Genomic DNA, 56,419 nt, shown 5'->3' on the forward strand with positions numbered 1-56,419 from the left:
GATCGGCCGCAAGGCGCTCGACACCATGACCCGCTTCACGCTGGAGCTGGGCGGCAAGTCGCCGATGATCATCTGCGCCGATGCCGATCAGGGCCAGGAACCGCTGATGGCGGGGCTCGGCATGTTCTTCAATCAGGGTCAGGTCTGCACCTCGGCCTCGCGGCTGCTGATCGAGAAATCGGTCTATGACAGGACGCTGGAAGCACTGGCCGGGGTGGCCGACAGCATGACCATGGGCTCGGGCCTTGATCCGAATGCCCAGATCAATCCGCTGGTCTCCGCCCGCCACCGCAACCGGGTGAACGGCTTCATCGAGCGGGCCGAGGCGGCAGGCGCCCGGCGCATCTGCGGCGCGCGGACCTTGCCGGACGGCGGCTATTTCGTGGCCCCGACCATCTTCGACGGCGTGAGCTCTGAGATGGAAATCGTGCAGGAGGAAGTGTTTGGCCCGGTGGTGGCGGCGATGCCCTTCACCGATCTGGACGAGGCGATCCGGCTGGCCAATGACAGCCGCTATGGCCTGGCCGCCTCGATCTGGACGCGCGACCTCAACAAGGCCTTCCACGCCAGCCGCGCCCTGAAGGCCGGCACGGTGTGGGTCAACAGCCACAACACCGTCGACGCCAACGCCCCCTTCGGTGGCTACAAGCAGTCCGGCATTGGCCGCGAGCACGGCCGGGCGGCGCTGGACGCCTATCTGGAATCCAAGACCGTGATCATCCGGTATTCGTGAGACAGCCATGACAGAAACCTTCGACTACGTCGTCATCGGGGCCGGATCGGCCGGGTCTGCCGTGGCGCACAGGCTGGTCAATGCCGGCAAGACCGTGCTGCTGCTGGAAGCGGGTCCGGCGGACAATTCGATGTTCGTGCATATTCCGGCGACCTTCGTGCGGGTCATCGGCACGGCGCGGACCTGGCTGTACCAGTCCGAGCCTCAGCCGCATGCTGAGGGCCGCGTCATGCATATCCCGCAGGGGCGCACGCTCGGTGGTGGCTCCTCGGTCAACGCGATGATCTACATCCGCGGCCAGCGGCAGGACTATGACACCTGGGCCGCCATGGGCGCGCGTGGTTGGGCCTATGCCGATGTGCTGCCGTATTTCCGGCGGGCGGAGAACAACCAGCGCCTGTCCAATGCCTGGCACGGGGCGGACGGGCCGCAAAGCGTCAACGACCCGCGCCACCGGCATCCGTTGAGCCTCGCCTTCGTCAAGGCGGCGCAGGAGGCGGGCCACGCCTACAATGACGACTTCAACGGCGCGGAACAGGCCGGGACCGGCTTTTACCAGTCAACCACCGGCAACGGGCAGCGCGCCTCGACGGCGGTCGCCTATCTGAAGCCGCTGAGGGGCAACTCGAAGCTGGTGGTGCGCACGGGCTGTGCCGTGTCGCGGCTGATCATCGAGAATGGCGCGGCGACCGGGCTCAGTTACCGCCGCGAGGACGGCAGCGAGCACACCGTGCATGCGCGGGCGGAAGTGGTGCTGTCGGCCGGGGCGCTGGCGACGCCGAAGCTGATGATGCTGTCGGGATTGGGGTCGGCAGCAGAGCTGGAACCGCTCGGCATCCCGGTGCTGCGCGATCTGCCGGGCGTCGGCAAGAACTTCCAGGACCATCTGGAGGTGTCGGTCTATGCCAGGGCGAAGGATCCGATCAGCCTGCTCGGCGCGGACCGGGGCCTGAAGGCGATCCGGCATGGCCTGCAGTATTTCATGACCAGGTCCGGGCTGCTGACCTCGAATGTGGTGGAATGCGGCGGGTTCTTCGACACGAGCGGTTCGGGCCGGCCGGATATCCAGTTCCATGTCATCCCGACGCTGATGGGCGACGTGGGGCGCGAGCCGCTGGCCGGGCACGGCATGTCGCTGAACCCCTGTTTCCTGAGGCCGAAGTCGCGCGGCACGGTGAAGCTGCGCTCGGCCGACCCGAACGAGCCGATCCTGCTCGACCCGAAGTTCCTTGCCGAACAGGACGACGTGGACACGCTGGTACGCGGGGTGAAGCTGGCCCGCCGCATCCTGCGCCAGCCCTCGCTGCAGAAGCTGATCGAGCGCGAGCTGCTGCCGTCCGAAGCGGAGACGCTGAGCGACGCGCAGATCGAGGACCATGTCCGCCGCTATGCCAAGACGGTCTATCATCCCTCCGGCACCTGCCGCATGGGCGAGGACGACGAGGCGGTGGTCGACAGCCAGCTGCGGGTGCGCGGCATCGGCCGGCTTCGCATCGCCGATGCCTCGGTGATGCCGACGCTGGTCAGCGGCAACACCAACGCCCCCTCGATCATGATCGGCGAACGCTGCGCAGACTTCCTGCTCGGACGGGGATAGCGCAGGGTCGCGATGGCCGAAAAAAAACGCCGCCACGGGGTCGCCGGGGCGGCGTTTGAGCTTACACGCGACCACACTTGAACTGATGCATCAGGAAGGAACAAAACAGGGATGGGCTTGGTCCAGGTAGGATTTGATGCTACCGTTTGGCCCAAAGGAGATCTGCCATGCAGAATGCCGAGAAGATCAGCGTCACCATGACACCAGAGATGTTGCAGGTCATTCGTGCCAGCGTGGCATCGGGCGAGTATGCGTCGACGAGCGAGGCCCTGCGTGATGCCGTGCGGATCTGGCAGCGTGAGCGCGAGGAACGCACTGAGCGTCTGGAAGCAATCCGCATCCGTGTGCGGACCTCTGTCGAGGATCCGCGCCCGGCTCTCGACGCGGCAGAAGTTGAGAGGCGATTGCAGGCGCTTCACGCGGACACCGTAAAGGCGCATGGCAGTGAAGGCCTTTAGTGTCATTTTTCTGGAATCTGCGACAGCGGACATCCTGGACGTGTACCGCTGGGTTTATGACGTCAGCCGTGATCCCGCCACGGCAGAGCGCTTCACCGCGCGCCTGATGGCCTCATGTCGGCGCATTGGAGATGCCCCGTATGGCGGTCGCCAGCGCGATGACCTGTTTCAAGGTTTGCGGATCATGCCGTTCGAAAAACGGGCAGTCATTGCATATCTCATCGATGGAGACACGGTTGTAATCACCAATGTGTTCTACGGTGGGCGAGACTACGAGAGTCTGTTGCGAGATGGCGGTGAATAAAAATTCTATCTTCTCAACGTTCATCGAGTTTAGCTGACCGCAGACCTTCGCGTCAGCCTGTCATTTCTTTTGGTATTTCGAGCTTTCCTACTGCCCCTTGCCGCCGGCGAGGTAGGCGCTGTGCAGGATGTCGGGGCGGGCGGAGAGGTCGGCGGCGGTGCCGGAGAAGACCAGGTTGCCGCGTTCCATCACCATGGCCTGACGTGAGAGGGCAAGGGCGAGGGTGGTGAACTGCTCGATCAGCAACACGCCCGTGCCTTTGGCGGCGATCTCGGTCAGGGTGCCGGCAAGGCGCTTGACTATGGCCGGGGCAAGGCCCAACGAGAGTTCGTCGATGAGCAGGAAGCGTGGCTTGGCGATGAGGGCCTGACCCATGGCGACCATCTGCTTCTGGCCGCCGGAAAGCGAGCCGCCGCGCACTTCCAGCCGCTGCACCAGCTCGGGGAAGAGGGCGAGCACCTCCTCGATGGCGCTGGAGAGGGCTGCAGGCGTCAGCATCGATCCGGCCGCGCGCAGGTTGTCGATGACGGTGAGGCTGGTCAGTACCCGGTGGCCTTCGGGCACAATGGCAATGCCGGCGCGGCGGACGCTGTCGGGGGAGCGGCCGTCGATGCGCTCGCCGTCCAGCAGGATGCGGCCGGCGGTGAGTGGCAGGACCCCGGCCATGGCGCCGACGAGGCTGGACTTGCCGGCGCCGTTGGCGCCGACGAGGGCGGTGATCTCGCCGGCCGTGATGGTGAGGTCAATGCCATGCAGCACGCGCTTGCCGCCGCGATGGAGGACGAGGCCGGAGACGTCGATAGTGCTCATGGCTCAGGCAGCTCCGAGATAGGCGCGGTGGACGACAGGATCATCGAGGACGCTGCGGGTGGGGCCGAGGGCGAGGCGCTTGCCGAAATCCAGCACCAGCGTTTCGCCGCAGGTGGCGGAAATCAGGTCGACGTCGTGGTCGATCAGCAGCACCGTGGCGCCGAAGGCCTTGGGAATGCCGAGGATGCACTGGCGCAGGCGCAGCGCTTCGGCCTCGTCGAGACCGGCGCCGGGCTCGTCCATCAGGATGAGACGCGGACCGCCGACCAGGGCGCGTGCGATCTCGACCATGCGCCGCTCATAGAGATTGAGCGCGGCCCCCATCACCTGGGCGCGGGGGCCGAGGCCGGTGAAGGCGAGGGCGCGTTCGACATCATCGCCGATGGTAGCGCCCTTGAGGCCGATGTGGTCGGCCAGCGCGAGGACATTGTCCCAGGCGGAGAGGTCATCGGCGACTTGCTCGGTCTGGAACGTGCGGCGCAGCCCGGCCTGGACGCGGCGGGTTGGCGACAGCGGCAGGAGATCACGGCCGTCCAGCTCGATGGAGCCGGTGACGGGGGTGATGAAGCCGGAGAATACATTCAGCAGCGTGGTCTTGCCGGCACCGTTGGGGCCGACGAGGCCGATAATCGGCTGGGTCAGTTCTGCCGAAAGGCCATCCAGCGGGCGCACCGCGCCGAACTGGACCGTGAGATTTTCGATGCGGATCATGGGCGTCTTTCCCCGGTCTCGGCGGCCAGCTTGTCGGAGGCCGGAGCTTCCTGTTGCGCTGGCGATGGGGTGCTTTCGCTGGCGATCAGGCCGGTCAGCCATTGGCCAAGGCCTGCAATCTGGCCGGCGATCCCTGTCGGGGCAGTGACAAGGGCGTGCAGAAGCGCGGCGCCAAAGATGACCATGGCGAGATAGCCATCAACGCCGTGGTCAGTCAGCAGGGACGGGACGGCGCGCAGGAGCAGCCCGGCGATGACGGCACCGAACCAGTTATAGGCCCCGCCGACCACGGTGAGGGCGAAGAGATTGAGCGATTCAGCTGCCGAGAAGGCGCGGCCGTCGAGCTGGCCAACGCCGGCTGCCAGCACACCGCCGGCAAGACCGGCCAGGAAACCGGCCAGCGCGAAGGCCCAGGCCTTGTAGAGCAGCAGGTTGACGCCGGCCGACAGGGCCGTGGTTTCGCCGGCGCGGATCATGGCCCAGGAGCGGCCGGGCTTAGTCCGCCGGTGCAGTTCGATGAGCATCAGGCCGAGGGCCAGCACGCCGACCGCGTAGAGGAAATAGGCCTCGTTACCGGTGGCAAGCAGGGGGCGCGGCAGCATCAGGCGCTGGCTGGCATCGGCGCGGCCGAAAAAGCCCGAACCGCCGTCCGGAAAGCCGAAGGCATTGATGATGACCTGGAAGCCGCCGGCCAGCATCAGCGTGACCAGAGCGAGATAGAGCCCCTTGAGACGCAGCGCCGGAAGGCCGCAGAGCACGCCGACGAGAGATGCCGCAATGCCGCCAGAGAGCAGCGACAGCTCGAACGGCCAGCCGAAGGCAAAGCCGGTGCGCAGCGTGACCCAGCCACCGACGCCGATCAGGCTGAACTGGCACAGGGAGACGAGCCCGAGCTGGCCGTAGAGAAGCGCAACGCCGGCAGCAGCGAGCGCCAGCGCGGCAGCGGAGGTCAGCGTCGAGATCCAGTAGGCGTTGGCGGCGAGCGAGACGAGCACAGCGCCGGCCATCAGCAGCAGCGGAATGGTGACGAGAGTGCGGTAGCGGCCAAGGCCGGGACGTTCGACGGTCAGATGGGCCGGCTCACCGGGCAGGGAAGGAGAAGTCATCGGCGGTCCATGGTCAGGAGGCTGGCGCGCATGGTGGCGACGGCCACGAGCGCGATGACGAAGGGAGCGGCTGTGCGATAGGGCGCAAGCATGGGCACGGCGGTGAGGCACGCCTCGGTAACGCCGATGGCGATGCCGGCGATGGCGGTGGCCGGAAGCGAGCGGAGCTGGCCCAGAATGGCGGCGGCAATGGCAGGCACGACCAGGAAGGTCAGCTGCATGCCCTGGAGGCGGACAAGATTGGCCAGCAGCAACCCGCAAATGCCGGCAAAGACGCCGGAAATGCCCCAGGCGAAGGCCTCGAGCTGGACCACGCGAATGCCGAGAATGGCGGAAAGGTCACGGTCATCGGCAAGCGAGCGCAGATAGAGACCGATGCGGGTGCGGGCGAGCAACAGGCTGATGGCCGCCACCATGGCAAGGGCCAGCGCAAGGGCGATGATGCGCGTCATGTTGAGGCGTGCGCCGAAGAGCGCGATGGAGGTCTTGTCGGTCGGCAGGTTGAGCCGGCGCGGCACCTCGCCCCAGTACCAGCCGATGAAGCCAAGCAGGACGAGGGCAAAGCCGAGCGTGCCGACGGAACGCACGACGGGATCACGGAAGGCCAGACGCGGCGCGATCAGGCGGCCGTAGGCATAGGATCCGGCGGCAGCGACAAAGATGGCAGCCAGCCAGGCCAGCGCATCGGCATGGCCGAGTTCGATCAGGTTCCAGGCAACGAAGGCGCCAAGTGCGCCCAGCGCACCAAAGGCAAAGTTGATGACACCGGTTGCCCGGTAGAGAACCACGAGGCCGACACCCGACAGGGCGTAGACCGCCCCGATGCCGAGACCCGACACGACGAAGGCAAGGAGGATGGACATGCAAAAGCCGACCGCGTTTCAGGACAAAAAGCGCCCGGGCGGACCGTGGTTCGCCCGGGCAGGGGAGGAGAGGTTCAGCGAAGCGTGGCTTCGAAGGCGCGGATGTCGGTGAGTTCCGGGTCGTTGACCGCAGCGCATTCAGACACGGTCTTCCACTTGCCGTTGTCGGTGATGGAGTTGCGCAGGGTGTTGTTGGCGTTGTGCCGCGACAGTTCTGCGCCGTAGTACCAGGGGGCGCAGAGGATATCGCTCTCGAACTTCTTCACCTCGCTGAGTGCCGTGGCAACGCTGTCACGCTCGATCTTGGCCGGATCCAGCTTCAGCATGGCCTCGGTGGCAAGGCGGGCGGAGAGATAGCCAGCCTGGGCGAAGGTGTCGCGCGGGACATCCTTGCCGGCATAGGCATCCATGACGGCGCGCCAGTTCATGTTGTCCGGGGTCTGGGCTTCCAGCGGCTGGAACTCCATGTTGACGACGAACTTGCCATCCCAGGCAGCGCCGAGCGCGCCAGGAACGTCGAGGCTGTAGCCCGAGGCGGCCGAGCCGAACTTGATGGTCTCGTTGAGGCCCTGTTCTTCAGCTGCCACCAGCACCGGCAGCATGACGCCCTTCGGCAGGCTGAGGATGATCGCATCCGGGCTCATGCTGGCGGCCTGCAGCACGACCGAGGTGGCATCCGATGAGCCCGGGTCAATCAGGATGGTGGAGGATTCCGCACCATTCTCGTTGGCCCAGACCGTCACGCCATCACATGCCCATGCACCCACATTGGGGATGTTCGGGGCGATGCAGACGAACTTCTTGGCGCCCGAGGTCTTGTTGATGTGCTCGGCAACCGCCAGCGTCGACAGGCGCGGGCCGGAGTTGAGCGGGGCGTAGGTCCAGGCGGTGAAGCACTCGCGCGGCACGCCGACGCCGGCGATGGCGATGACGCCCTTCTCGGCATAGGTGTTGGCGTTGGCGGCGCATTCAACGAAGCTGGAGTTGCCGACCATGGCAACGACCTTCTGGTCATCGACCAGCTTGGCGGCGAGCTGGGCAGCCACTTCCGGGTTCCACTGGTCGTCGCCGATGATGTAGTTCACCGGACGGCCGTTGATGCCGCCGTTGGCGTTGACGCAGTCGAAATAGGCCTTGGCGGCCTGGGCCGAGGCGCTGAAGTCGTCCGGGCCGGTCTTGGAGACGATGGCGCCGATGTTGATCGGCGTGCCGGTGGCTGCCTGGCCGTTGGCAAGGCCGCATTTGGGTGCGTCAGCGGCCGAGGCAACGCCTGCGGAAAGAGCGAACACGGCGGTTGCCGCGCCTGCCAGGATCAGATGTTTCATGATGGTTTCCTCCCAGTATGAGGACGCAGGCAACCGGTCACTGTCCGGCCTGTCTTCCGGGCAGTGAGGTAACCGGTTTTCCGGGGCTTTCCGGTGTCGCGTCCTGTTGCCCTGATCCTAGCCGAGCCTGCGATTCCGGCCATCCCATGCCCTTGATCGGCCACGCACTCGGGCTTGACCGAGGGCGGCAAGGCGCAGAAATCCGGGCTTTGTGTTGATCCACATCAAGGCCGGTTCATTATTTAACATGTTTATTAAATGCATTGCCGCACCAACCGGGAGGATCCGCACATGGGCAAGATTTCACTCGCCGCCAAGGTCACACACGTTCCTTCGATGTTCCTGTCGGAGTTGCCGGGGCAGCATCATGGCTGCCGTCAGTCCGCCATCGACGGGCTGATCGAGATCCGCCGCCGCTGCGAGGCAGACGGGGTGGATACACTGGTGATCTTCGACACCCACTGGCTGGTGAACAGCGGGTTCCACATCAATGCGTCGGCCCGCTACCAGGGCATCTACACCTCGAACGAGTTCCCGCAGTTCATCCAGAACCTCACCTACGATTATGCCGGTGCGCCGGAGCTGGGCGATGCGGTGGCGCAGATCGCAAGGGGCAAGGGCGTGCGCATCGAGGCGCATCACGTTGATACGCTTGAATTGGAATACGGCACGCTGGTGCCGCTCAAATACATCAACCCGGACCACCGGATGAAGGTCCTGTCGATCGCCGCCTGGTGCCCATGGCACGAACTGGAGGACAGCCGCCGGATCGGCGAGGCCGTGCGTGAGGCCATCGCGGCAAGCGGCTGCAACGCCGCCGTGCTTGCCTCCGGCTCGCTGTCGCACCGCATCCACGACAACAACGAGGCCCAGGCCGGGATCCACACGATCTCGAACGAGTTCTATCGGCAGGTCGACAAGCGGGTGCTGGACCTGTGGACGCAAGGGCGGTTCGAGGAATTCACGGCGATGCTGCCGGAATACGCCCGTGCCTGCCACGGCGAAGGGCTGATGCATGACACGGCGATGCTGATGGGCCTGCTCGGCTGGGACAAGTACACCGGCAAGGCCGAGATCCTGACCGACTACTTCACCTCATCGGGCACCGGCCAGGTGAATGCCGTGTTCCCGCTGGCCGCGTGAGGGGCTGGGCCTGAAAAGAAAAAGGCCGGAGCGGAGGAGCGCCCCGGCCTTCATTGCGTCAGACGACTGCACTCAGCTCATGCACTCGGCGACGCGAAGCGTGTCGGTGAACTGCTCGAAGCGGACGACCTTGCCGTTTTCCACGTCCCAGACATGGGTGACGCGGGCATGGAACGGCTTGCCGGTTGCCTTGTAGGTGCCGGTGTAGTCGCCGATGCCGACGACCGAGGAACCGGCGTCGAGCAGGCGTTCGAGGCGGAAGGTGTAGCCGTCGAACTCGGCACCGAGCCGCATGAAGACCTCGCGGATGATCGCCTCGCGCCCCACATGGGTGCCGCGGCAGGGGAAGCCATCCATTTCGGTCCAGGCGGCATCAGGGGCAAGATCGGCCACCATGCCTTCGAGATCGCCGCGGTCGGAGGCGGCGTAGTGGTCCTTGATGATCTGATAGGGTGTGCGCATGGGTCTTTCTCGTGGGTTCGCTCAGACCGGGGCTTCGCCCGGGCGGTACAGGGTCATGGAGGCCTTGGAGATGTGTGCGCCGGCCTTGTTGTTGGCGAGCTTGCCGTCGCCGGTGATGCCGAGGAACTTGCCCGTCGAGCGCAGGGTGGCGAAGTTGTAGAAGAACACCGAGGCGACCGGGATCTTGAACTCGCGGAAGGTGAAGACGTACTGGTCTTCGGCGAACTTGAAGGTGGTGGTCAGGTCGACGTCACCATGGCCGCGCTGCACGCCCTTCAGGCACTGCCAGCAATAGCGCTGCGACGACAGGTAGGTGTGCTCGTAGACGTGGTTGGGGCTGTAGGTGAAATGGGCGCGCAGGCCGATGAGGTCGCGCGTCTCGGCCGGCACGAGGCCGGTGGCCGGCTGGCCGTCGTCGATGACGCCGACACGGAAGATCTGGGAGACCTGCGGCTCGCCGACGGTTTCCTCCGGCTTGCGCACGATGCAGCGCACCGACAGGACGCGGCGGGTGACGAGGTTGAGGATCAGCGTCTCGGCTTCGGTCGGCAGGGCAGCGAAGGCGATGTCGATGAAATAGGTGTTCTCGGCCACTTCCACCACATCGGCGGCCTCGGCGCCGGCCAGGCTGCCCTCGCGCCAGGCGAGCGTGTCACCGTCTGTGAACGCGAGATCAAGCCGGCGGCCATCATCAAAGGCGACGGCGAAGGACTTGCCCTTGAGGGCCTGGCTGGCAGGCAGGCGGTTTGTGTCGATGCCGAAGGCGAACTGGTCGTAGGTCTTCCAGTCCTTCGGGGTCTGCTGTGCGGTCATTCTATCCTCCCGTAAAATTTCAGCTGACAAAGGCCAGCGTCGGCAGATCCACCGTGGACGCCCCGCCGTCCACGGTGACGATTGCGCCATTGACCATCGATGCTTCGGGGCTGGCGAGGAAACAGACCACGTTGGAGACTTCCTCCGGCGTGGCAGGACGGTTGATCGGCACGTCGCGGGTGACGAGGGCATAGGCCTCGGCCGGTCCACTGAGGCCGTCGCGGTCAATGAGGACCTGCATCTGCTCGTCGGCCATGGCGGTGCTGACCCAGCCCGGGCAGACGGTGTTGGTGCGCACGCCCTTGCGGCCATAGTCACGCGCCAGCGACTTGGCGAGGCCGATGCAGCCATGCTTCATCGTGACGTAGCCGATGGCGTCGGGACCCGAGAACAGCCCGGCGATGGACGAGACAACGACGATCGCTCCCTTAGCCTCGATGAGGGCCGGCAGGCAGGCGCGGGCGCTCACAAACGCGGTGTCGAGGTTGGAGCGGGTGGCCAGCGCCCAGGTCTCGTCGCTCATGGAGACGGTGGGGCCAACGCCATGGCCACCTGCGTTGGCGATAAGCAGGTCAAGGCTGCCGTGGGCTTCGAGCGTGGCGGCTACGGCCTTGGCCATGGCGGCGCCATCGGCGGCGTCAGCGGCGATCACCAGCGCGCCGGTTTCCTCCGCCACTGCCATCAGCGGCTCCTTGCGGCGGCCGACGAGGACGACCTTGCCGCCCTCCGATGAAATGCGGCGCGCGACGGCCGCGCCGATGCCGGTTCCGCCTCCGGTGATGAGGGCGGTCTTGCCTGAAAAACGCATCTGAAGAAATCCTCCCGATTGGATGACGGCAAGCATCGGGGAGGGCGCGATTCCTGTCTCGCCCACCGGGGAACCGGCGATTGACTGGCGATGAACAGGTTGCGAAACCGGGATCACCCGGTTTCTATAGTTGAAATCACGGCAGGAATGCCGCTCCAGCGAGAAGCAGCGCCGTGACCACCAGCGTCAAGGGAATGCGCAGGCGCGGATACCAGGCGGGCACCTCGGACAGGCGCGCGGCACGCAGATCCACCGCCAGCATGGCGAGGAAACCGCCGGCAAGAACCGGCAGCGCGAGCCCATGCGGCAGCAGGAGCGCCAGCCAGCCGACGAGCGAGGGAAGCACGCTGAGGCTGAGCCGAAGCGTCAGGCCGGGCTGGGACGGGCCAGTCACGGCGGCGCCCCAGTGGACACCGCCGAGGAACGACAGGATCACTGCGCCATAGGCGGTAAGGGCGGTGGCCGCAAGGCCGGGACTGACCAGCGACAGCCCGGCTGACGGAACAACCAAAACAAGGGCAGCCGCCGCGAAGGGCAGGACGCCGGCTGCGCCAAGCCAGACGGCCGGCGCGGGAACTGCCGGGGAGGAGGGATCGGTTGTCATGGGTGCGGACCTGGGGGTGGGGGTGGGGACACGGCATCTCCGCCGCAGCCGCAGGCCTCGCCTCCCGCAACCGCCCTGCGGCGGTACCGGGCAAGCAATCTGGCACGGAGCGGCAGGAACAGACGGTAGGCCAGTTCGCCAAGGGCGGTGACCGGCGGCAGGGACGCCAGCCGGCCAAAAAGGGCGAAGCCCGGCAGCGCGCGCCAGAGTGCGGCAAAGCCTGCTGCACCGGACACCAGCGTGCCATCGGGACGGCGGACATGGAACCGGGCGAGTGCGGCGGCCCGGTCAAGATCCTGCGGCATGTCGGGCGTCGCCGCGACATCGACCCAGGCGATGGCATCCGCGCCCCGGCACCGCTGGTAGTAGCCGATCTCGCGCGAGCACAGCGGGCAGGCGCCGTCGAAATAGACCGTAAGAGCGGGCCCTGTGCTCACCAGACGATCTCCTTGCCTTCGGCATCATGGAAACTGCCGGTGTGCTGGCCATTCAGGGCATCGACGACGGCGAGCAGCTTTGCCGCAGCCTCCTCGGGCGGGCGGACGTTGAGGCCCGCCTTGGCGAAAGGATCCGACAGGCGGCTGGTGACCGTGCCCGGATGCAGCACGACGCAGGCGGCGTCAGGACGCTTGCGGGCCAGTTCGATCGCCGCCGAATGCACAAGCTGGTTCAGGGCCGCCTTGGCGGCGCGGTAGCTGTACCAGCCGCCGAGATGATTGTCGCCGATGCTGCCGACCCGGGCCGAAAGGGTGGCAAAGACCGATTTCCCATCACCGGCCAGCAGTGGCAGCAGATGCTTCATCAAGAGGGCCGGACCGATGGCATTGATGGCGAAGGACCGGGCCATCGCAGCCGGATCGAGTGTGCGCCAGGATTTTTCCGGCTGGATGTCCCCGTCATGCAGCATGCCGGTGGCGTTGAAGACCAGGCGGAGAGGTTGTCCAGTTGCCGCAATATGGGCAGCGGCCTTGGCTATCGAGGCTTCGTCGGTGAGGTCGAGGAAACTCTCGCCCGAAGTGCTGCGGGCAAATCGCAAGACGCTGGAAAAGCGGCCGCTGGCCTCGGCCTGGCGGGCGACTTCAGATCCGATAGCGCCGCTTGCCCCGATGATGACCGCAAGGCCACCGTCCGGGAACGAGGTGAGCTGAGGACTGGAGCGGGTGAGGTCAAGGGGCATGGTCGGGTCCGGGCTGGTCATGCTCGTCTTACGCAGGCGACCTCATGCTGGTTCAGGCCGCTGCCAAGTGCTGCCCTGCGACATCGGGACACGAAGGGGATTGATTATCACTGTGAACTGGTGCAGCCATTGGTTACCGGTGCAACAGACACCTTTGGGAGGAATTCATGTTCGCCAAGGCGAAGATCAAGTTCGAGGCGCTCGACCTGCCGGATCGGGTCAGCATGCCGGATGAGGCAATGGAAAGCGCTGCTCGCGGCTTCTACGAGCACGTGAAGAAACGGCACACGGTGCGTGACTTCTCGGACCGCCCCGTGCCGCGCAAGGTGATCGAGGACTGTGTCCGCGCGGCCGGCACCGCACCGTCGGGGGCCAACCACCAGCCCTGGCACTTCGTGGCGATCGCCAACCCGGACTTCAAGCATCAGATCCGGCTCGCGGCCGAGGAAGAGGAGAAGGCCTTCTACGCCGGTGGCGCGGGGGATGAGTGGCTGCAGGCGCTGGAGCCGATTGGCACGACGGCCGACAAGCCGCACCTCGACATCGCGCCCTGGCTGATCGTGGTGTTCGCGCAGCGTTGGGGACACTTCGACGATGGCACGCGCTTCAAGAACTACTACGTGCCGGAAAGCGTCGGCATTGCCTGCGGCTTCCTGCTGACCGCGCTGCACACGGCGGGGCTGGTGGCGCTGACACACACGCCGAACCCGATGAAGTTCCTGAATGGATTGCTGGGCCGGCCGGAGTCCGAAAAGCCGATCATGATCATCGCGGTCGGGCACCCGGCCGAGGATGCCAAGGTGCCGGCGGTTGCCAAGCTGAAGAAGCCGCTGGAGGAAATCCTGACCGTGGCGGAGTAGGCGGGTCGGAGCAAGCCTTTGGTCTGCGCTTCTCACTCGTCTCGTCTCGTCATGCCATGGCTCGGCCATGGCATCCATGCCGTGACACTTCCGCGCTGGAAGGCATGAAGATGGATGTTCTGGCTTCGTGATCCATGCCGGAGGCGAGTCAACGGCATGGATGCCATGATCAAGTCATGGCATGACGGCAGGGGTAACGGAGGCCGTCTCGGGTGCAGGCGGGCCCCCAATCGATGAGATGACCGAGGGCCGTGCTGCGAGAAAGCCCGGATGACCGCTCATAAGTACGCGGCAAGGCGGGTGCGAGGCCCGGATCAGAACAGATCCGGGTTGAGATAGGTCGCGATGCCGCCGTTGCGGTGGGCTGTGACGTCGGGCTCGGGCAGCTCGCCGGCACGGGCACGGGTCAGGACCTTCACCAGGCTTTCGGCCACGATCTCGGCATCGCCGTCATGGAGATTGCAGGGATCAAGCTGGATCCAGCCGAGTTCGACTTCGTGGTCACGCAAGATCACCGGAATGTCGAGCGAGGCCATTGCCTTGACGATCGCCAGTGCGCTCGCACCGAGGGTCTTGGCGGAAATGTCCAGGCGCAGACGGTCGAGCGGGTTGCCGGTCGGATCCGGATTGCGGCGTGCGGTCACACCCGGGAATGGTGCGACGGCACTTTGCCAGAGATCAAGGGCAGCCTGTTCGCGGGCGAGTATGCCCTCGTGATCTCGGGTCTTCCAGGCATTGAGGGCGGCCATGACGCCCCAGATGCTTTCCTTGCCAACCTTCATGCCGCGGCCAATGCCGATGTTCTGGAGGTAGGCTGCCCGAACGAGATCGCGGCGCCCGGCAACGATGCCGGACGTCGGACCACCGAGGAACTTGTGACCGGAATAGATGGCGATGTCCGCGCCCGCCTTGAGGAAGGCACCGAGGTCGTATTCGGACGCGCCGTCGACGATGACAGGGACACCATGGGAATGCGCGATGGCTACGAAACGGTCCAGCGGGATCTGGCCGTATTCGACGACATGATGGGAGACGACATAGAGCGCGGCCGTGACATCGCCGCCGGCAAGGGCATGGTCCAGCTGATGGTCCAGCGCCTGGGTCGACTGGCCGACCGGAACCGGGACGGCGCCGGTGAGGCGGATCGACTGGTCAACGGCGGCGCCGTAGTGGCACATGTGGCCAAGCTGGATGGCGACCTTGTTCTTCATGCCGCTGGCATCGGGCAGCTGCTCGGCCCGGCCGGGGTTCAGTCCGGTCATGGTGCCGGCAATCGTCAGGGCAATGCCGGCAGCGGCAGATGCGGTGACGAAACCGGCTTCGGCGCCGGTTAGTTCGCCGATCAGCTGGCTGGCCTCGCGCTGAAGCTTGTGCATCGGGACGAAGCGGGGAGCTATCTCCTGCATTGCCGCGATGGCCTCTGGCACCATGATCGAAGCCCCAAGGCTGGTCATCGTGCCATTGACATTTATCACCCGGGGTAGAACCGAGAGGTCAAGTCCCGAGCCTGTGTTGCGCCTGTCATTCATTTCGAGCATGATCCCGCTATCGTGGAATAGATTACGTTACAAAAGAACAGATGTTCTCTAGGAGTTTTGCAGTGACCATCGATCAGACCGCCGAAGCGAGCGAGAAGGACGCGAAGTCCCCGCGCAAGCGCGCCCATGGCATTGACCGCATGCTGGAGATCCTCGACACGCTGTGCGCCGAGGAACGCGAGCTGACGTCCTACGAGATCGCCAAGCTCGTCGGCGCACCGATCTCCACCATCTACACGCTTGTTGCCGAGATGGTCGAGCGCGGGCTGTTGAGCCGGCGCGTCGGCAACACCGTGTGGCTTGGCCCCCGCACGCTGCGCTACGGCATCGCCTTCGAGAAGGGCACGAACCTGCTCGCGCTGGCGCGGCAGGAGATGCACACGCTGGCCCGCCGGCTGGGCGAGACGGTGCAGGTCTGCGTGCGCGACGAGGACATGATGGTTGTCGCTGCGATGGCCGACGGCATCGGTCATTTCCGCGTGACCTCCGATGTCGGCACGCGTGTGCCGCTGAACTGGACCGCTTCGGGCCGCCTGCTGGTTGGACACCTGCCAGCCCACGAGAGGCTGGCGGTGTTTTCCGCCTGCAACCGCCCGTCGCCGACCGCCCGGGCCGAGACCGACCCGAGCCGCCTGACGGTGCAGGCCGAGGAAGACTTCAACAACCGCCTGTCGATCCAGATCGGTCAGTCTGATTACGCGGTTGCCTGCATTGCCTCGCCGATCCGCGATGCCACCGGTGCCTGTGTTGCCACGATCTCGGTCGTGCTGCCGGAGCAGCGGGCGAACGAGCGGCGGGACGAGATCTGCGATGCGGTTCGCGATGTCGCTGCCCTGATCGAGGCCCAGGCCGGCGTGGAGCATGGCGGCCGGCGGATGGCTCATTCCGGGTGAACCAGGAACACGGCCTCGACTTCCACGGTGATCTGCCGGGGCAGCGAGGCCACGCCGAAGGACGAACGGGCATGGCGGCCAGCCGCCGGCCCGAACACCTCCATGAAGAGGTCTGAACAGCCGTTGATCACGGCCGGGTGGTCGCAGAACGTGTCGACCGCATTGACCATGCCCAGAACCTTGACCACGCGGCGGAACCGCGCCCAGCCGCCGAGCTCCGCCTGCACGGCGGACAGGATGTTCATGCCGACAAGCCGCGCATGGGCATAGGCTTCCTCGACGCTGACATCACGCCCGACCTTGCCGGTGTGCAGGCTGCCATCGATCTCGACCGGACCCTGGCCCGAGACATAGAGCAGGTTGTCGACCAGCAACGCGTTGGCGAAGGTGCCGATCGGCGCCGGCGGGGCAACGGGAATGCCTGTGCTGGCCAGGCGTTCGGAAATCTCGATGGGGGAAATCAGCATGAAACGGTCTCGTTGAGGCGCAGGCAGGCGGCCGAGATGGAGGCGGCGACCGGCTGCGGCGTTGGGAGGATGTGACGGCAATCATCCATGGCCACCGGGCAGCGGGTATGGAAGACACAGCCGGGGGGCGGGTTGAGCGGGCTCGGGATGTCACCCATGAGCATCACATCGGCGCGCGGCACCAGGGGATCGGGCACGGGCGCGGCGGCGAGCAGGGCCTTGGTATAGGGGTGGTTCGGCGCGGCATAGATGCTGCGGCAATCCCCTGCCTCCATGACCCGGCCGAGATAGAGCACGGCCACGTCCTCGCACAGATACTCCACCACCGACAAGTCATGGGCGATGAAGAGCATCGTTAGCCCGCGCTTCAGCCGCAAGTCATTGAGCAGGTTGAGGATCTGGGCCTGGACCGACACGTCGAGTGCGGACACGGATTCATCGGCGACAATGAAATCCGGGTCGACGGCGAGCGCCCGGGCAATGCCGATGCGCTGGCGCTGGCCGCCGGAAAACTCGTGCGGGAAGCGGTCGAGCTGGTCGGGGCGAAGACCCACTTCCTCCAGCAGCGCGGCCGCCCGGTCGCGCCGCTCGCGCCCGGTCTTGCCGATGCCATGGGCAATCAGCGCCTCGCCGATGATCTCGTGCACACGCATGCGCGGATTGAGGCTGGAGAAGGGATCCTGGAAGACGATCTGCATGCGCTTGCGCATCGCCTTCATGTCGCGGGCATTCAGTTTGGTGATGTCGGTGCCGTCGAAGAAGACTTCGCCCGACGTTGGCTCGATGAGCCGCAACACGCAGCGCCCGAGGGTGGTCTTGCCGGAGCCGGATTCACCGACGAGGCCGAGGATCGAGCCGCGCGGAATGTCGAGGCTGACATCCGTCAGGGCGCGGACCTTGCCGCCCGGCGTCTCGAACACCTTGGTGACGTTTCGAAGCGAGAGAAGCGGGGTGGCGGTCATGCGCTTTGCCTCATCTTCCAGCAGCGGGTCATGTGGTCAGCCCCCAGCGCGGCAAGGCGCGCCGGTTCACGGCAGGCAGCTTCGCTGCCCGCGCAGCGCGGGGCAAAAGTGCAGCCGACGGGCAGATCCATCGGCGAGGGCACGGAGCCGGGAATGGCCGTCAGCGGCAGCCGGCTGCCATCGGCGGCAAAGCCGCGCGAGGCGCTCGGGATCGAGGCAAGAAGGCCGGTGGTGTAGGGATGGCTCGGCTTTGCAAACAGGGGCCGGACTGCACCCTGCTCGACAACCTCGCCCGCATACATGACGGCAACCTCATCGGCCATTTCCGCTACCACACCCATGTCGTGGGTGATGAACAGGATCGACATGCCGAGATCGCGCTGCAGCCGCTGCATCAGGCGCAGGATCTGGGCCTGGATGGTGACGTCCAGCGCCGTGGTCGGCTCATCGGCGATCAAGAGGCGCGGATTGCAGGCAAGGGCGAGGGCGATCATCACGCGCTGGCGCATGCCGCCGGACATGGAATGCGGGTAGTCCCACATGCGCCGGGCAGCGGCCGGAATCTCGACCAGCTCCAGCAGCTCCCGCACCCGGGTCTGCAGCGCCTGGCCCTTCAGGCCGAGGTGCAGTGTCAGCATCTCGCCGATCTGGTCACCGACCCGCATCAGCGGATTGAGCGAGCTCATCGGCTCCTGGAAGATCATCGAGATCTCGCCGCCGCGCACACGGCGCATGGTGCGCGCTTCGGCCTTGGCAAGATCGAGGATCTGGCCCGCGCGGGTGCGGTACAGGATCGAGCCGCCGACGATCTGGCCCGGTGAGGACAGAAGACGCAGGATGGACAGCGAGGTGACCGACTTGCCGGAGCCGGACTCGCCCACAAGCGCGAGGGTCTTGCCCTCGCGCAGGGTGAAGGTGACGTCCCGAAGCGCCGGAACGGTCCGGCGCTTGAAGACGAAGGAGGTCGAGAGATTGTCGACCTTCAGGACGATGTCGGGCGAAAGTTCCGCTGTCATGTCTTCCTCCGCCGCGCCGCATAGACCTCGGTGCCCAGCACGGCATGCTTGGGCAGGAACACCTTCGACAGGCGGCTGTGGTTGCCCATGCTGTCGGAAACCGGCTCGTCGGCGTCTTCGATGGTGAAGACGGTGAAGTCGGCACGGTCGCCAATGCCCGGCTCGCCGAGGCCCATGACGGAGCGCGGGTTGGTGGTGATGCCGGTGATGCACTGCTCGAGGGTGAGGCCGGCCATCATCAGCTTGGAGACGGTGGTCGCAAGGTCATGCACCGGACCATCGATGTTGTTCTGGTGCAGGTCGGTCGAGATGGAGAAGGGGATCAGGCCTTCGCCGATGGCGCGCTGGGCAACGGCGAAGTTGTAGGAGGCGGCGCCATGGCCGACATCCATGCGCACGCCGGAGCCGGCGATATCCTTGGCCATCTGCATCAGGGCGGGCGTGTCGGTGATGGAGCCGGTGCGCTTGCCGTTGAAACAGTGGGTGACGATGTCGCCTTCGGTGAGGATGGCGAAGACTTCGTCGATCATCGGCAGCGGCTCGCCGACATGCACCATCAGCGGCAGGCCGCAGATTTCGGCAACACGCTTGGCGATCTTGGCCGGGCCGATGCCCCAGGCGCCCGTGATGACGCCGCTGGCGCGGACCTTGATGCCGCAGATCACGTCGCGGTTTGCCTCGACGACAGCCAGCGTCCGGTCGACGTCGACGAAGCGCAGGTCAACCAGTTCCGGCACGCGGTTGCAGGCGACGATGCCGATGGAGCCGATATTGAGGAAGGCCTTCACCGTCTCTGGCTGCTTCTCGATGACATATTCGCGCAGACCATGGAACGCCGCCTCGCCGGAGGACCCGGCATCCGCCATCGCGGTCACGCCATGCGAAACGCCGCAATAGTCGGCACGCACGGAAATGTCGGTGCCGCCATACCAGACATGCACATGCAGGTCGGCCCAGCCCGGCGACAGGTAGGCGCCGCCGAGATCGATGGTCTCGGCCCCGGCCACCGGCGCGGCAACGATCCGGCCGTTGGCGTCGATGTGGAGCGCGGCACCCGGGTTGCGGGCAAAGCCGATGGCGCGGAAGTTGGTGAGGGTACGGGCAGTCATGGTCTCAAAGGTCCTTGGAGAGGCGCGGATCGAGGGCATCGCGCAGGCCGTCACCGGCGATCTGCAGCGACAGGACGGACAGCGTGATGGCCAGGCCCGGGAAGAGGATCAGCCAGTCGGCGGTGCCAATATACTGCCGGCCGCCGTTGATCATCGAGCCCCAGGTCGGGGTGGAGGGATCGACGCCGACACCGAGGAAGGAGAGGCCTGCCTCGGCCAGCATCGAATAGGCAAAGATGAAGGTCGCCTGGACAATCACGGGCGAGACCATGTTGCGCAGGATGTGGTGCACGAGGATGCGCCAGGTGGACGTGCCGAGCGCCCGGGCCGCTTCCACATAGGGGAGCTCGCGGATGACCAGCGTTGCCGCACGCACGACACGGGCGACGCGCGGGGCATAGACGATGGACAGCGCCAGGATCAGGTTGGCAAGCGAGCCGCCGAGGACCGCCACCAGCGAAATCGCCAGAAGAATGTCCGGAAAGGCCATCATCGCGTCGACCAGCCGGCTGACCGGCGCGTCGAGCTTGCGGAAGAAGCCGCCGGTGAGCCCGAGGATGATGCCGATGACCGAGGCCAGCACGGCGGTGTCGATGCCAACGATCAGCGACACGCGCCCGGCGTAGATCAGCCGGGTGAAAACATCGCGGCCGAACTCGTCCGTGCCGAACCACCACTCCGCACTCGGCGGCTTGAGGCGGTTGCGCACGGACATCACGCCCGGATCATGCGGGGCGATGACATCGGCAAAGACGGCGGCAAACAGCACGACGGCGAGGATGGCAAGCCCGAGGGCCACCGACCGGCGCTGGATGAGCACCTTGAAGAGACTGGGAGCAGCGACTGCCGCGGAAGCACCGGCCATGACAGGCTCCTTTTCAGTATTTCACGCGGGGATCGATGGCCAAGTACAGCATGTCGATCAGGAAATTGACGAAGACATAAAGCGCAGCCACGACGATCAGCGCGCCCTGGATGGTCGGATAGTCGCGCCTGAGCACGGCCCCCACCACCAGCGAGCCGATGCCCGGCAGGTTGAAGACGCGCTCGGTGACGACGGCGCCGGAGATCAGCAGCGCAAAAGTCAGGCCCACCACGGTGACGATCGGGATCAGCGCGTTCTTGAAGGCGTGCTTCAGGACGACGCGGGATTCGCTCATGCCCTTGGAGCGGGCGGTGCGGACGAAATCCTCCGACAGCACGTCCAGCATCGAGGCGCGGGTGAAGCGGATGATCAGCGCGGAATTGACGATGCCAAGGACAATGGCCGGCATGATCAGATAGGTCATGCGCTCGAAGAACCCGGCTTCAGGCGGACCGTAGCCGGACACAGGTAGAAGGCCCAGATTGCTGCCGAGCTGCTGCTGGATGATGAGGCCGAGCCAGAAGGACGGCACGGAGGCAACCAGAATGGCGGTCGACAAGGTGCCCTGGTCGAACAGCGAGCCGCGGGTGTAAGCGGAGGCAATGCCGACGGGCAGGGCGATGGCGACGGCGATGAGGATCGAGAACAGCGTCAGGAACACGGTCGGTTCCGCGCGGGCGATCAGCACATCGGTGACCGGCTGGTTGAAGAAGATCGAGGTGCCGAGGTCACCCTGCAGGACGCTGGCGATGAAGCCGAGGTACTGCACGATGATCGGCTGGTCGAGGCCGAGCTGGCTGCGCAGGGCGGCGATGTCGGCGGCGGTGGCTTCGGGTCCGAGCATCATCGCTGCCGGGTCACCCGGCGCGAGGCGGACAAGCACGAACACCAGCGTCAGCACGATGAAGATCACCAGTGCCATGCCGGCAAATCGCTTCAGGATGTAGTTGGCCATGGGTGGGACCTCTGGCGGTGAAGTTTGGTTTGCAAGGCGGCACCGGCGATCTGTTCATCGGCGCTGCGGGACGTCTGGCGATGGTCCTTGCCCCGAGCTTTCTCCCCCTTGAGGGGGAGATGCCCCCAACAGGGGGCAGGGGGGTATGCGGACTGTCCGACTTTCGAGAGGTAGCTTTGCGTTGAAGCGCTGCTACCCCCCTCTGTCTGCTATCGCAGACATCTCCCCCTCAAGGGGGGAGAGGGCCTGCGGCCGGATTGCAGCGCAGGGTGTCGGTCGGCCTCCCCGCCATAACAGCGGCGGGGAGGTCGCGAATGTCAGGTCAGTTGCCGAGCTTGGCGTTCCAGAAGAACGGCCACGGGGTCGGGGCGACGCCGGAGAGGTCCTTCTTCTTGCCCATGACGGCGTTGAAGCCGCCGACCTTGTAGAAGGGCACTTCCTCGTAGACGAGCTTCTGCAGTTCGGCGAAGGCAGCCTGGCGGGCGACCGGATCGCTCTCGCCCGTCAGACGGGCGTAAACGGCATCACGGTTGGCGCTGGCCCAGCCGATCGGCGAGTTCTCGACATAGAGGTTGGTGAGGGTCGGCTCGGGGAGGAACGGCGAGTGGGTGATGTAGATGTCCCACAGGTCCGGATTGCCACGGCGCTCGATGAGGGTTGCCCATTCGACAACGTCGAGCTGAACGTTGAAGCCTGCGGCTTCGAGGTTCATCTTGGCAACTTCGGCCATCTTAAAATGGAACTCGTACTGGCGCGAGGTCAGGATGCGCAGCGGCTCACCCTTGTAACCGGCCTTGGCGAGGATTTTCTTGGCCTTTTCCGGGTTTGCCTGGGCATAGAGATCCTTGCCTTCCTCGTTGTTCCAGGGGAACTGCTCGGGGAACAGGGCAGCGTCGACGACGAAATACTTGTCGTCGCCGAAAGCGGCGAACATCATGTCATCGGGCGACAGGGCGGCCTGCACGGCCTGGCGGATGCCGAGATTGGTGCAGATGCCCTTTTTCATGTTGAATGCAAACAGCGGCCAGCCGAACGGGCGCAGCAGCACCGGCTCGACGCTGGCGCTGTCCGAAAGACGGCCGAAGGCTTCGGTCGGCAGGCTGTCGGCGAAGGCGAACTGGCCCGAGACAAGGCCCTCGACGCGGGTGTTGGCATCCGGAACCGGAACGAAGCGGATCTCGTCCAGGTTCTGGGCGCGGGCGCCGGAGCTGCCGCTGGCCGGCTCGGACCGCGACTTGAAGCCGTCGAACTTGCCGAGCTGGATGTAGCGGTCCGGCGCATGCTCGATCAGCTTGTAGGGGCCGGTGCCGACAGTGGCCGACAGCTTCTCGCCGAGGATCTCCTGCGGCACCACGATGGCGGCGGAGTTGGAGAAGGCGAGCAGCGACAGGAGCGGCGAGTAGGGCTTGTTCAGCTTGATGGTGACAACGCTGGGGCCTTCGGCCTCGATGCTGTCGATCATGCCGGCGACGGACTTGCCGCGGGCAGCGACGGTGGTCCAGCGCTTCAGGGACGCGACCACATCGGCGCTGTCCATAGCCGAACCGTCATGGAAGGTGATGCCTTCGCGCAGCGGGATCTTGTAGGTCTTGCCGTCCTCGGAAATGAACGGAAGGGCGTCGGCGAGCAGCGGGGCGACTTCCCAATTTTCGTCGAAGGTGTAGAGCGTCTCGTAGAAGTGCTGCGTGACGATGCTGACGACGTCGGCGGTGGACATCATCGGATCAAGGGTGGGCGGTTCGCCAATGATGGCGACATCAAGCTTGCCGGCAGCCAGGGCAAGGGCGGTGGAGCCCATGAAAGCGGCGAGGGAAAGTGTTGCAAGGCGGCCGGAGCGGCCGGACATAAACCGGGTCATCGCGTTCTCCAGAAGGTTTGTTCGTTATAAGAGAATATGTATTCTTGCAATGAAATGCTGGCAGCGACCGCGCGCGCTGTCAAGCGCCCGGCGGACACGCACCGTTGCGTTTTGCACCTGGCAGGGCGTCGCCTGTCGTTGGGGAATGCGGCCGATGGCGGGAAAACGTCAGGATTTGCCGAGGGTTCCGCCTGGCTTTCGCGGTTGCAGCAAAGGCACCAAAAAAACAACGGGCTCCGACGGACGAAACCGTCGAAGCCCGTTGCGTGAGAAAGCAGCAGCGGGGGTGGGGAACCTGGGCAACCGCTGCCGCTTCTCGACCTCTGCGTGTGTCAGCGGCTGCCTGTGATGGCGCGCAAGACTTCTTCAAGTGGCCCGCGCCGGAACCAGATCTGCCAGACACGGGCAAAGAGCATGGTCGCCAGGCAAACGGCGAGGGCGGTGACCAGATAGCCCGCAGAACCCATCAGCGCCCCGAGGCCCAGACCATAGCCAGACACCAGCACGCCGCCGATCAGGCCTTGCAGGACGTAGGTCGTGAGCGAGCTTTTTCCCGTTGCGACAAAGGCTTGCGGGAAGTGGACACGACGGGCGAGTTCGACGATTGCGACAAGATAGGCCGTCGACAGGAAGAGGGCGCCCAGCGGGCCAAGCGCCATGCCCGCGACGGCGGACCAATCCGGCGTCTCCGGCGTGAGGTTGGCTTCGGCGATGGCGTAGCCGAGGCTGAGCGTGAGGCCTGCCAGCGTGATCGGGATGATCTTGCGGCGCAGCCAGAGGTAGTGCGGATTGTCCTGCTGCAGCAGCCCGGCCCGGGCGCCGGCAAGGCCAAGGCAGAAGGCGGCGAAGGCGGCCGGCCCGTTGAACAGCACGACAAAACTGAAGGTGATGGGCCAATCAATCTGCCGGTAGGCCACCGCGTCCATGAAGGTGACAATGTCTGGACCTTCGGGCATGTCGCCAAACTCGATCAGGTAGAGACTGCCCAGAGCCACATAGGCGAGCGCGGCAACGGGCACCATCGCCAGTGCCAGCCTGACAAGACGCTGACCCGACCAGCCGAGAAACGGCCAGATCAACAGCCCGAGAAGGGCATAAAGCACCAGGATGTCGCCGGTGTAGACGAAGAGCGCATGCAGCACGCCAAGCACCAGCAGGCCGAACAGGCGGCGGGCATAGCGGCGGGCAAAGGATTGCCCATCCCGGAGAGCGGCAGCCTGCTGGCCGACAATGCCCCAGCCGAACATGAAGGCAAACAGCGGGAAGACCTTGCCTTCCAGCAGCCACACATTGGCGAAATAGACGATCTCGTCCAGCCCGGTCGGCTCGCGCAGCGGCTCGGGGGCATCATAAAGGGCGAGAATCGGCAGGTTGACGATGCAGATGCCGACCAGTGCGAAACTGCGCAGAAGATCAACTTCGGGGTTGCGGGGGGCCGCCATGGCGCTATCCTGACTTGAGCAAGTGCTCAGCTAGTTATTGAGCGACTGCTCAATTGTCAAGGGCTGCAACCAGGAGGTTGGGATGGCCGTGGACGTGACCAGAGAGGACGGGCAGGAGGCTCGCCCCCGGATCAGCGCCGATGCGCGCAAGGCCCTGCTTGTTGCGGCCACCGCCGAGCTGTTGTTCGAGCGCGGGTTCAGCGGCACGAAGACGCGGGATGTAACGGAGCGCTGCGGCGTCGGCACCGGCCTTCTGAACCACTACTTCACCTGGGCCGAGCTGCGCGCTCAGGCCTTTGCCAGGATCTATGCCGAAGTGGTGGCCGAGCAGTTCCACGCCGGGATGCCGCCGCTGCAGCTGCTCGATGCCTATCTGCGGACCACATTCAGTCCGCGGGCCGTGCCCTACCTCAGGCTGTGGGTCGAGGCAACCGAGCTGTCGGCAGAAGACAGGGTGCTGGCTGCCGTGCTGGAGCACAGCCAGCGGGCCTTTCTGGATGGATTGACGGGTCTTCTGACCAAACTGGTGCAGGAGGAGGGCTGGCGATTGCCCGATCCGGCAGCGACGGCGCTGCGATTGTCCGCGATGCAGGACGGGCTGGCCGGACTGCTGCTTTGGCGATTCCCTGGGGTAAATGCGCAGATGGCGGAGGCGCAGATGCGCTGTCTGGTCGACTTGGAGCGGGGCCTGCCGCAGTCCGCCGTCATTCCGTTGTGACGCAGCTGCGATAAGGCAGGTCGGGAGACACAGGGATCGCTTCCCGTCTCCCAACAAGCCAGCTTTTCGGAGGCCAGCCATGACCGAGATCAACAAGAACGACCTGTCCTGGGATGAATGGGATGAACTGCAGACCCCGCCGCCGGCAGTGACGGATTTCGACAAGGTCGTCGAACAGGCCCTGTCGCGCCGCGGTTTCCTGGGCGGCATCCTGGCCATGGGGTCGGCTGCAGCGGCCATGGGTTCCCTCTCCGGCGTTGGCGCCCTGATGTCGAGCACCTCTGCGGAAGCCTCGACTTCGCGCTTTGCCTTCAAGCCGATCGCCATTGCCACCGACAGCACGATCCATGTGCCGGAAGGCTACACCTGGAAGGTCCTGTCCAAGTGGGGTGACCCGCTGTTCTCGAGCGCCGCACCCTTCAGCGACGAGACCGGTGGTGACGCTGCCTCGGCCGACAAGGTCTTCGGCGAGAACACCGACGGCATGGAACTGTTCGTGATCGGCAACCGCCAGGTGATTGCCGTCAACCACGAATACGTGAACCCGGAAATCAACCTGCCGAAGAACGACAAGGGCAATCCGGCCAGCGCCGAAGACGTGATGAAGCTGCAGAACCTGCAGGGCGTCACCGTCATGGAAGTGGCGGAAGGCGAGAACGGTTGGGGCATCGTCGTCGACAGCCCGTTCAACCGCCGCATCACCCATCTGACGCCGATGAAGATCTCCGGTCCGGCCGCCGGCTCTGACCTGCTGAAGACGGAAGCCGATCCGACCGGCACGCAGAGCCTCGGCACCTTCAACAACTGCGGCGCCGGCAAGACCCCGTGGGGCACCTATCTGACCTGCGAGGAAAACTTCAACGGCTACTTCGGCACCACCGACGCGGCCTTCAAGCTGCCGGACGACTACAAGCGCTACGGCATCGTCGCCGAGACCCGCTATGCCTACGAGAAGTTCGATCCGCGCTTTGACGTGGCGAAGAACCCGAACGAGCCGCGCCGCGCCGGCTACGTGGTCGAGATCGACCCGTCCGACGCCAGCTCGACCCCGGTGAAGCGCACCGCGCTTGGCCGTATCAAGCACGAGAACGCTGCCGTCGTCATCGCCCGTGACGGGCGTGTGGTCGTCTACATGGGCGACGATGAGCGCGGCGAGTTCCTCTACAAGTATGTCTCCAACGACGTCTACGTTCCCGGTGGCGACACCTCGAAGCTGCTCGACGAAGGCATGCTGTATGTCGCCATGTTCTCCGACGAAGGCACCGGCGAGTGGCTGGCGCTGACCCCGGAAACCACTGGCATGAAGGCAGACGAGATCGCTGTCTTCACCCGTATGGCTGCCTCCAAGGTGGGCGCGACCACCATGGACCGTCCGGAGTGGGTCGCGGTCAATCCGGTCGCCATCGAAGCCTATTGCTGCCTGACCAACAACACCCGCCGCGGTGAAGTGAAGGACGGCAAGATGCGCACCAACGCCGGCGGCGACCAGATGACGCTCAACGCTGTCAACCCGCGCGAAAAGAACGGCTACGGTCAGATCGTGCGCTGGTATCCGGCAAACAATGACCACGCGGATGCCGCGTTCAAGTGGGACCTGTTCGCGATGGCCGGCAACCCGGTCGTCCACAGGGACAGCGCCTATGCCGGGTCGCAGAACATCAACGAAGGCAACATGTTCAACTCGCCGGACGGGATGATGTTCGACACCACTGGCCTCGTCTGGATCCAGACGGACGGCGAGGACAGCAACGAGGGCGACTTCGCTGGTCAGGGCAACAACCAGATGCTGGCAGGTGACCCCGTCACTGGCCGCATCGAACGCTTCCTCACCGGCCCGAAGGGCTCGGAAGTGACCGGCCTGACCTGGTCCGCCGACAAGCGCACCATGTTCGTCGGCATCCAGCACCCCGATGCTCCGTTCCCGGAAGGCGAAGGCAAGCTGCCGCGCTCGGCCATCATCGCCATCAAGCGTCAGGACAACGCCCTGGTTGGCTGAGGCCTGGCGGACAGGACTGAAGACAAGGGAGGGCGCGCCGGTGGCGCGCCCTTTTGTTTGACAAGCCTCGACCTCTCCGAGGTCATCCCGGCCAAGCGCAGCGCCGAGCCGGGACCGGAGAGCCCGGGCAGCGATGTTGCAATGAACTGAAAGCCGTAAGACCTCGGCTCTCCGGTCCCGGATCTCCGCTTCGCTGCGTCCGGGATGACGCGTTCACATGTTGCCCCCCAGACCACACTGACGCGATGCCTTCGCAATTTTGACGTGTTCTCTGACTACGACTTCGTTCCGGCGATGCAGCATTGCCGGAGGACAGGACCGTGGACCCACAGCTGCCAGTCGTACGATCACAGACGCTGCGCCCCTTGGCCGTCCCCCCTCATCCGGCACTGATCGGCTTTGTCGAGGGGGCAACGCGAAGCGGGCGGTTGCCGGCGGTGGCCGCAGGGATCTGGCAGGAGGGGCATGGCCCTATGCTGGCCACGAGTGGCCGCAGGTCGGCATCCGCCAAGGTCGCCGTGACCGACAGCGACCGCTGGCACATCGGCTCGATCACCAAGTCGATGACCGCGCTGCTGTTGATGCGGCTGGGGAGCCGGCACGGGGTGACGCTGGAAACGTCGCTGGCCGATCTGGTCAGCCTGCCGTTGCACGAGACGCTGAAGCCGGTGACCCTGAGGCTCCTGCTGGCGCACCGGGCCGGACTGACCGCGAATCCGCCGACAGCGCAGGCATTCCCAAGACATGGGCCGGTGACCCATGGCGCGGCCCATGGCCCCGAGCGGGATGCCATGATCGCGCCCTTTCTGCTGAAACCGGTGAACCCGGGCAAGCACAGCTATTCCAACATCGGCTACATGCTCGCCGGCCATATCGCCGAACGGCTGGGCGCAGACAGCTACGAGGCCTTGATGCGGGCCGAGATTGCGTCTCCGCTCGGGCTTGAAAGCTTCGGCTTTGGTCCGCCGCGCGGGCAAGGGCCGCTGGACGAGCCGCTTGGCCATACATCGCTCCTCGGCTTCTTCCGCAGGCCCGTACCAAGCGACTCCATTCGCGCGGACCTCGCGGCTTGCCTTGCGCCGGCCGGACTGGTGCATCTGTCGATGGGCGATCTCCTCAGCTATGGCGCTGCCGTCTTGCGGCTGGCGCGCGGCGAGGACGGGATCGTTTCCGCCGCCAGCTTCGCTGACCTCACACGCAGTCCCGACGACTACGCCGGTGGTTGGGTCAAGGGAGAGGAGCCCTGGTCGAACGGTCCGTTCCTTGGCCACAATGGCTCAAACCAGCGCTGGTACGCCGATCTCACGATCCTGCCGGGCAAGGGACGGGTGCTGGCCTTTGCCACCAATGTCTTCGGCCTGCCCGGCTTTGGCGCTGCCATGCGCTGGCGTGGAATTGCAGCGGTTCGCGATGAGGTGACGTCTCAGCCGGCCTCCGGTGCAAGTTCCAAGCGTAGCGAGCAAAAGCGCGTGCCATGACCAAAGTTCCCCTCCTCAAGGACATTCAGTTGCTGGAAGAGGCGCTGTACCGGCCGGAGATCCGGCGCTCGCGAGAAGCGGTCGGAAGTTTGCTCGCGGATGGCTTTTTCGAGTTTGGTTCATCCGGGCGCGTCTACGACCGCGCCCGCACCATCGAGCTTCTCGCCTCGGAAGGCGGTGCGGTAGAAAGTGGCTTGAAGGCACAGGACCACGCCCTGACGTTGCTCGCAGAGGGAGTGGTCCTTCTGACTTACCAGTCGGAAAGCACGTCCGAAAACGGGTTGCCGCGACGGGTGTTGCGAAGCTCTATCTGGAAGCAGGATGGTGCACGGTGGCGGATGGTTTTTCATCAGGGCACGGTTAGAGAGTAAGCGTGGACTCCTGACGGCGAGGGCAAGCCGCCGCGCCCTTTTTGTTTCAAGGTCATTGCCCCAATGGCTGTCACCCCGGACGAGCAACGCGAGATCCGGGGCCTACTCGTTTCCAGAGCAGTGCCGTATTGCCAGACGCTGCCATACTGCGACGAGAATACATCTGGGCCCTATGATGCGCAGGATGCGGCGCTCTGGAAACGAGTAGGCCCCGGGTCTGCGCTGCGCTTCGCCCGGGGTTGTTTGTTGTCCGAGGTGCTAGGGTAAAGGGGAAGCTGCGACCCTTAACCCGCAGCTTCAGCGTCAGGCGACCGTCCCGGGGTCGGGCTTTCACCCGCTGTCATCATGGCTCCCTGACGCTTCCCTTTTCCCGCTTGGAGAGTTGATTGGGCCTCTGGCTGACACCCACGCCCGCAAACAATCCGAAGCACGTCAAGGATAGCACGGCCATGCCCGCCCTGCAGCAGCCTCCCGCCCATGTCTGCGGCTTCGATGTCGCCAAGGACAGCATCACCGCCTTCGACACCGCCACCGGCCGTGTCACGACCTTCCCCAACCGCTCCGCCAGCATCCGCAAGGCGCTGACAGGCCTGTCGGCCGACTGCCTGTGCGTGCTGGAGCCGACCGGCGGCCACGAGCGCCTGCTGGTGGGCGAACTGACCGCTGCAGGCCTGGCCTGCCACCGGGCCGATACCGTCAAGGTCAAGGCATTCAGCCGGTCCTTCGGCCGTCTTGCCAAGACAGACGCCATCGATGCCCAGGCTCTGGCCCGCTATGGCGAGGAGCGCTGGAAGACACTCGCCCTGTTCACGCCGGCCGATGAGACCCAGAGCACACTCGCCAGCCTCAATGCCCGCCGTCAGGAGCTTCTCGCCCTCAAGGTGGCCGAGCAGAACCGCTCAAAGATCCCCGGAGAGGGACCTGGCATCGCGATCATCCGCCGCTCCTGCCAGGTCATCCTGCGGGCGATCCTGCACGAGATCGAGGCCATCGACGCCGCCATCGAGGCGCTCGTCGACGCCTCGCCGCAGCTCGCCCGCCGGATCGAGGTCTGCTGCTCCCTGCCGGGCGTGGGCAAGCGCACCGCCATCACCCTCGCCGCAACCATGCCGGAACTGGGAACGATGGACCGGCGCCAGGCCGCAAGCCTCGCCGGGGTCGCCCCTCATCCCAAGGACAGCGGAACCCTCAAGGGATATCGCCGGATGCACGGCGGACGCTCCACCGTCAAGCCGGCCCTCTTCATGGCCGCCTTGTCCGCAAGCCGCGCAAACGGGCCATTAAAGGAGGTCTATCAAAGGCTTATCAACAACGGGAAGAAGCCAATCCTCGCAATCGCCGCCCTCATGCGAAAGATCATCGTCATCCTGAACGCAAGGATCAGGCAAAACGCACAACAACAGAGTTGATGACGGCGGCGGAGGTCGAGTATTGCCCGCAACCTCACGAAGCGTCGGATTTCTTAAGCGCGGAAGACTGTCAGGGCAAGGTGATAGAGGAGCAGGATGGTCTTGGCGTCCGGGATGCGGCCATCGGCGACCATTGCCATGACCTCGTCGAAGGGCAGGTCGAGCACGGTGATGTCCTCGCCCTCATCCGCCTTGCCGCCGCCGTCGGAGATGCGATCGGCCGGGGAATAGGGGGCGATGAAGAAGGTGAGGCGTTCCGTGAGGGAGCCGGGGCTCATGAAGGGGGCAAACAACTGCTCGACGGGGCCCAGCCGGTAGCCAGTCTCTTCCTCCACCTCCAGCCGGATGCGCGTTTCCGGATCGGCATTGTCAAGGAGGCCGGCCGGGGCCTCGATCAGCTCCTCCGCATGGCCGCTGACGAGCGCCGGCAGGCGGAACTGGCGGGTGAGCAGCACGTGGCGGCGCACCGGGTCATAGGGCAAAAGCACGGCACCGTGGCCCCGGTCATAGACCTCGCGCACCTGCGGCTGCCAGTCGCCATCGGAGCGGCGATAGCGGAAGCCGTATTTCGTCAGCCGTCCCCAGTTCGCGGACAGGAGCTCCTGTGTGTCGATCTCGACGCGGCCTTCGAGCGAAGCACCAAGGAGGGCGGGCTTGTCCATGTGAACACCTTCAGACAGTTCGGCAACGCCGCGACGCGCGGCAACATGACCGCCAGAGGGCTTGGAAATCCGGCCAGGATCAAGCCGGAACCTGCGGCGGGTTCGTTTTCTGCAAAGGACAGTGACGGTCAGGACACATCTATTCGAAGCGAGACAGTGCGGAAGAAAAATACGTCATCGTCTTCTAAATGGTGGACAATGTGTCCGTCGTCAGAGGGCTGGCGCAGGTGAAGCCGGTCTGCGAGGTTTCTCGCATGACATCAAGGGCGCGTGACTTGCGCGCCAGGTGAACAGGACGGAGGGAAGCGATGAGTGATGTGGGTGTGACCATTCGCGAAGAACGCGGCGCTGGCCGGGGCCGCTTCGTCGGGACTGTCGAAGGCGCAGAAGGCGAGGCGGAAATCACGTTCTCGATCGTCAATGACGGCCTGATCATCGCCGACCACACCGGCGTGCCGGACAGCATGCGCGGCATGGGCGTCGGCCAGAAACTGGTGGCGCATATGGTGGAAGCCGCGCGTGCCGGTCAGTTCCGCATCGTGCCGCTGTGCCCCTTCGTCAACGCCCAGCGCCAGCGCCACAAGGAGTGGGCTGACGTGTTCCAGGTGTGAGCATCTGGCGCCATTGGTTGCTTAAATACGCCGTGGCGTCTTCCCGGACGAAGCGAAGCGGAGATCCGGGACCGGAGTGCCAAGGCGCTTCGCAGGCGTGGTCACGGACCTACCGCTTCCTCGGCTCTCCGGTCCCGGCTCTCGCGTTGCTCGGCCGGGATGACGTTGGAGAGGTCGAGGCTTTCCCGCAAGATTGCGCCGCTAACTTGTCTGCCTGTTCGCCCTAGCGCGCAAGCGCCTGACGCAGGGCGTGGTAGGAGGCCTTGGGGGTGCGGGTGAGGGTGTCGAAATCGACATGGACGAGGCCGAAGCGTTTCTCGTAGCCGAGCGACCATTCGTAATTGTCCATGAGCGACCAGACGAAATAGCCGGCGACCGGAACGCCGGCAGACGCGGCCCGGCGCACGGCCTCGAGATGGCTGGCGATATAGGCGATGCGGCCGGCATCCTCCACTGCGCCGCCCTCGATCACGTCCGGATTGGCCATGCCGTTCTCCGTCACGTAGAGCGGCAGGCCCTTCGTGTAGTCGGCGTGGGTGCGCTTGAGGAAATGCTCGAGCCCCTCGGGATAGATTTCCCAGCCCATCTGCGTCTTCGGCAGCGGCCCGTCGACCTCGCGCAAGGACGGCCAGGGGCTGGCCGGATCGGCGGCGATGAGCTTGCGGGTGTAGTAGTTGAGCCCGCACCAGTCGACCGGCGTGCCGATGACGTCGAAGTCGTCCTGCCAGCCCGCCGGCATGTGCGGCAGGAAAGCCTCCAGCACCTCCGCCGGGTATTCCTTGCGGAACATGCCCGACAGGAACCAGCGATTGTAGTAGCCGTCATAGACCCGGGCGGCCTCGATGTCGGCGGCGCTGTCGCTGGCGGCCTGGGCATACTCGAAATTGCAGACCGCGCCGAGATTGCCCATGCCCAGCGCCCGCATGGCCTGGATCGCGCGGCCGTGGGCGAGCAGCACGTGGTGCATAGCGCGCGCGGTGGCGCGGATGTCGCGCAGGCCCGGGGCGTGGTGGCCCATGAAATGCGACAGGAAGGCCACGCACCACGGCTCGTTGATGGGGGCAGCCGACCAGACACGGTCGCCGATGCGGCGCATGATGACGTCGGTGTAATCGGCGAACCAGCCGGCGATGTCACGGTTGCGCCAGCCACCGAGATCGAGCAGCGGCGAGGGCAGTTCCCAGTGATAGAGGGTGGCGGCGGGCTTCAGGCCGCGCTCCAGCAGCCCGTCGACCAGGCGGTCATAGAAGTCGAGCCCCTCTCGATTGACCTGGCCGCGGCCTTCGGGAATGACGCGGGCCCAGGAGGTGGAGAAGCGGTAGACATCGAAATTGCCGTCGCGGATCAGGTCGAGATCCTGATCGAGGCGCAGATAGTGCTCGCAGGCGCGTGCGCCATTCTCGGCCCGCACGACATTGCCGGGCGTGGCGGCAAAGTCATCCCACTGGGTGCGGCCCGCGCCGCCAAAGCCATGACCTTCGATCTGGTAGCTCGAGGTTGCCGCGCCGAACAGGAAGCCGGACGGGAAATCAGAACGGGTGACGAGCATGACACTCAGGTCCTTGCAGGGGCTGGAACGGGGCCGGTGGACTGGCCGATGATCAGTTCGGCTTCCAGCAGGCGGGTCTGGGGTTCGCCGGAGGGGTCAGTGATGAGCGAGAGCAGGATTTCCGCCGCCTGCCGTCCGGCCTCGCGCACCGAGGAGCGGGTGGCGGTGTAGATCGGCACGTCCTCGCCGTTCTTCATGTAGCTGAGATCGTCATCGTGGATGATGATCGAGACATCGCGGCCAATCCTGAGGCCCCGCTCCTCGACGGCGCGGCGCACGCCCATGCCTGAGATCATCGAGGCAACCAGGAAAGCCGTCGGCGGCTCGGGCAGCGCCAGCATGCTCGCGGCCATGGCGTGGCCCCGGCCTTCCGTCATCTCGGCACTCGACATCAGCTCCGGCGCCGGCGTCAGGCCGCGTGCCTCCTGAGCCTCGGTAAAGCCGATGCGACGGCGCATGGCGAAATCCATGAACTCGAGGCCGTTGACCAGCGCGATGCGGCGATGGCCGAGATCAAGCAGGAAGTCGGTGGCGCGGCGGAAGGCGCGGCGGTTGTTCACGTCGAGCCAGGAATAGGGTGTCTGGCTGCCGCTGGCCCGCCCATGCACCACGAAGGGCAGGCCGATCTCCGTGAGGAGGCGCACGCGCGGATCATCCATGCGCGGACCATGCACGATCACGCCGTCGACGGTTCCACGCGCCTTCAGCTCGCGGTAGGCCGCCTCCTCGTCATTGTCGGGCACGACAGACAGGACCATGTCGTAGCCATTGCGGGAATAGGTTTCGCCCGCTCCTGCAATGAAGTCGGCGAAGACCGGGTTCACCATCTCGTGCTTGTTGGCGATCGGGATCACATGGCCGATGGCCATGGCGCGGCCGGTCGCAAGGCGCTGGGCGCGGGAGTTGGGGCGGTAGTTGAGCCGTTTGGCGGCAGCCATGACCCGTTCGCGCGTGGCCTCGTTCACCTCCGGATAGCCGTTGAGTGCCCGGCTGACGGTGGTGGGGGACAGGCCCAGCTGACGCGCGAATTCCTTGAGATTCATTGGCCCCAGTTTTCCAAAGCGCTTTGAAGACTGCGCAACTTTAGCGGCGCCGCGCCGTTGCGTCAAAGGGTTGGGACATCTGATCATGCTGCGTCGCACAAGAAGCGCGACAGTATTGCTGGCCTTTTCGGATTCTTTTTGGGTCCCAATTGACTCTGCGTCGGCAATCGGCGAGTGTGCGGCATCCAAAGCGGTTTGAATAAATCGCCGTGACGGGTTTTGCGCGCCGCGCTCGGCGCGCTCGCAACTGGGAGGTTAGCGATGAAGAGCGTGTTTCTGGCAGGTGCTGCTGCACTTGCCCTGATGACTGGCACAGCCGCAGCTCAGGAGCTGAAGTTCGAGCCGGGCAAGGACGCCCGCTTCAACTGGAAAAGCTATGAAGCGCTGAAGTCTCAGGACCTCAAGGGTCAGGAGATTTCGATCCTTGGTCCCTGGCTTGGGCCGGACAAGGAGCTGATCGAGAGCGTGATCGACTATTTCGAGGCAGCGACCGGCGCGAAGGTGAATTACTCCGGCTCCGACAGCTTCGAGCAGCAGATCGTCATCGACACCGAAGCCGGATCTCCGCCCAACATTGCTGCCTTCCCGCAGCCGGGCTTGGTGCGCGATCTTGCCGCCAAGGGTCAGATTGCGCCGCTTGGGCAGGCAACCTCCGACTGGCTGCGTGACAACTATGCGGCCGGCCAGTCCTGGGTGGACCTGTCCACCTTCAAGGGCAAAGACGGCAAGGATGACCTCTACGGCTTCTTCTTCAAGGTCGATGTGAAGTCGCTCGTCTGGTACGTGCCGGAGAACTTCGAGGACGCGGGCTATGAAGTGCCCAAGACCATGGAAGAGCTGAAGGCGCTGACCGACAAGATCGTGGCTGATGGCGGCACGCCCTGGTGCATCGGTCTGGGCTCGGGCGCGGCCACCGGCTGGCCGGCCACGGACTGGGTCGAGGACCTGATGCTGCGCACGCAGTCGCCGGCCGACTATGACGCCTGGACCTCGAACGGCATGAAGTTCGATGATCCGAAGGTGGTGGCGGCCATCGAGGAGTTCGGCTACTTCGCCCGTAACGACAAGTATGTCGCGGGCGGTGCCGGTGCTGTTGCCTCGACCGACTTCCGCGACAGCCCGAAGGGTCTCTTCGCGTCGCCGCCGCAGTGCTACATGCACCGCCAGGCCTCGTTCATTCCGGCCTTCTTCCCGGACGGGACCAAGGTTGGCGAGGATGTCGACTTCTTCTACTTCCCGGCCTACGGCTCGAAGGATCTCGGCCAGCCGGTGCTGGGTGCAGGCACGCTGTTCTCCATCACCAAGGACAGTCCCGCCGCCCGTGCGTTCATCGAGTTCCTGAAGAGCCCGATCGCGCATGAAGTCTGGATGGCGCAGAAGGGCTTCCTCACCCCCTACAAGGGCGTGAACACGGATGTCTATGGCGATCCGACCCTGAAGAAGATGGGTGACATCCTTCTGGGTGCCAGCACGTTCCGCTTCGACGGCTCTGACCTGATGCCGGGTGCCATCGGCGCCGGCGCCTTCTGGACCGGCATGGTCGACTACACCGGCGGCAAGGACGCCAAAGTGGTTGCCGGCGAGATCCAGAAGACCTGGGACGCGCTGAAGAAGTAAGGGCTGCGCGCCAGCGCTGACAGTCTGCAACATGATCATCCCGGACCGGGCAGCGTTCGGTCCGGGATGGCATTGAAGCGGGGTCCCTACCCGTGCGGGATACTCGGGGTCATCCCCGCCTTGTGCGGGGATCCAGCTTCTCTTGCCGGTGAATTGATGGTTCTGGGTCTGGTCTTCTGCTGCCTGGATCCCCGCACGAGGCGGGGATGACCGGAGGGGAGGGTTAGGTCTGGCAGGGCTGAACCTGAGAGAGCCGGATTCTGCCGGGTTCAGGCCCTGCGGTTAGAGCCAGGACTGCCGGGCCCCATCGCCATTCGACGGCTGAAAAAACAAGTAACGGCGCAAAAATCGCCAGCCTCGGGAGGACGCATGTTCGAGCAACTGATGATGGCGGGTTCGACCATCGTGGTCGGCGTGTTCGGCTGCGTTGCCTATTTCTTCGCCTCGAACCTCATTCTGGATCGTCTGTTGCCGGCCAAGGGGCCGAATGCCGGGGCGAATATCAACCGCGCCAATGCGGTCCGGCCCTGGCTGTTCCTGGCGCCGGCGGTGCTCCTGCTCGGGCTCTATCTGGTCTATCCGGTGTTCGTGTCGATCTGGCTGTCGCTGCATGACAGCGGCGGGGACAACTTTGTCGGCCTTGCCAACTATTCCTGGCTGTTCCAGGACGAGAAATTCCGCGAGTCCATGCGCAACAACCTGTTGTGGCTGCTCGTGGTGCCGGCCGCCTCGACCTTCTTTGGCCTGATCGCGGCAGCCCTGACTGACCGTATCAGCTGGGGCAACTTCGCCAAGTCGCTGATCTTCATGCCGATGGCGATCTCCTTCATCGGGGCCTCAGTGATCTGGAAATTCATTTATGACTTCCGCGGTGAAGGCCAGGCGCAGATCGGACTGCTCAACGCCATCGTGGAGGCATTCGGCGGCACGCCGCAGACGTGGCTGACGCTCGACATCGCCAACAACTTCTTCCTGATGATGGTGCTGATCTGGATCCAGACCGGCTTTGCTATGGTGATCCTGTCGGCGGCCCTGCGCGGCATTCCGGAAGAGACGATCGAGGCCGCCATTCTCGACGGGGCCTCGCCGCTGCAGATCTTCCTCAAGATCAAGGTGCCGCAGATCTGGGGCACCATCGCCGTGGTCTGGACCACGATCACCATTCTTGTGCTGAAGGTGTTCGACATCGTGCTGGCCATGACCAACGGCCAGTGGGGCACGCAGGTTCTGGCCAATCTCATGTTCGACTGGATGTTCCGTGGCAATGACTCCGGCCGCGCCTCGACGGTGGCGCTGGTGATCATGCTGCTGGTGACGCCGATCATGATCTGGAACATCCGCAACGCCCGCAAGGAGATGCGCTGATGGACAATATCGCGGGCACCCGGTCCAGGCTGGTCTGGGCGGTCAACCTGTCGGTGGTGGCGCTGGTGGTCTTGTGGACCATCCCGACGTTCGGACTGCTGGTCTCCTCGGTGCGCAATGCGGACCAGATCGCCTCGTCAGGCTGGTGGCAGGCGCTGTTCCCGGCAACCCAGAACCTGATCGTGCGTGCTGCACCTGCCGAGAGCCAGACCGAGGAAGCGGGCAAGTTCGTGCTGGCCGGCAATGCGCTGGAGGGAAGCTCCGGCACCGTTTCGGCTTTCGGCACCAGCTCGCGTGAACCCACGGCCTTTGCGCCCGGCGACGTTGCCGACCTTGGCGACGGCCAGACCTTGAGCGTTGCGACGGACGGCAGCTACCGCATCGAAAGCCCGACCCGGTTCGAGGGGCGCAGCCCGCGCATCTTCGTGACGGCCCGCACGCCGCCGGCCTTCACCAGCAGCAACTACGCCAAGGTGATTGGTGCCGAAGGGCTGGGCCGGGCTTTCCTCAACACCATGACCGTGACGATCCCGGCCACGGTCATCCCGATCCTGATTGCCGCCTTCGCCGCCTATGCGCTGGCCTGGATGGAGTTTCCCGGCCGCGCGCTGCTGATCGCGGCCGTCGTGGGCCTGCTGGTGGTGCCGCTGCAGATGGCGCTGATCCCGCTCCTGAAGCTGCACAACGCCATCGGCATCGGCAAGGACTACCTCGGCATCTGGCTGGCTCATACCGGCTTCGGCCTTCCGATGGCGATCTATCTCCTGCGAAACTACATGGTCGGCCTGCCGCGGGAGATCATTGAAAGCGCGAGGGTCGACGGGGCGACGGATTTCCAGATTTTCCTGAAGATCATTCTGCCACTCAGCTTCCCGGCCCTTGCCTCCTTCGCAATCTTCCAGTTCCTCTGGACCTGGAACGACCTCCTCGTCGCCACCGTGTTCCTCGGCAACACCGAGAGCCAGCTGGTGATGACCGGCGTCCTGCGCGAGCTGCTCGGCTCCAAGGGCGGCGAGTGGGAAATCCTGGCGGCCTCGGCGTTCCTGTCGATTCTGGTGCCGCTGATCGTCTTCTTTGCCATGCAAAAGTATCTGGTGCGCGGCCTTCTGGCCGGCTCTGTCAAGTAAGCTGCGAGACTGTTTTCATGACGTATCTGACCAAGGACAAGGACTGGTGGCGTGGCGCGGTGATCTATCAGATCTATCCGCGCAGTTATCAGGACCTCAACGACGACGGCATCGGCGATCTGGCCGGCATTGTCTCGCGCCTGCCGCATATTGCCAGCCTTGGCGTCGACGGCATCTGGATCAGCCCGTTCTTCACCTCGCCGATGAAGGACTTCGGCTATGACGTGTCGGACTATTGCGATGTCGATCCGATGTTCGGCACGCTGGCCGATTTCGACCGGCTGATCGAGACCGCGCATTCGCATGGCCTCAAGGTCATGATCGACCTGGTGCTGTCGCATACCTCCGACAAGCACGCCTGGTTCGAGGAAAGCCGCCAGAGCCGCGACAACCCGAAGGCCGACTGGTATGTCTGGGCCGATCCGAAACCGGATGGCACCGTGCCGACCAACTGGCTGTCGGTATTCGGCGGTTCCTCCTGGCACTGGGACGGGCGGCGCGAGCAGTATTACCTGCATAACTTCCTCGTCTCGCAGCCGGACCTCAACTTCCACAATCCGGCGGTGCAGGACGCGCTGCTCGACGTGGCCGGTTTCTGGCTGAAGCGCGGCGTCGACGGGTTCCGCCTCGACACCATCAATTTCTATTTCCACGACAAGGAGCTTCGGGACAATCCGCCCCTGCCGAAGGACCAGCGCAACACGCTGACAGCGCCGGCGGTGAACCCCTACAATCACCAGCTCCATCTCTACGACAAGAACCAGCCGGAGAATCTGGGCTTCCTGCGCCGCCTGCGCGCGGTGATGGAGCCTTACAGCGCAGCGGCCGTCGGCGAGGTCGGCGACAGCCAGCGCGGACTGGAGATCCTGGGCGAATACACCCGCGGCAATGATCTCATGCAGATGAGCCTATGCCTTCGAGTTCCTGGCCGGGGCCGGATTGACGGCGCCCTATGTGGCGAGCGTGTTCGAGCATTTCGACCGGGTCGCCTCGGAAGGCTGGGCTTGCTGGGCCTTCTCCAACCATGACGTGGTGCGCCACATCAGCCGCTGGAACCTGACGCCGTCGGCGGCGCGCACCTATATCACCCTGCTGATGTGCCTGCGCGGCTCGGCCTGCATCTATCAGGGCGAGGAGCTGGGCCTGCCGGAGGCTGACGTTGCCTTCGAGGACCTGCAGGATCCCTATGGCATCGAGTTCTGGCCGAAGTTCAAGGGCCGCGACGGCTGCCGGACGCCGATGGTCTGGCGCACGGACAATGGCTATGGCGGCTTCTCCAACACCAAGCCCTGGCTGCCGGTTCCGGCCGAGCACCTGCCGCTGGCCGCAGAGGCGCAGGAGCAGGACGCGGGCGCGCTGGTGCACCACTATCGCCGTGCCATCGGCCTGCGCCAGGCACAGGTGGCGCTGAAGAAGGGCAGCCAGTCGGCGATGCGCGCCGAAGGCAATGTGCTCGTGTTCGAGCGCGAGGGCGGCGGCGAGACGCTGACCTGCGTCTTCAACCTGTCCGACACACCGGCGGATGTGACGCTGCCGGCGGGCCCGCGCGAGACCCTGGGTGAGGACATCGGCAGCATAGCGCCCCGCGATGGCGTCGTGCAGCTCGGCCCCTGGGGCGTGTCAATCACCCGCAAGGCCTGACAAGACCCGCAAGCAAGGGCGTAGGGAGGAACCACCATGGCCGATCTGAAGCTGACGGATGTCGCCAAGGCCTATGGCGACATCAAGGTGCTCGGCAACATCAACCTGGATATCAAGCAGGGCGAGCTGATCGTCTTTGTCGGGCCGTCGGGCTGCGGCAAGTCCACGTTGCTGCGCATGATCGCGGGGCTGGAGCGGATCAGCGGCGGCCGGCTGGAAATCGACGGCATGCTGATGAACGACGTGCCGCCGGCCCAGCGCGGCATCGCCATGGTGTTCCAGTCCTACGCCCTCTATCCGCACATGACCGTGCGCGAGAACATGGCCTTCGCCCTGAAGATCGCCGGCAAGAGCAAGGCCGAGATCGATGCTGCCGTCACCAAGGCAGCCGGGATCCTGCAGCTGACGCCCTATCTTGACCGGCTGCCCAAGGCCCTTTCCGGTGGCCAGCGCCAGCGCGTGGCCATCGGCCGGGCTATCGTGCGCGACCCGAAGGTCTATCTGTTCGACGAGCCGCTTTCCAACCTCGACGCGGCGCTGCGCGTGGCGACCCGCATCGAGATTGCCCAGCTCAAGGAGCAGATGCCGCAGTCGACGATGATCTACGTCACCCACGACCAGGTGGAGGCGATGACGCTCGCCAGCCGCATCGTCGTGCTGGCCGGCGGCGGAATCAGCCAGGTGGGCACGCCGATGGAACTTTATCTGAGGCCCGAGAACGAGTTCGTGGCGCAGTTCATCGGCTCTCCGGCCATGAACCTCTTGCCCGGCGAGATCGTGGCGACGGGCGCGGAAACCCATGTGCGGCTGGAGACCGGCGGCACGGCCCGGGTGGCCATCGCCACGACGACGGCCGACGAGGGGCTCAAGGTCAATCTCGGCGTCCGGCCGGAAGACCTGACGGTCAGCGCGGAGCCCTCGATCTACACTGGCGAGGTGGAGATCACCGAGGCCCTGGGTGAGGTGACGCTGCTCTACTTCCGCAAGGACGCGGCCGGCCGGCAGATGGTCGCCAAACTCCCCGGCATTCACGGCGACCTGAAGCACCGCAGCGTGCACCTGACCGCCGCCCCCGACAAGCTGCACCTGTTCCACGGCGGAAAGTCGCTGCTGTACCGGTGAGGGGAGAGGGGCGCTGTGGTGCGGGCGGGACTGCGCGACCCCCGCCAGAGCTAGCCCCGCATCTCGTCGCGCAGGACGATGGCGGTGGTGAGGTCGGCGATGTGGGGCAGGGAGGCGATGGTGTCGCGCAGGCGATTGAGCGCTTCGGTGTCCGCGACGCTGACCGAGACGATCAGGTCCGTGTCGCCGGTGAGCGAGGCACAGGCGGAGACGCCGGGCAGATGGATGATGCGGGCGACCGTGTCGCGCGCCGGGGTCTTGGTGAGGCGGACGAGAAGATGCGCCTGTAGGGCGGCGCCCATCGCCTCGGGAGCGATGTCGGCGTGATAGCCGCGGATGATCCCGGCCTTTTCCATCCGGTCGATGCGCTCGCGCACTGAGGAGCGGGCAAGGCCAACTTCGGCAGCCAGCGTCTTGAGCGGCAGCCGCGCATCGGCTTTCAGAAGCTCGATGATCCGCCGGTTGATCTCGTCCAGATGCATGTCCTCCCCCTTGCGCCTTGCCCCCACTGCCTGAGTGCCGGCCCGACATAGCAAAGCGGCGGCCGCGCCGCCACTTTGACGGCTGCCATGACCTGCATTCTCATGTCAGTTCTGGTGGGAACGCTGACGGGAGAGACCGATGCCGATTGAAGAGAGCCGCCCGACCCTGAGCCCGGACGAGGCGCTTGCCATCCTCGCTGATGCCTATGGCCTGACCGGCCGGCTGACGCCGCTGCCGAGCGAGCGCGACCAGAATTTTGCCTTTGAATCCGCCGACGGCATGAAGGCCATCCTGAAGATTTCGCAGCACGGGGAAGACCCTGAGGCGCTGGCGTTCCAGGAGGCGATGCTGGCGCATCTGGCAGTCGCCGATCCCGGCCTGCCGGTGCCGCGCCTCATTGCCCGGCGCGATGGCGCGCTGAGCGGGACTGTCGACAGCTCGGACGGCCGCAGCCATGCGGTCCGGCTTGTTTCCTATCTCCCCGGCGAGGCGATGGCGGATGCGCGCGGCGATCACGCGACCCTGCGCGATCTCGGCCGCGTGCTCGGCCGGCTCGACCGGGCGCTTCTGTCCTTCGGCCATGCCGGCGCGATGCGGACCTTCGACTGGGACATCCGGCAGACACCGCGCGCCAGGGCGCGGCTTGCAGCGATCCGCGATGCGGGCGACCGCGCGCGTGTTGCCGACATTCTGGATGCCTATGACAGCCGCGTTGCCCCGGCGCTGGCGCGCCTGCCGCATCAGGTGATCCACAACGACGCTAACGACTGGAACCTGCTGGTGGATGCGGCCGGGCGCGTCTCGGGCGTGATCGACTTTGGCGATGCGCTGTTCTCGCCGCGCGTGGCGGAAGTGGCTGTTGCACTTGCCTATGCGATGATGGAGCGGGACAACCCGATCCTTGCCGGGGCCGAACTGGTGGCCGGCTATCACGCCGAACATCCGCTGAGCGATCTGGAGTTCGCCCTGCTGCCCGATCTGATTGCTGCGCGGCTGGCGATCTCGGTCAGCCTGTCGAGCGAACGGGCGGCGCTGGCGGCGGACAATCCCTATCTCAGCGTCTCCGAGCGCGGGGCCTTCCGCCTGATCGAGACGCTGGCGCGGCAGGACCGGCACATCGTCACGGGGATCTTCCGCAAGGCAGCAGGGCTTGAGGCCGCCCCCGGTGCGGAGCGGGTGAAGGCATGGCTTGCCGCCCATCGCAACCGTCTGGCGCCCCTGATGCAGCCGCATCCGGCGCGGGCGGAAAAGCATGTGCTGAAGCTTGCCGACCTGAACGATCCGCTGGTCCAGGCGAGCCGCACGCAGGACCACGCCAGGGCTGCCGCCCTCTATGAGGCCGAGATGCAGGCCGCCGGGGCGGAGCTGGGCATGGGACCCTGGGGCGAGGTGCGCGAGGTCTATGCCGCGCCGTTCTTTGCCTCCAAGCTGATCGCCGGCGAACGGCGCAAGATGCATCTGGGGCTCGACATCTTCGCGCCTGCCGGCACTGTGCTCACCGCGCCGCTGCGGGGGCGCGTCGTGGGCCTCGCGATCAACCCGGACCCGCTCGACTATGGCGGGCTGATCGTGCTGGAGCATGAGCCCGAGCCGGGGCTGGTGTTCCGCACGCTCTGGGGTCATCTCGCTCATGCCTCGATCGAACGGCTCAGTCTTGGCCAAGTGATCGCGGCCGGCGCGGAAGTGGCGCGGCTCGGCGACACGGACCAGAACGGCGGCTGGCTGCCGCATCTCCACCTGCAGGTGGTGCTGCCGGACTATCCCGACATTGCCGGCATTCCGGGCGTCGGCGAAGCGGCGCTGGAGGCGGTCTGGGCGGATCTCTATCCGAAGGCCTATGATCTGGCCGGCCTGCCGCTGGAGACCTTCGAGAAGACCGGGCGCGACAAGGCGAGCCTGATGGCGGCACGCAAGGCGCTGCTTGGCCCCAACCTGTCGCTGTCCTACCGCGAGCCGCTGAAGATCGTGCGCGGCGAGGGCGTCTGGCTGATCGATGCGGGCGGGCGCGCCTATCTCGACTGCTACAACAACGTCGCCCATGTCGGGCATTGCCACCCGCATGTGGTGGCCGCGCTGCGCGACCAGATCGGCACGCTCAATACCAACACGCGCTACCTGCACGATGCCATCATCGACTATGCCGAGCGGCTGAAGGCGACCTTGCCGGAGGGGCTCGACACGTTCTACTTCACCTCCTCGGGGAGCGAGGCGAACGAGGTGGCGCTGCGCATGGCCCGGGCAGCGACGGGCCGCAAGGGTACGCTGGTGGTGGACTGGGCCTACCACGGCACGACCCAGGGACTGATCGACGTCAGCGCCTACAAGTACAAGCGCAAGGGCGGCCAGGGGAAGCCGGCCACCACCCATGAACTGCCGCTGCCCGAGGTCTACCGCGCCCCGGCCGACTGGCCGGCCGACGAGATCGGGGCGCGCTATGTGGCAGAGGCCGAAGACATCATCGCCGGGCTGGTCACGCGGGGCGAGGTTCCAGCGGCCTTCATCGCCGAGACCATCCCCTCCGTTGCCGGGCAGGTATTCCTGCCGGAAGGCTACCTGAAGGGCATTTATGCGGCGGCGCGCAAGGCGGGGATCGTCTGCATCGCCGACGAGGTGCAGGTCGGCTTCGGCCGGGTGGGCGGCACCATGTGGGCCTTCGAGGAGCATGGCGTGGTGCCGGACATCGTCACCATGGGCAAGCCGATCGGGGCCGGGCATCCCATGGGCCTGGTGGCGACGCGGCGCGACATCGCTGCCGCCTTTGCCAACGGCATGGAGTATTTCAACACCTTCGGCGGCAACCCGGTGTCCTGCCGGGCGGCGGCGGCCGTGCTTGACGTGATGGAGGCGGAAGGCCTCAAGGAAAACGCAGCACGGGAGGGCGCCTATCTGCTGGAGGCATTCCGGGCGATGATGGCCGAGGACGAGCAGATCGGCGACGTGCGCGGGCGCGGCCTGTTCCTCGGCATCGAGATGGTGCGCGACCGGGCGAGCAAGGCGAACAATGGCGCCCGGGCCGGGGCCATCGTCGGACGGATGCGCGAGCTGGGCGTGCTGGCCGGCACCGACGGGCCGTTCGACAACGTCATCAAGCTGCGCCCGCCGATGGTCTTCGCCCGCGAACACTCTGATTTGCTGCTGACGGTGTTCCGGCAGGCGCTGGCGGAGACGCGAGGACGGTGAGGGGGCAGCTCGTTCGCGCCAACGTCTATTGGAGTTCGAGGTCTATCGGCGCCCCTCCCCCTCGTGGGGAGGGGGTAGGGGTGGGGGGCTGTGAGCCCAATACGCCCCCGGAGCCGATCAATCCTTCCATCCGAAAACACAAAAGCTTGCCGAATGGCCGAGGCTGCCCCCCACCCCCAACCCCTCCCCCTCGTGGGGAGGGGGGCGGAGAAGCTTGAGTGCACCTGACAAGGGCGGAGATGTCGTGGAAGTCGCTGGGCTAAACTGTGGGCCTCAGCCCCACTTCATCTCGCCCTTCACCACCTTGGCGGAGAGTTCGAGGCTGAAGTCCTCGCCCGCGTTGGGGAAGCGGGCCTTCATGGCCTTGATGAGGGCTGCACTGTTGGCGGCCTTGGCGGCCTCTTCCTCGAAGGCGACCAGATAGGCGCGGGTGTAGGCGATGGCACTGGCATCGAGCGCCGAGCCCGAGGCCATGTGGCCGGGGACAACGACCTTCGGGTTACGCGCGGCCATCTCGTCGAGGGCGGCGATCCAGGCCTGACGCTGTTCCGAGGTCGGCGTGTCGGCCATCCAGACATGGATGCCGGAGAAGACCAGCACGCCGCCGAAGACCGCTTCCAGCGAGGGCACCCAGAGATAGCGCCGGTTGGCGAGGCTGCCTGCCGGAACGATCTCGATGGTCTCGCCGTCGAGCGTCAGGCTGGTTTCGGACGAGACGGCGGGGATCACCACGTCGGCCAGGACCTGCGGGCCGTTTTCCTTGAGCTGCGGACCCCAGACGGCGAGTTTCTTTTCAACATTGCCGTTGATCGCCGCGACCGTTGCGGCGTCGGCAATCACTTTCGCGTCCGGGAAGGCAGCCTTCACCGGGCCGAGGCTGAAGTAATAGTCCGGGTCGCTCTGGCTGACATAGATGGTGGTGAGCCGCTTGCCGGTGGCCTTGATGGCCTCGGCAAGGGCGCGGCCATCCGCGAGGGTGAAGCCGCCGTCGATGAGGATGGCCTCGCTCTTGCCTTCGATCAGGACGGGAGCACGGAGAAAGCCGGCTTCATCAGCCTGGAAGTGGGTCCACTTCAGCCCGCTTGTGGCGGCCAGGACATCGAGCGGCAGGTTGAGCGCGACCATGGCGGCCGTGCCGGTGAGAAGGGTCTTGAGGGTCTGACGACGTGTGAACATGGCTGTATCCTTGGACTTTCAGAGGATCAGGCGGCCTTGAGCCGGGTGACGAGGGTCTCGGGATTGGCGTAAAGGGCGGCGGAAGGCACGAGGCTGCGGCTGCCGTCCGGGTTTTCAAGGACGAGCGTCGGCACGCCATTGGCGTGGACGGACCGCAGCATCGCGCTGCCTGTGGCCGCGCGGCTCTGCGTCATCGCAATCAGGGCGGCATCAGGGGCGGCGACGCGGCGGGCGGCGTCTTCGAGGCCGATCCGGTGAAGGGCGTCCGCCAGAACGGCCAGGTTGGTGATATCGCCGCCGTCGACATAGCGGGCGATCTGGATCGCCTTGAGGGCAGCAACCTCACAGGCGAGGCCGCTGTCCCGCGCGGCCGTGAGGGCAAGGGTGGCCGGGCCACTGTCGAACATCTGCGTCCTGTTGGCCAGCACATCGCGGCGGTAGAGATCGGAAAAGACCTGGCCGGTGAGACGGGCAATGCGCTGATCATTGGCCCAGGCATAGGCGGCAAAACCATCGTCCATGGGCCGCGCGCCTGCGCCAGAAAAGAGCCCGGTGGGCAACAGGTCGAGATGCACGTCAGCGTCTTCGGCAAGGGCGCCGATGACCGGAGCTGCGCCATAGCACCAGCCGCACAGGGGATCGAAGAGATAGGTAAGACGGAGCGACTGGGGCATCGGGAACTCATGTCGTGAACTTAAGGGTGCCCGCCTTTGCCGCTACGGCATCAGTGGGCAGGCAGACAATCCCACAGCCGCCGCATTTGCAGAAGACCGACAAATCGGACATATTGTATGGAATTTGCAAACAATGAGGCCGCATGCGCGCGGACATGAACCTCAACCGGCTGGCCTATTTCGCAGCGGTGCTGGACACGGGATCCTTCACACAGGCCGCAGAGCGGCTGGGCGTGACCAAGGCAGTGGTCAGCCAGCAGGTGGCCAAGCTTGAGGAAGAGCTGGGGGCAAGCCTGATCGTGCGTTCGACCCGCAGCGTGCAGCCGACCGAGGCCGGTCGCGCGTTTCACGCCCGCTGCATCCTGATCCTGAAGGAGGCCGAGGACGCGTTCGATCTGGTCGCGGAAGCCAGCGGCGCGCCGAGCGGCACGCTGCGGCTGACAGCACCTTATGACTATGGCACGGCCAAGGTGGTACCGGCGGTGACCCGCTACATCACGCGGTATCCCGGCTGCGAGGTTGAGGTGAATTTCACCGACCGGCGCCTCGACCTGATGGCAGGCGAACTCGACCTTGCCATCCACGTGGGCTGGCTGCAGGACAGTTCGCTGCAGGCCCGCCGTATCGGTGATTTCCGGCAGGTCGTTGTGGCAACGCCTCGGTTCGTGTCGGAGCATGCCGTGCCACAGGAACCTGCGGATCTGATGGAGTTGCCCTTCGTTGCCAACCTCGCCCTGCGCGAACCGCTGACCTGGCGCTTCAGCCGGGATGCGGTGACGCGGGAGACAGTGCAGCTGGCGGCAAGACTGCGGCTCGACACGACGACGGCGGTCTACAATGCGGTGTTGCTGGGGGCGGGGATCTCGGTGCTGCCGGATTTTCTGGTGGCAGGAGACCTGGCGGCCGGGCGGCTGATCGCGTTGCTGCCGGACTGGCAGCTGGCCTCGGGTGGCATTCACGCCGTGTTTCCGCCAGCCCGCTATCGTCCGCCAAAAGTGTCAGCGTTTGTCGAGATCCTGCGTGAGCTGGAGCTAGAGCGGGTGTCTGCCGAATGAAAACTGGAATACTAACATACTAGATTCATCCGCTTGCGCCTGATAATCATGGGCCAAGCGGTGAGGCAATGCCGCAAGGGAGGACATAATGCGGCAGACCTGGCGATGGTTTGGTCCGAAGGATCTGGTCGGCATCGACGATGTGATGCAAGCGGGAGCCGAAGGCGTGGTGACAGCCTTGCACCATGTCCCGACCGGAGCTGTCTGGACGCCAGAAGAAATCGAAAAGCGGCAGCAGGAAATTGCAAGGCGGCGCGATGGTCGCCCGTCGGGCCTGTGCTGGGATGTGGCCGAGAGCCTTCCCGTCTCGGAGGATATCAAGAGGCAGTCGGGCGACTGGCGCGCCCACATCGAAAACTACAAGACGAGCCTGCGTCATCTGGCGGAGGCTGGCATCAAGGTGCTGTGCTACAACTTCATGCCGGTGCTGGACTGGACCCGAACGGAACTGGCGTGGCGGGTTGCCCATGGCGGGACCTGCATGCGGTTTGATCTTTATGACTTTGCCGCCTTCGACATCTATATCCTGCAACGCCCGGGAGCGGCCGACGAGCACGGCGGTCGCGTCGCGGAAGAGGCCTTGCGTCGGTTTGTGGGCATGAGCGAGACCCGCAAGCAGGAACTGGCGGCAAATGTCGCCTTCGGCCTGCCCGGTGCTGCAGACCAGATGTCGCTGGATGACATGCGTGCACATCTGGCCGACTACAGGAACATCGACGCTGACCGTTTGCGGCGACATTTCATTGCCTTTCTTGAGGAAGTGATCCCGGTCGCGGAACAGCATGGCATCCGGATGTGCTGCCACCCGGACGATCCACCTGTGCCGCTGCTCGGCCTGCCGCGGATCGTCTCCACGGAGGCTGACTACCGGCTGCTGCTTGAGGCAATAGACAGCCCCGCGAATGGGGTGACGTTGTGCACCGGCTCGCTCGGCGCGCGGGCGGACAATGACCTGCCCGGCATGATGCGGCGTCTGGGACCACGCGTTCACTTCCTGCATCTGCGCAACGTCCGGCGGGAGGAGCCGGGTCTGTTCGGTTCGTTCCACGAGGCCGAGCACCTCGGCGGCGATACCGACATGGTAGCCGTGCTGGCGGAAGTGGTGAAGGAGGAAGCACGGCGGCAGGCAGAAGGGCGCCAGGATGCCTCGATTCCATTCCGGCCTGACCATGGCCAGGACATTCTCGACGACCTGACGCGGCGGGCGCAGCCTGGCTATCCGGCGATCGGCCGTCTGAAGGGGCTCGCAGAGCTGCGCGGCATTGTCGCTGCGCTCGAACACGACCAGCTCGGCCTTCTCGCGCGCGCTTGACAGCAACTGTTGCCGCACGTCATGCACGGGCGGGAAACCGGTCCGCCAAGCGGGCGGTCCCATCGGCAGGGCAGGTCGAGGCAAGCGTGACGGAACTGGCGGGACTTTTTCTGGCTGCCTTGCTGGCTGCGACCATTCTGCCGGCCCAGTCGGAGGCGCTGCTGGCGGCGTTGATCGCGGGCGGGGGGCATCCAGTTTGGCTGCTGATTGCCGTCGCGAGCGCGGGCAATATTCTCGGCGCGGTCATCAACTGGGGACTGGGGCGGGGACTGACGCTCTACCGTGACCGCAAATGGTTTCCGGTGTCGCAGAAGGCACTGGCGCGGGCCGAGGGCTGGTATCACCGCTACGGGCGCTGGTCGCTGCTGTTCTCCTGGGTACCGGTGATCGGCGACCCGCTGACGGTGATCGCCGGATCGCTACGCGAGCCTTTCGCCGGGTTTCTGGTGCTGGTGGCCATCGGCAAGATCGGCCGCTATCTGGTGATAGCGGCCGTGACCTTGCAGCTTATCTGAAGCGGGCCAGCTTGCTTGAAGCGGCAAGGACGACCGCTCAGGAGCCGGGGGCCTCGCTGTCCTTGGTTTTCCAGACCGACCACGCCACACCGACGCTGAGGATCGCGAAGGTGATGCCGAGCGACCAGGCCGGCGGGAATTTCTCCCAACCAAGAAGGTCTGCGATGAAGATCTTGGACCCGATGAAGACCAGCAGCAGCGACAGCGCGTATTTCAGATAGGCGAAGCGGTGCAGGATCGCCGACAGGGCGAAATAGAGCGCACGCAGACCCAGGATCGCGAAGATGTTCGAGGTGTAGACGATGTAGGGATCCGTGGTGATGGTGAACACCGCCGGAACCGAGTCCACTGCGAAGATTACATCCGCGATCTCGATGGTGACCAGCGCCAGGAACAGCGGCGTCGCATAGCGCAGCACCCGGCCCGTGCCGGCGTCCTTCAGCCTGACGAAGAAGGCGTGGCCGTGGATCTCGTCAGTGACGCGCAGGTGCTTGCGCAGGAAGCGGATCAGGCCGTTTTCGCCGACCTCATGGTCTTCGTCGGCCATCACCAGCATCTTGATGCCGGTGAAGATCAGGAAGGCCGCGAACAGATACAGCACCCATTCATAGGAATGCACGATGCTGGCGCCGAGCGCGATCATGATGCCGCGCAGGACGATCACACCTAGGATGCCCCAGAACAGCACCCGGTGCTGGTAAGCGCGCGGGATGGCGAAGTAGCCGAAGATGAGCGCCATCACGAAGATGTTGTCCATCGACAGAGATTTCTCGACCACGAAGGCGGTCAGGTATTTCGCGGCGCTGTCGAAATCCATCTGCCACCAGACGAAGCCGGAAAACAGCGTTCCGAGCGCGATATACATGGCGGAGAGGCGAAGGCTTTCGGCAATGCCGATTTCGTGGTCATCCTTGTTGAGAATGCCAAGATCAAGCAGAAGCAGAAACAGAACGATGGCAAGAAAACCAAGCCACATCCACAGTGGCTTGCCCATGACCAGCAGGAAGAGAAGATCCATGATGATGCGTACCTCTAGCAGAGTACGCGTCGACGGTCCGAGAGAGCCGGGCACATCATCGAGCGTACTCGATCGCGGTCCGACATCACGGCATGTCAACATGCCGCCAGAGGGGCCCGGCCCGCTGCATGTCTCCTTACGCCTGTTGCAGGGGAGGAGCAAGAGGGGCAGGCAGCCGTCAACCGGTCAGAAGGGATAGATCCGCGCATAGGCGGCGATGATGAACCGTTCGGCCTGATGCAGATAATCCTCAAGCCGGGCAGCTGCGGCAACGGCTTCGCCTTGTTCGAGCTGGGTCAGGATGGCGACGTTCTGCTCGATATAGGGACCATGCAGATATTCCGGATCGCGCAGAAGGCCGAAGACCAGGCGCAGTTCCAGCGAGATCTGGGAATAGAAGGCAGACAGGCGCGGGCTGTCGGCCAGCTCGACGATGGCGGCATGAAAGGCGATGTCGGCGCTGCCGACGCTGAGCCATTCGCCGGCCTCGCGGTGACGAAGCGCGGCTTCCACGGCTGCACGCATGCGGGCGACGCTGGGATGCAGCGTATGGGCGCGGGCCAGCGCCGGGCATTCGATGTGCCGGCGGACGCGGTAGATGTCGATGATGGTCGACATGTTCGGCGTGATGACGAAGACGCCCTTGTTCGCCTCGTGCCGCAGGAGGCCTTCCTTGGTGAGCAGACGAAACACTTCGCGCAAGGTGTTGCGGGACACTTGCAGCTCTTCGCTGAGCGTCACTTCGGACAGGTGACTGCCTGGTGTGAGCTCACCGGAGATCACCCTTTCGCGGATGCGCGAGGCAACCATCTCCGCAAGCGTCTGGCCAGCTTCCGTCGCCGGCGCCGCGCTCATGGCGGATCCAAGAACTTTCAATCGCAACTCCTCGCAAGGGCCGCAGGCGGGTCAGGGAGCACCCTGATTCCATCAAACCTGCAAGAAAAGGACACTAGGGCGGGGGGCTGTCACCTTCAAGCGTGGAGCTGTTGCGCCGCACGCCATGCCAACGCTGCATTGCACAACATTCTTGCGCTTACGTTGGTGCCAGAGACACTTAAGGCTGGCGTTGTAGGTCAAGACGACAAGATTGTTCAACAGTCTGGACAGGATTGTCTGTTTTTGATAGGCCTGTCCCCAATCAAGAGGGGTGGCACAAGCCATGAAGTCAGTTTGCCAGCGGGGCGGTGTTCGCCCTGACAGGAACGTCATGACCGGTCTGCCCGCGAACCCGTGGGACAAGGCCTGATGCGGTCGATCGATCTCAACAGTGATCTTGGAGAGAGCTTCGGCGCCTGGGTGATGGGCGACGATGCCGCGATGCTGGACCTCGTCAGCAGCGCCAATGTCGCCTGCGGGTTCCACGCCGGCGATCCGGCCGGCATCCTGAAGACCTTGAAGGCGGCACGCGTGCGCGGCGTCAGCGTCGGCGCACATGTCGGCTATCGTGATCTCGCCGGCTTCGGTCGCCGGACGATGGATCCTTCCAGTGAAGAACTTTATGGCGACGTGATCTACCAGATCGGCGCGCTGCAAGGCCTCGCGGCAGCGGCTGGCACTTGCGTCTCCTACGTCAAGCCGCATGGCGCGCTCTACAACACCATTGCCTTTGACGCCCGGCAGGCGGCAGACGTCATCGCTGCCATCCTGGCGGTCGACCCGCGATTGACCCTTGTGGCGCTGGCCGGATCTCCGCTGGTTGCGCAGGCGCAGAAGGCCGGGTTGACGGTGATCGCCGAAGCGTTTGCGGACCGCGCCTATACCGCTGACGGACGCCTGGTGTCGCGGCGTGAGCCCGGCGCCGTGCTGCATGACCCGGCTCGGGTTGCCGCCCGCATGGTGCGCCTTGTCCGAGACGGGGTTGTCGAAGCGATCGACGGGCAGATGGCCCGGGTCGAGGCGCAATCCATCTGCGTGCATGGCGACAGCCCGGATGCGGTGGCCATGGCGCAGCAGGTGCGAAAGGCGCTGGAAGCAGATGGCATCGCTATCCGGCCTTTCGCTGGCCTGGAAAGCGCAGGGCAGGGCTGAGATGTCGTTGCTGCCCGTGCTTCCCACCGCGCCTGCTTCGGCCAGCCTGCGTTTCCTGCCGATGCGGGACGGCGCGCTGATGATCGAGCTGGCGGATCTTGCCGAAACGCTGGCGCTGTTCGATGCGCTGCAGGCGGCAAACCTGCCGGGCATCCTCGAAATCATCCCGGCCGCGCGCACGCTTCTGCTGCGCTTTGATCCTAGCATGCTGCGCGCGTCCGACATCGAGCGCGAGGCCTGTGCCCGTGCCGGACAGGGACGGAAGAGCGAAGCCGGGGTGCTGGTCGAGATCCCAGTCTTCTACGATGGCGAGGATCTGGCGGAGGTGGCCGATCTCGTCGGGATCAGCCCCGAGGAAGTGATCCAGCGCCACACGCAGGCTGAGTACACCGTTGCCTTCACCGGCTTTGCCCCCGGATTTGCCTACCTGAGCGCGGGCGATGCCGGGCTGACGGTGCCACGCCGCACGTCGCCGCGCACGCTGGTTCCGGCCGGTGCTGTCGGGCTGGCGGGTGAATTCAGCGGCATCTACCCCAAGGCCAGCCCTGGCGGCTGGCAGCTGATCGGGCGCACGCCGCTGGCGATGTTTGATCTGGCACGGGAGCCGGCCGCTCTGTTGATCCCTGGCGCGCGGGTCAGGTTCCGCGACATGGCCAAGGAACCTGGCGCGTCAGTCGTCGTGCCGGTGGCAGCAAGCGAAATCACCAGCAGTGCGCAGGATCGGCGGCAGGCCGCACTCGAGGTGTTGTCCACCGGCCTGCCTGCTCTGGTGCAGGATCTTGGCCGTTCGGGGCTCGCCGGGCAGGGCATCAGCCAGTCCGGGGCCGGGGACCGGGGTAGCCTGAAGGCTGCCAACCGGCTGGTCGGCAACCGGCCGGACGCACCCGCGCTGGAACTTGCGCCAACCGAGTTCCGGTTCAAGGCTTTGAAGCGCGCTGTCATTGCACTGACCGGCGCAGCCGAGCGGATCGAGATTGCGCCTGAGACCGGCGCGAAACGGGTCTTTGCGGCGAACCGTCCCGTGGCGCTGGAGCGCGGCGATGTTGTGCGCATTCCGGCACCTCAGCGCGGCATGCGCTCTTATCTTGCCCTCCGTGGCGGGCTTGACGTCCCTATGGTGCTGGGCAGCGCGGCGAGCGACACGCTGGCGCAGCTTGGGCCGGAGCCGGTCGTTGCCGGCGTTCGGCTCTGTGCCGGTCCTCTCCCACGCGAAGCGGTGGCCGATGCGCCGTATCTGCCAGCAACGGTGTTGCCCGCGGCGGGCGAAGTCGTGGCGCTCGAGGTGGTTCTGGGGCCGCGCACGGACTGGTTCACCGACGCTGCGCTGGCCGATTTTCTCGGGCAGGACTGGGAGGTCACCGCACTGGCGAGCCGCGTCGGACTGCGACTGGCCGGGCCGGAGCTGACGCGCGCAACTGGCGGCGAGCTGCCGAGTGAAGGCACGTTGCGCGGAGCGATCCAGGTGCCGGCCAATGGTCAGCCGGTGCTGTTCCTGGCCGATCATCCGCTGACAGGCGGCTATCCGGTTATCGCCAATGTGGTGAGCCACCATCTCGACCTCGCCGGACAGATCCCGCCCGGCGCCCGGATCCGCTTCGTCGCCGCGCGGACTTTCAAAGACATCAAACCCTGTTCAGGTGCGCCCACATGAAAAAGGTTCTGATCGCCAATCGCGGCGAGATCGCAGTCCGCGTGATCCGGGCCTGCCGGGACTATGGCCTGGTGTCCGTTGCCGTCTACGCCGATGCGGATGCCGGAGCGCTGTTCACCGAACTGGCCGACGAGGCGCTGGCACTCAATGGGGCGAGCCCGAAGGAAAGCTATCTCGACATCGGTAAGCTGATCGAGGCGGCTCGCCGCTCGGGTGCCGATGCGGTGCATCCGGGCTATGGCTTCCTGTCGGAGCGGGCGGAGTTTGCCCGCGCGGTGATCGACGCGGGGCTGACCTGGATCGGGCCGGACCCGCAGGTGATCGAGGCGCTGGGCGACAAGCTCGAAGCGCGGCGCATTGCCCGCAAGGTCGGCGCGCCGCTGGTCAAGGGCAGCGACGGACCCATTGGCTCGGCTGCCGAGGCGCTGGCCTTCGCGCGGGAGTTTGGCCTGCCGATGGCCATCAAGGCCGCGCATGGCGGCGGCGGACGCGGCCTCAAGATTGCCCGTACCCTGGACGAGGTGGAGGAGCTGTTCGACAGTGCCACCCGTGAGGCGCTGGCCGCCTTTGGCCGGGGCGAATGCTATGTGGAGCAGTTCCTTGACCGGCCGCGTCACATCGAGGCGCAGGTTCTGGCCGACCGGCATGGCAATGTGGTCGTGGTCGGCACGCGCGATTGCTCGCTGCAGCGGCGCAACCAGAAGCTCGTCGAGGAAGCTCCGGCCCCGTTCCTGAGCGATGCGCAGCGCGCGGCCATCCATGCCGCTGCGCGCGACATCTGCCGCGCGGCTGGCTACACCGGGGCGGGCACGGTGGAGTTCCTGCTCAGCGCCGATGGGCTGATCTCGTTCCTGGAGGTGAATACGCGCCTGCAGGTGGAGCATCCGGTGACGGAAGAGACCACAGGGATCGACCTGGTGGTGGAGCAGTTCCGCATCGCCGAGGGCCTGCCGCTGGGCATCACGGAAACGCCGGAGCCACGCGGTCACGCAATCGAGTTCCGCATCAACATGGAAGATCCGGGCCGGGGCTTCCTGCCGGCGTCGGGTGAAATCACGGCGATGACGGTGCCGGCCGGTCCAGGCATCCGCTTTGACAGTGGCGTCATCGCAGGCTCGGTGATCCCGCCGATGTTTGATTCCTTAAGTTCAAAGCTCATCGTCTGGGGTGTGACGCGCGAGCAGGCAATTGCCCGTGCGCGCCGTGCGCTCAGTGAGTTCCAGATCGAGGGTGTTCCGAGCGTGCTGCCGTTCCACAGGGCGGTGCTGCAGGAGCCTGACTTCTGCGGTCCGTTCAAGGTGCATACGCGCTGGATCGAGACCGAGTTCGCCGGGGCCCTGGATGCGGCCCCGCGGCCCGAGGCGACCGGTGAGGCAAGCCTGTTGCGCGGCAAGATCGAGATCGGCGGGCAGCTTGTCGAGATCGGCATTCCGCAGAGCCTGTTGCGGCTGCTGGGGAGCGGGACGGCTGTGCCGGAAGCGCAGGACGCGACCCCAATTGATGCGGCTGTCGTGGCCGCGCCGTTGCCGGGAACGTTGGCGCACTGGGCAGTTGCCGACGGCGATGTCGTCCGTGCGGGCGATGTCATCGCGATGATGGATGCGATGAAGATGGAAACGGCCGTGACGGCGCACCGCGATGGCGTGATCACCTGCCTGGCGCAGGCTGGATCAGCCCAGATCGCCGGGGCTGCATTGGCCCGGATTGAACCTGCGGGCGTGACCCAGACAAACAACAAC

52 protein-coding genes and 1 pseudogene (2 of these 53 only partly in view) are annotated in these 56,419 nt (G+C 65.3%); 25 read left to right on the top strand and 28 right to left on the bottom strand.

Annotated features, from left to right (window positions below; genetic code table 11):
* The 4 genes from OVA12_RS19915 to OVA12_RS19930 all read left to right on the top strand — a co-directional run.
* Positions 1-733 carry the final stretch of an aldehyde dehydrogenase family protein gene (locus OVA12_RS19915; RefSeq protein WP_268140391.1) on the top strand. It extends 785 nt beyond the left edge of the window, so the window shows 733 of its 1,518 coding nt (coding positions 786-1,518); its start codon lies beyond the left edge, outside the window; it ends in the stop codon at positions 731-733.
* 7 nt (positions 734-740) lie between these two features.
* Positions 741-2,330, top strand: coding sequence for a GMC family oxidoreductase (locus OVA12_RS19920; protein ID WP_268140392.1), 1,590 nt, complete (start codon positions 741-743; stop codon positions 2,328-2,330).
* A 167-nt stretch (positions 2,331-2,497) separates the two neighbouring features.
* The gene (locus tag OVA12_RS19925; protein WP_268140393.1) at positions 2,498-2,788 is read left to right on the top strand and encodes a ribbon-helix-helix domain-containing protein; all 291 of its coding nucleotides are present in this window, start codon (positions 2,498-2,500) and stop codon (positions 2,786-2,788) included.
* On the top strand, positions 2,769-3,092 hold the full coding sequence (locus OVA12_RS19930; protein WP_268140394.1) for a type II toxin-antitoxin system RelE/ParE family toxin: 324 nt from the start codon (positions 2,769-2,771) through the stop codon (positions 3,090-3,092). Before OVA12_RS19925 ends, OVA12_RS19930 begins: the two co-directional genes overlap by 20 nt.
* 87 nt (positions 3,093-3,179) lie before the next feature.
* Here OVA12_RS19930 and OVA12_RS19935 read toward each other — a convergent pair whose 3' ends face one another.
* The 5 genes from OVA12_RS19935 to OVA12_RS19955 form a co-directional block, all read right to left on the bottom strand.
* Positions 3,180-3,902 carry an ABC transporter ATP-binding protein gene (locus OVA12_RS19935; protein ID WP_268140395.1) on the bottom strand — a complete coding sequence of 241 codons (723 nt, stop codon included), beginning with the start codon at positions 3,900-3,902 and terminating at the stop codon, positions 3,180-3,182.
* Between the two features lie 3 nt (positions 3,903-3,905).
* The gene (locus tag OVA12_RS19940) at positions 3,906-4,613 is read right to left on the bottom strand and encodes an ABC transporter ATP-binding protein (protein ID WP_268140396.1); all 708 of its coding nucleotides are present in this window, start codon (positions 4,611-4,613) and stop codon (positions 3,906-3,908) included.
* Positions 4,610-5,719, bottom strand: a complete 1,110-nt coding sequence (locus OVA12_RS19945) for a branched-chain amino acid ABC transporter permease (protein WP_268140397.1) — start codon at positions 5,717-5,719, stop codon at positions 4,610-4,612. The genes OVA12_RS19940 and OVA12_RS19945 overlap by 4 nt, the downstream gene beginning before the upstream one ends.
* Positions 5,716-6,582, bottom strand: a complete 867-nt coding sequence (locus OVA12_RS19950; protein ID WP_268140398.1) for a branched-chain amino acid ABC transporter permease — start codon at positions 6,580-6,582, stop codon at positions 5,716-5,718. Before OVA12_RS19950 ends, OVA12_RS19945 begins: the two co-directional genes overlap by 4 nt.
* Before the next feature lie 74 nt (positions 6,583-6,656).
* Entirely contained in the window at positions 6,657-7,907 is a 1,251-nt protein-coding gene (locus OVA12_RS19955) for an ABC transporter substrate-binding protein (protein ID WP_268140399.1), read from the bottom strand.
* A 291-nt stretch (positions 7,908-8,198) separates the two neighbouring features.
* Between OVA12_RS19955 and hpaD the strand changes: the two genes are divergently transcribed.
* Complete coding sequence (gene hpaD / locus OVA12_RS19960) at positions 8,199-9,050, top strand: 3,4-dihydroxyphenylacetate 2,3-dioxygenase (RefSeq protein ID WP_268140400.1); 852 nt, start codon at positions 8,199-8,201, stop codon at positions 9,048-9,050.
* A 72-nt stretch (positions 9,051-9,122) separates the two neighbouring features.
* On the opposite strand, the gene OVA12_RS19965 is transcribed toward hpaD, so the two are convergent.
* The 6 genes from OVA12_RS19965 to OVA12_RS19990 all read right to left on the bottom strand — a co-directional run bounded on the left by OVA12_RS19965 (position 9,123) and on the right by OVA12_RS19990 (position 12,914).
* On the bottom strand, positions 9,123-9,512 hold the full coding sequence (locus tag OVA12_RS19965; RefSeq protein ID WP_268140401.1) for a nuclear transport factor 2 family protein: 390 nt from the start codon (positions 9,510-9,512) through the stop codon (positions 9,123-9,125).
* Between the two features lie 21 nt (positions 9,513-9,533).
* A complete protein-coding gene (locus OVA12_RS19970) occupies positions 9,534-10,325 on the bottom strand; it encodes a MoaF C-terminal domain-containing protein (RefSeq protein WP_268140402.1) in 792 nt (263 codons plus the stop codon).
* A gap of 19 nt (positions 10,326-10,344) precedes the next feature.
* Positions 10,345-11,133 (bottom strand): SDR family NAD(P)-dependent oxidoreductase, encoded by a 789-nt coding sequence (locus OVA12_RS19975; protein WP_268140403.1) that lies wholly within the window; start codon positions 11,131-11,133, stop codon positions 10,345-10,347.
* A gap of 136 nt (positions 11,134-11,269) precedes the next feature.
* Positions 11,270-11,737 carry a DUF3429 domain-containing protein gene (locus tag OVA12_RS19980; protein WP_268140404.1) on the bottom strand — a complete coding sequence of 156 codons (468 nt, stop codon included), beginning with the start codon at positions 11,735-11,737 and terminating at the stop codon, positions 11,270-11,272.
* Positions 11,734-12,174 carry a thiol-disulfide oxidoreductase DCC family protein gene (locus OVA12_RS19985; protein ID WP_268140405.1) on the bottom strand — a complete coding sequence of 147 codons (441 nt, stop codon included), beginning with the start codon at positions 12,172-12,174 and terminating at the stop codon, positions 11,734-11,736. The genes OVA12_RS19980 and OVA12_RS19985 overlap by 4 nt, the downstream gene beginning before the upstream one ends.
* Positions 12,171-12,914 carry an SDR family NAD(P)-dependent oxidoreductase gene (locus OVA12_RS19990; protein ID WP_268140406.1) on the bottom strand — a complete coding sequence of 248 codons (744 nt, stop codon included), beginning with the start codon at positions 12,912-12,914 and terminating at the stop codon, positions 12,171-12,173. Before OVA12_RS19990 ends, OVA12_RS19985 begins: the two co-directional genes overlap by 4 nt.
* 167 nt (positions 12,915-13,081) lie before the next feature.
* Between OVA12_RS19990 and OVA12_RS19995 the strand changes: the two genes are divergently transcribed.
* Positions 13,082-13,774 (top strand): nitroreductase family protein, encoded by a 693-nt coding sequence (locus OVA12_RS19995; protein ID WP_268140407.1) that lies wholly within the window; start codon positions 13,082-13,084, stop codon positions 13,772-13,774.
* 314 nt (positions 13,775-14,088) lie between these two features.
* On the opposite strand, the gene OVA12_RS20000 is transcribed toward OVA12_RS19995, so the two are convergent.
* Positions 14,089-15,303, bottom strand: a complete 1,215-nt coding sequence (locus OVA12_RS20000; protein WP_268141450.1) for an aminotransferase class V-fold PLP-dependent enzyme — start codon at positions 15,301-15,303, stop codon at positions 14,089-14,091.
* Positions 15,304-15,353: 50 nt separating this feature from the next.
* Between OVA12_RS20000 and OVA12_RS20005 the strand changes: the two genes are divergently transcribed.
* Positions 15,354-16,205, top strand: a complete 852-nt coding sequence (locus OVA12_RS20005; protein WP_442793900.1) for an IclR family transcriptional regulator — start codon at positions 15,354-15,356, stop codon at positions 16,203-16,205.
* Here OVA12_RS20005 and OVA12_RS20010 read toward each other — a convergent pair.
* The 8 genes from OVA12_RS20010 to OVA12_RS20045 form a co-directional block, all read right to left on the bottom strand.
* Positions 16,193-16,672: a RidA family protein gene (locus OVA12_RS20010; protein ID WP_161676220.1), complete on the bottom strand. Its 480-nt coding sequence runs from the start codon at positions 16,670-16,672 to the stop codon at positions 16,193-16,195. The genes OVA12_RS20005 and OVA12_RS20010 overlap by 13 nt on opposite strands.
* Positions 16,666-17,634, bottom strand: a complete 969-nt coding sequence (locus OVA12_RS20015; protein WP_268140410.1) for an ABC transporter ATP-binding protein — start codon at positions 17,632-17,634, stop codon at positions 16,666-16,668. Before OVA12_RS20015 ends, OVA12_RS20010 begins: the two co-directional genes overlap by 7 nt.
* The gene (locus OVA12_RS20020) at positions 17,631-18,650 is read right to left on the bottom strand and encodes an ABC transporter ATP-binding protein (RefSeq protein ID WP_268140411.1); all 1,020 of its coding nucleotides are present in this window, start codon (positions 18,648-18,650) and stop codon (positions 17,631-17,633) included. Before OVA12_RS20020 ends, OVA12_RS20015 begins: the two co-directional genes overlap by 4 nt.
* Positions 18,647-19,759 (bottom strand): amidohydrolase/deacetylase family metallohydrolase, encoded by a 1,113-nt coding sequence (locus OVA12_RS20025; RefSeq protein ID WP_268140412.1) that lies wholly within the window; start codon positions 19,757-19,759, stop codon positions 18,647-18,649. The genes OVA12_RS20020 and OVA12_RS20025 overlap by 4 nt, the downstream gene beginning before the upstream one ends.
* Before the next feature lie 4 nt (positions 19,760-19,763).
* On the bottom strand, positions 19,764-20,624 hold the full coding sequence (locus OVA12_RS20030; protein WP_268140413.1) for an ABC transporter permease: 861 nt from the start codon (positions 20,622-20,624) through the stop codon (positions 19,764-19,766).
* Positions 20,625-20,637: 13 nt separating this feature from the next.
* A complete protein-coding gene (locus OVA12_RS20035; protein WP_268140414.1) occupies positions 20,638-21,579 on the bottom strand; it encodes an ABC transporter permease in 942 nt (313 codons plus the stop codon).
* Positions 21,580-21,901: 322 nt separating this feature from the next.
* Complete coding sequence (locus OVA12_RS20040) at positions 21,902-23,437, bottom strand: ABC transporter substrate-binding protein (protein ID WP_442793901.1); 1,536 nt, start codon at positions 23,435-23,437, stop codon at positions 21,902-21,904.
* A 332-nt stretch (positions 23,438-23,769) separates the two neighbouring features.
* Complete coding sequence (locus tag OVA12_RS20045) at positions 23,770-24,879, bottom strand: DUF418 domain-containing protein (RefSeq protein ID WP_268140415.1); 1,110 nt, start codon at positions 24,877-24,879, stop codon at positions 23,770-23,772.
* Between the two features lie 82 nt (positions 24,880-24,961).
* Between OVA12_RS20045 and OVA12_RS20050 the strand changes: the two genes are divergently transcribed.
* The 5 genes from OVA12_RS20050 to OVA12_RS20070 all read left to right on the top strand — a co-directional run bounded on the left by OVA12_RS20050 (position 24,962) and on the right by OVA12_RS20070 (position 30,851).
* On the top strand, positions 24,962-25,597 hold the full coding sequence (locus OVA12_RS20050) for a TetR/AcrR family transcriptional regulator (protein WP_268140416.1): 636 nt from the start codon (positions 24,962-24,964) through the stop codon (positions 25,595-25,597).
* Positions 25,598-25,676: 79 nt separating this feature from the next.
* Complete coding sequence (locus tag OVA12_RS20055) at positions 25,677-27,593, top strand: PhoX family protein (protein ID WP_268140417.1); 1,917 nt, start codon at positions 25,677-25,679, stop codon at positions 27,591-27,593.
* A gap of 320 nt (positions 27,594-27,913) precedes the next feature.
* Complete coding sequence (locus tag OVA12_RS20060; RefSeq protein ID WP_268140418.1) at positions 27,914-29,071, top strand: serine hydrolase domain-containing protein; 1,158 nt, start codon at positions 27,914-27,916, stop codon at positions 29,069-29,071.
* Entirely contained in the window at positions 29,068-29,442 is a 375-nt protein-coding gene (locus OVA12_RS20065) for a nuclear transport factor 2 family protein (protein ID WP_268140419.1), read from the top strand. The genes OVA12_RS20060 and OVA12_RS20065 overlap by 4 nt, the downstream gene beginning before the upstream one ends.
* 449 nt (positions 29,443-29,891) lie before the next feature.
* Positions 29,892-30,851, top strand: coding sequence for an IS110 family transposase (locus OVA12_RS20070; RefSeq protein ID WP_268134326.1), 960 nt, complete (start codon positions 29,892-29,894; stop codon positions 30,849-30,851).
* A 53-nt stretch (positions 30,852-30,904) separates the two neighbouring features.
* Here the strand turns inward: OVA12_RS20070 and OVA12_RS20075 are convergent, their stop codons facing one another.
* Positions 30,905-31,513 carry an NUDIX domain-containing protein gene (locus OVA12_RS20075; RefSeq protein WP_268140420.1) on the bottom strand — a complete coding sequence of 203 codons (609 nt, stop codon included), beginning with the start codon at positions 31,511-31,513 and terminating at the stop codon, positions 30,905-30,907.
* 308 nt (positions 31,514-31,821) lie between these two features.
* On the opposite strand from OVA12_RS20075, the gene OVA12_RS20080 reads away from it, so the two are divergent.
* Positions 31,822-32,124 carry a GNAT family N-acetyltransferase gene (locus OVA12_RS20080; RefSeq protein ID WP_106751790.1) on the top strand — a complete coding sequence of 101 codons (303 nt, stop codon included), beginning with the start codon at positions 31,822-31,824 and terminating at the stop codon, positions 32,122-32,124.
* 223 nt (positions 32,125-32,347) lie between these two features.
* On the opposite strand, the gene OVA12_RS20085 is transcribed toward OVA12_RS20080, so the two are convergent.
* Together OVA12_RS20085 and OVA12_RS20090 are read right to left on the bottom strand one after the other, a co-directional pair.
* Positions 32,348-33,673: a GH1 family beta-glucosidase gene (locus OVA12_RS20085; protein WP_268140421.1), complete on the bottom strand. Its 1,326-nt coding sequence runs from the start codon at positions 33,671-33,673 to the stop codon at positions 32,348-32,350.
* Positions 33,674-33,678: 5 nt separating this feature from the next.
* Positions 33,679-34,716, bottom strand: coding sequence for a LacI family DNA-binding transcriptional regulator (locus OVA12_RS20090; protein WP_268140422.1), 1,038 nt, complete (start codon positions 34,714-34,716; stop codon positions 33,679-33,681).
* Positions 34,717-34,977: 261 nt separating this feature from the next.
* Here OVA12_RS20090 and OVA12_RS20095 point away from each other — a divergent pair, with 261 nt between their 5' ends.
* The 5 genes and pseudogenes from OVA12_RS20095 to OVA12_RS20115 all read left to right on the top strand — a co-directional run bounded on the left by OVA12_RS20095 (position 34,978) and on the right by OVA12_RS20115 (position 41,588).
* Positions 34,978-36,333 (top strand): ABC transporter substrate-binding protein, encoded by a 1,356-nt coding sequence (locus tag OVA12_RS20095; RefSeq protein ID WP_268140423.1) that lies wholly within the window; start codon positions 34,978-34,980, stop codon positions 36,331-36,333.
* A gap of 369 nt (positions 36,334-36,702) precedes the next feature.
* Complete coding sequence (locus OVA12_RS20100; RefSeq protein WP_268140424.1) at positions 36,703-37,698, top strand: carbohydrate ABC transporter permease; 996 nt, start codon at positions 36,703-36,705, stop codon at positions 37,696-37,698.
* Complete coding sequence (locus tag OVA12_RS20105; RefSeq protein ID WP_268140425.1) at positions 37,698-38,825, top strand: carbohydrate ABC transporter permease; 1,128 nt, start codon at positions 37,698-37,700, stop codon at positions 38,823-38,825. Before OVA12_RS20100 ends, OVA12_RS20105 begins: the two co-directional genes overlap by 1 nt.
* A gap of 17 nt (positions 38,826-38,842) precedes the next feature.
* A pseudogene (locus OVA12_RS20110) lies at positions 38,843-40,466 on the top strand (alpha-glucosidase family protein).
* Positions 40,467-40,502: 36 nt separating this feature from the next.
* On the top strand, positions 40,503-41,588 hold the full coding sequence (locus tag OVA12_RS20115) for an ABC transporter ATP-binding protein (RefSeq protein ID WP_268140426.1): 1,086 nt from the start codon (positions 40,503-40,505) through the stop codon (positions 41,586-41,588).
* Between the two features lie 50 nt (positions 41,589-41,638).
* Here OVA12_RS20115 and OVA12_RS20120 read toward each other — a convergent pair whose 3' ends face one another.
* On the bottom strand, positions 41,639-42,070 hold the full coding sequence (locus tag OVA12_RS20120) for an Lrp/AsnC family transcriptional regulator (RefSeq protein WP_268140427.1): 432 nt from the start codon (positions 42,068-42,070) through the stop codon (positions 41,639-41,641).
* Positions 42,071-42,209: 139 nt separating this feature from the next.
* Between OVA12_RS20120 and OVA12_RS20125 the strand changes: the two genes are divergently transcribed.
* Positions 42,210-45,251 carry an aminotransferase class III-fold pyridoxal phosphate-dependent enzyme gene (locus OVA12_RS20125; RefSeq protein WP_268140428.1) on the top strand — a complete coding sequence of 1,014 codons (3,042 nt, stop codon included), beginning with the start codon at positions 42,210-42,212 and terminating at the stop codon, positions 45,249-45,251.
* A 273-nt stretch (positions 45,252-45,524) separates the two neighbouring features.
* Here the strand turns inward: OVA12_RS20125 and OVA12_RS20130 are convergent, their stop codons facing one another.
* Both OVA12_RS20130 and OVA12_RS20135 read right to left on the bottom strand, forming a co-directional pair.
* Complete coding sequence (locus OVA12_RS20130) at positions 45,525-46,427, bottom strand: MBL fold metallo-hydrolase (RefSeq protein ID WP_268140429.1); 903 nt, start codon at positions 46,425-46,427, stop codon at positions 45,525-45,527.
* A 26-nt stretch (positions 46,428-46,453) separates the two neighbouring features.
* Positions 46,454-47,101, bottom strand: coding sequence for a DsbA family protein (locus OVA12_RS20135; protein ID WP_268140430.1), 648 nt, complete (start codon positions 47,099-47,101; stop codon positions 46,454-46,456).
* A gap of 143 nt (positions 47,102-47,244) precedes the next feature.
* Between OVA12_RS20135 and OVA12_RS20140 the strand changes: the two genes are divergently transcribed.
* The 3 genes from OVA12_RS20140 (at position 47,245) to OVA12_RS20150 (ending at position 49,983) form a co-directional block, all read left to right on the top strand.
* Positions 47,245-48,156, top strand: coding sequence for a LysR family transcriptional regulator (locus OVA12_RS20140; protein ID WP_268140431.1), 912 nt, complete (start codon positions 47,245-47,247; stop codon positions 48,154-48,156).
* Between the two features lie 88 nt (positions 48,157-48,244).
* Positions 48,245-49,468 (top strand): mannonate dehydratase, encoded by a 1,224-nt coding sequence (gene uxuA, locus OVA12_RS20145; protein WP_268140432.1) that lies wholly within the window; start codon positions 48,245-48,247, stop codon positions 49,466-49,468.
* An 86-nt stretch (positions 49,469-49,554) separates the two neighbouring features.
* Positions 49,555-49,983, top strand: coding sequence for a YqaA family protein (locus OVA12_RS20150; RefSeq protein ID WP_268140433.1), 429 nt, complete (start codon positions 49,555-49,557; stop codon positions 49,981-49,983).
* Between the two features lie 37 nt (positions 49,984-50,020).
* On the opposite strand, the gene OVA12_RS20155 is transcribed toward OVA12_RS20150, so the two are convergent.
* Positions 50,021-51,001, bottom strand: a complete 981-nt coding sequence (locus OVA12_RS20155; protein WP_268140434.1) for a TerC family protein — start codon at positions 50,999-51,001, stop codon at positions 50,021-50,023.
* Positions 51,002-51,187: 186 nt separating this feature from the next.
* Entirely contained in the window at positions 51,188-51,856 is a 669-nt protein-coding gene (locus OVA12_RS20160) for a GntR family transcriptional regulator (protein WP_268140435.1), read from the bottom strand.
* A 390-nt stretch (positions 51,857-52,246) separates the two neighbouring features.
* Between OVA12_RS20160 and OVA12_RS20165 the strand changes: the two genes are divergently transcribed.
* The 3 genes in view from OVA12_RS20165 to OVA12_RS20175 are tightly spaced (at most 1 nt apart) and all read left to right on the top strand, a layout consistent with a single transcriptional unit that may run on beyond the window.
* Complete coding sequence (locus tag OVA12_RS20165; RefSeq protein ID WP_268140436.1) at positions 52,247-53,029, top strand: LamB/YcsF family protein; 783 nt, start codon at positions 52,247-52,249, stop codon at positions 53,027-53,029.
* A gap of 1 nt (position 53,030) precedes the next feature.
* Positions 53,031-54,680 (top strand): 5-oxoprolinase subunit PxpB, encoded by a 1,650-nt coding sequence (pxpB, locus tag OVA12_RS20170; protein ID WP_268140437.1) that lies wholly within the window; start codon positions 53,031-53,033, stop codon positions 54,678-54,680.
* A protein-coding gene (locus tag OVA12_RS20175) for an acetyl/propionyl/methylcrotonyl-CoA carboxylase subunit alpha (protein WP_268140438.1) crosses the window boundary here: on the top strand, positions 54,677-56,419 show its 5' portion. It continues 30 nt past the right edge of the window; only the first 1,743 of its 1,773 coding nucleotides appear in the window; it begins with the start codon at positions 54,677-54,679; its stop codon lies off the right edge, out of view. The genes pxpB and OVA12_RS20175 overlap by 4 nt, the downstream gene beginning before the upstream one ends.

Source organism: Pannonibacter sp. SL95 (genome assembly GCF_026672425.1).
In the GTDB taxonomy this organism is placed as follows: Bacteria; Pseudomonadota; Alphaproteobacteria; order Rhizobiales; family Stappiaceae; genus Pannonibacter.

Coding starts and splice junctions, on each gene's coding strand:
- OVA12_RS19930 (WP_268140394.1), top strand. CDS start 2,769: ATGGCAGTGAAGGCCTTTAGTGTCATTTTTCTGGAATCTGCGACAGCG.
- OVA12_RS19975 (WP_268140403.1), bottom strand. CDS start 11,133: ATGCGTTTTTCAGGCAAGACCGCCCTCATCACCGGAGGCGGAACCGGC.
- OVA12_RS19920 (WP_268140392.1), top strand. CDS start 741: ATGACAGAAACCTTCGACTACGTCGTCATCGGGGCCGGATCGGCCGGG.
- OVA12_RS20015 (WP_268140410.1), bottom strand. CDS start 17,634: ATGACCGCCACCCCGCTTCTCTCGCTTCGAAACGTCACCAAGGTGTTC.
- OVA12_RS20000 (WP_268141450.1), bottom strand. CDS start 15,303: ATGAATGACAGGCGCAACACAGGCTCGGGACTTGACCTCTCGGTTCTA.
- OVA12_RS19940 (WP_268140396.1), bottom strand. CDS start 4,613: ATGATCCGCATCGAAAATCTCACGGTCCAGTTCGGCGCGGTGCGCCCG.
- OVA12_RS19955 (WP_268140399.1), bottom strand. CDS start 7,907: ATGAAACATCTGATCCTGGCAGGCGCGGCAACCGCCGTGTTCGCTCTT.
- OVA12_RS20095 (WP_268140423.1), top strand. CDS start 34,978: ATGAAGAGCGTGTTTCTGGCAGGTGCTGCTGCACTTGCCCTGATGACT.
- OVA12_RS19945 (WP_268140397.1), bottom strand. CDS start 5,719: ATGACTTCTCCTTCCCTGCCCGGTGAGCCGGCCCATCTGACCGTCGAA.
- OVA12_RS20100 (WP_268140424.1), top strand. CDS start 36,703: ATGTTCGAGCAACTGATGATGGCGGGTTCGACCATCGTGGTCGGCGTG.
- OVA12_RS20055 (WP_268140417.1), top strand. CDS start 25,677: ATGACCGAGATCAACAAGAACGACCTGTCCTGGGATGAATGGGATGAA.
- OVA12_RS20125 (WP_268140428.1), top strand. CDS start 42,210: ATGCCGATTGAAGAGAGCCGCCCGACCCTGAGCCCGGACGAGGCGCTT.
- OVA12_RS20155 (WP_268140434.1), bottom strand. CDS start 51,001: ATGGATCTTCTCTTCCTGCTGGTCATGGGCAAGCCACTGTGGATGTGG.
- OVA12_RS20160 (WP_268140435.1), bottom strand. CDS start 51,856: ATGAGCGCGGCGCCGGCGACGGAAGCTGGCCAGACGCTTGCGGAGATG.
- OVA12_RS20025 (WP_268140412.1), bottom strand. CDS start 19,759: ATGACTGCCCGTACCCTCACCAACTTCCGCGCCATCGGCTTTGCCCGC.
- OVA12_RS20020 (WP_268140411.1), bottom strand. CDS start 18,650: ATGACAGCGGAACTTTCGCCCGACATCGTCCTGAAGGTCGACAATCTC.
- OVA12_RS19990 (WP_268140406.1), bottom strand. CDS start 12,914: ATGCCCCTTGACCTCACCCGCTCCAGTCCTCAGCTCACCTCGTTCCCG.
- OVA12_RS20130 (WP_268140429.1), bottom strand. CDS start 46,427: ATGTTCACACGTCGTCAGACCCTCAAGACCCTTCTCACCGGCACGGCC.
- OVA12_RS20140 (WP_268140431.1), top strand. CDS start 47,245: ATGCGCGCGGACATGAACCTCAACCGGCTGGCCTATTTCGCAGCGGTG.
- OVA12_RS20040 (WP_442793901.1), bottom strand. CDS start 23,437: ATGACCCGGTTTATGTCCGGCCGCTCCGGCCGCCTTGCAACACTTTCC.
- hpaD (WP_268140400.1), top strand. CDS start 8,199: ATGGGCAAGATTTCACTCGCCGCCAAGGTCACACACGTTCCTTCGATG.
- OVA12_RS20165 (WP_268140436.1), top strand. CDS start 52,247: ATGCGGTCGATCGATCTCAACAGTGATCTTGGAGAGAGCTTCGGCGCC.
- OVA12_RS20030 (WP_268140413.1), bottom strand. CDS start 20,624: ATGGCCGGTGCTTCCGCGGCAGTCGCTGCTCCCAGTCTCTTCAAGGTG.
- OVA12_RS19995 (WP_268140407.1), top strand. CDS start 13,082: ATGTTCGCCAAGGCGAAGATCAAGTTCGAGGCGCTCGACCTGCCGGAT.
- OVA12_RS19980 (WP_268140404.1), bottom strand. CDS start 11,737: ATGACAACCGATCCCTCCTCCCCGGCAGTTCCCGCGCCGGCCGTCTGG.
- uxuA (WP_268140432.1), top strand. CDS start 48,245: ATGCGGCAGACCTGGCGATGGTTTGGTCCGAAGGATCTGGTCGGCATC.
- OVA12_RS19965 (WP_268140401.1), bottom strand. CDS start 9,512: ATGCGCACACCCTATCAGATCATCAAGGACCACTACGCCGCCTCCGAC.
- OVA12_RS20065 (WP_268140419.1), top strand. CDS start 29,068: ATGACCAAAGTTCCCCTCCTCAAGGACATTCAGTTGCTGGAAGAGGCG.
- OVA12_RS20115 (WP_268140426.1), top strand. CDS start 40,503: ATGGCCGATCTGAAGCTGACGGATGTCGCCAAGGCCTATGGCGACATC.
- OVA12_RS20050 (WP_268140416.1), top strand. CDS start 24,962: ATGGCCGTGGACGTGACCAGAGAGGACGGGCAGGAGGCTCGCCCCCGG.
- OVA12_RS20085 (WP_268140421.1), bottom strand. CDS start 33,673: ATGCTCGTCACCCGTTCTGATTTCCCGTCCGGCTTCCTGTTCGGCGCG.
- OVA12_RS19935 (WP_268140395.1), bottom strand. CDS start 3,902: ATGAGCACTATCGACGTCTCCGGCCTCGTCCTCCATCGCGGCGGCAAG.
- OVA12_RS20105 (WP_268140425.1), top strand. CDS start 37,698: ATGGACAATATCGCGGGCACCCGGTCCAGGCTGGTCTGGGCGGTCAAC.
- OVA12_RS20120 (WP_268140427.1), bottom strand. CDS start 42,070: ATGCATCTGGACGAGATCAACCGGCGGATCATCGAGCTTCTGAAAGCC.
- OVA12_RS20005 (WP_442793900.1), top strand. CDS start 15,354: ATGTTCTCTAGGAGTTTTGCAGTGACCATCGATCAGACCGCCGAAGCG.
- OVA12_RS20075 (WP_268140420.1), bottom strand. CDS start 31,513: ATGGACAAGCCCGCCCTCCTTGGTGCTTCGCTCGAAGGCCGCGTCGAG.
- OVA12_RS19925 (WP_268140393.1), top strand. CDS start 2,498: ATGCAGAATGCCGAGAAGATCAGCGTCACCATGACACCAGAGATGTTG.
- OVA12_RS20010 (WP_161676220.1), bottom strand. CDS start 16,672: ATGCTGATTTCCCCCATCGAGATTTCCGAACGCCTGGCCAGCACAGGC.
- OVA12_RS20080 (WP_106751790.1), top strand. CDS start 31,822: ATGAGTGATGTGGGTGTGACCATTCGCGAAGAACGCGGCGCTGGCCGG.
- OVA12_RS20070 (WP_268134326.1), top strand. CDS start 29,892: ATGCCCGCCCTGCAGCAGCCTCCCGCCCATGTCTGCGGCTTCGATGTC.
- OVA12_RS19950 (WP_268140398.1), bottom strand. CDS start 6,582: ATGTCCATCCTCCTTGCCTTCGTCGTGTCGGGTCTCGGCATCGGGGCG.
- OVA12_RS20090 (WP_268140422.1), bottom strand. CDS start 34,716: ATGAATCTCAAGGAATTCGCGCGTCAGCTGGGCCTGTCCCCCACCACC.
- OVA12_RS19970 (WP_268140402.1), bottom strand. CDS start 10,325: ATGACCGCACAGCAGACCCCGAAGGACTGGAAGACCTACGACCAGTTC.
- OVA12_RS20135 (WP_268140430.1), bottom strand. CDS start 47,101: ATGCCCCAGTCGCTCCGTCTTACCTATCTCTTCGATCCCCTGTGCGGC.
- OVA12_RS20035 (WP_268140414.1), bottom strand. CDS start 21,579: ATGGCCAACTACATCCTGAAGCGATTTGCCGGCATGGCACTGGTGATC.
- pxpB (WP_268140437.1), top strand. CDS start 53,031: ATGTCGTTGCTGCCCGTGCTTCCCACCGCGCCTGCTTCGGCCAGCCTG.
- OVA12_RS20045 (WP_268140415.1), bottom strand. CDS start 24,879: ATGGCGGCCCCCCGCAACCCCGAAGTTGATCTTCTGCGCAGTTTCGCA.